The organism is Haloplanus aerogenes, from assembly GCF_003856835.1.
Lineage (GTDB): Archaea > Halobacteriota > Halobacteria > Halobacteriales > Haloferacaceae > Haloplanus > Haloplanus aerogenes.
Window position 1 is genome coordinate 1,892,751 of sequence record NZ_CP034145.1, and the last position, 54,790, is coordinate 1,947,540.

59 protein-coding genes and 2 tRNA genes (2 of these 61 only partly in view) are annotated in these 54,790 nt (G+C 62.3%); 34 read left to right on the forward strand and 27 right to left on the reverse strand.

From position 1 onward, the window contains the following. Window positions 1–148 carry the beginning of a sacsin N-terminal ATP-binding-like domain-containing protein gene (locus tag DU502_RS09600; protein ID WP_121919156.1) on the reverse strand. Its footprint begins 4,733 nt before the window's first position, so the window shows 148 of its 4,881 coding nt (coding positions 1–148); the start codon lies at window positions 146–148; the stop codon falls past the left edge of the window. Between the two features lie 105 nt (window positions 149–253). On the opposite strand from DU502_RS09600, the gene DU502_RS09605 reads away from it, so the two are divergent. Beyond that, window positions 254–1,429, forward strand: a complete 1,176-nt coding sequence (locus tag DU502_RS09605) for a hypothetical protein (RefSeq protein ID WP_241966757.1) — start codon at window positions 254–256, stop codon at window positions 1,427–1,429. Window positions 1,430–1,689: 260 nt separating this feature from the next. Here DU502_RS09605 and DU502_RS09610 read toward each other — a convergent pair whose 3' ends face one another. Together DU502_RS09610 and DU502_RS09620 are read right to left on the reverse strand one after the other, a co-directional pair. Continuing rightward, window positions 1,690–1,872 carry a hypothetical protein gene (locus DU502_RS09610; protein ID WP_121919157.1) on the reverse strand — a complete coding sequence of 61 codons (183 nt, stop codon included), beginning with the start codon at window positions 1,870–1,872 and terminating at the stop codon, window positions 1,690–1,692. Between the two features lie 218 nt (window positions 1,873–2,090). Next, window positions 2,091–2,519: a CBS domain-containing protein gene (locus DU502_RS09620; RefSeq protein ID WP_121919158.1), complete on the reverse strand. Its 429-nt coding sequence runs from the start codon at window positions 2,517–2,519 to the stop codon at window positions 2,091–2,093. 110 nt (window positions 2,520–2,629) lie between these two features. Between DU502_RS09620 and DU502_RS09625 the strand changes: the two genes are divergently transcribed. Further along, complete coding sequence (locus DU502_RS09625; protein WP_121919159.1) at window positions 2,630–3,976, forward strand: APC family permease; 1,347 nt, start codon at window positions 2,630–2,632, stop codon at window positions 3,974–3,976. A 325-nt stretch (window positions 3,977–4,301) separates the two neighbouring features. On the opposite strand, the gene DU502_RS09630 is transcribed toward DU502_RS09625, so the two are convergent. Then, window positions 4,302–4,946 (reverse strand): phosphoribosyltransferase, encoded by a 645-nt coding sequence (locus DU502_RS09630; protein WP_121919160.1) that lies wholly within the window; start codon window positions 4,944–4,946, stop codon window positions 4,302–4,304. A 106-nt stretch (window positions 4,947–5,052) separates the two neighbouring features. On the opposite strand from DU502_RS09630, the gene DU502_RS09635 reads away from it, so the two are divergent. Both DU502_RS09635 and DU502_RS09640 read left to right on the forward strand, forming a co-directional pair. Further along, complete coding sequence (locus tag DU502_RS09635) at window positions 5,053–5,694, forward strand: dienelactone hydrolase family protein (RefSeq protein ID WP_121919161.1); 642 nt, start codon at window positions 5,053–5,055, stop codon at window positions 5,692–5,694. Between the two features lie 57 nt (window positions 5,695–5,751). Further along, on the forward strand, window positions 5,752–6,063 hold the full coding sequence (locus DU502_RS09640) for a YgaP family membrane protein (protein ID WP_241966758.1): 312 nt from the start codon (window positions 5,752–5,754) through the stop codon (window positions 6,061–6,063). A gap of 132 nt (window positions 6,064–6,195) precedes the next feature. Here the strand turns inward: DU502_RS09640 and DU502_RS09645 are convergent, their stop codons facing one another. Then, complete coding sequence (locus DU502_RS09645) at window positions 6,196–7,134, reverse strand: hypothetical protein (protein WP_121919163.1); 939 nt, start codon at window positions 7,132–7,134, stop codon at window positions 6,196–6,198. Between the two features lie 181 nt (window positions 7,135–7,315). Between DU502_RS09645 and DU502_RS09650 the strand changes: the two genes are divergently transcribed. Together DU502_RS09650 and DU502_RS09655 are read left to right on the forward strand one after the other, a co-directional pair. After that, window positions 7,316–7,825, forward strand: a complete 510-nt coding sequence (locus DU502_RS09650) for a DUF2267 domain-containing protein (protein ID WP_121919164.1) — start codon at window positions 7,316–7,318, stop codon at window positions 7,823–7,825. Window positions 7,826–7,915: 90 nt separating this feature from the next. Then, a tRNA-Ser gene (locus tag DU502_RS09655) sits at window positions 7,916–7,999 on the forward strand. A 208-nt stretch (window positions 8,000–8,207) separates the two neighbouring features. Here the strand turns inward: DU502_RS09655 and DU502_RS09660 are convergent. From DU502_RS09660 to DU502_RS09675, 4 genes are all read right to left on the reverse strand, one after another. Then, window positions 8,208–8,456, reverse strand: a complete 249-nt coding sequence (locus tag DU502_RS09660; RefSeq protein WP_121919165.1) for a DUF7511 domain-containing protein — start codon at window positions 8,454–8,456, stop codon at window positions 8,208–8,210. A 141-nt stretch (window positions 8,457–8,597) separates the two neighbouring features. Then, window positions 8,598–9,809 carry a CBS domain-containing protein gene (locus tag DU502_RS09665; RefSeq protein ID WP_121919166.1) on the reverse strand — a complete coding sequence of 404 codons (1,212 nt, stop codon included), beginning with the start codon at window positions 9,807–9,809 and terminating at the stop codon, window positions 8,598–8,600. A gap of 310 nt (window positions 9,810–10,119) precedes the next feature. Continuing rightward, window positions 10,120–11,454 carry an erythromycin esterase family protein gene (locus DU502_RS09670; protein WP_121919167.1) on the reverse strand — a complete coding sequence of 445 codons (1,335 nt, stop codon included), beginning with the start codon at window positions 11,452–11,454 and terminating at the stop codon, window positions 10,120–10,122. A 9-nt stretch (window positions 11,455–11,463) separates the two neighbouring features. Continuing rightward, window positions 11,464–11,694, reverse strand: a complete 231-nt coding sequence (locus tag DU502_RS09675) for a hypothetical protein (protein ID WP_121919168.1) — start codon at window positions 11,692–11,694, stop codon at window positions 11,464–11,466. Window positions 11,695–12,074: 380 nt separating this feature from the next. Between DU502_RS09675 and DU502_RS09680 the strand changes: the two genes are divergently transcribed. Then, window positions 12,075–13,913, forward strand: a complete 1,839-nt coding sequence (locus tag DU502_RS09680) for a hybrid sensor histidine kinase/response regulator (protein WP_121919169.1) — start codon at window positions 12,075–12,077, stop codon at window positions 13,911–13,913. 72 nt (window positions 13,914–13,985) lie between these two features. Continuing rightward, entirely contained in the window at window positions 13,986–14,846 is an 861-nt protein-coding gene (locus tag DU502_RS09685; protein WP_121919170.1) for an SDR family oxidoreductase, read from the forward strand. Here DU502_RS09685 and DU502_RS09690 read toward each other — a convergent pair whose 3' ends face one another. Together DU502_RS09690 and DU502_RS09695 are read right to left on the reverse strand one after the other, a co-directional pair. Beyond that, a complete protein-coding gene (locus tag DU502_RS09690; protein ID WP_121919171.1) occupies window positions 14,847–15,995 on the reverse strand; it encodes an enolase C-terminal domain-like protein in 1,149 nt (382 codons plus the stop codon). Between the two features lie 59 nt (window positions 15,996–16,054). Continuing rightward, the gene (locus DU502_RS09695; RefSeq protein WP_121919172.1) at window positions 16,055–16,210 is read right to left on the reverse strand and encodes a rubrerythrin-like domain-containing protein; all 156 of its coding nucleotides are present in this window, start codon (window positions 16,208–16,210) and stop codon (window positions 16,055–16,057) included. A 159-nt stretch (window positions 16,211–16,369) separates the two neighbouring features. On the opposite strand from DU502_RS09695, the gene DU502_RS09700 reads away from it, so the two are divergent. The 5 genes from DU502_RS09700 (at window position 16,370) to DU502_RS09715 (ending at window position 20,588) form a co-directional block, all read left to right on the forward strand. Next, window positions 16,370–17,254: a universal stress protein gene (locus tag DU502_RS09700; RefSeq protein ID WP_121919173.1), complete on the forward strand. Its 885-nt coding sequence runs from the start codon at window positions 16,370–16,372 to the stop codon at window positions 17,252–17,254. A gap of 107 nt (window positions 17,255–17,361) precedes the next feature. After that, window positions 17,362–18,951, forward strand: a complete 1,590-nt coding sequence (locus tag DU502_RS09705; RefSeq protein WP_121919174.1) for a globin-coupled sensor protein — start codon at window positions 17,362–17,364, stop codon at window positions 18,949–18,951. Window positions 18,952–19,002: 51 nt separating this feature from the next. Next, a complete protein-coding gene (locus DU502_RS09710; protein ID WP_121919175.1) occupies window positions 19,003–19,830 on the forward strand; it encodes a ZIP family metal transporter in 828 nt (275 codons plus the stop codon). Window positions 19,831–19,906: 76 nt separating this feature from the next. Next, window positions 19,907–20,059: a DUF7560 family zinc ribbon protein gene (locus DU502_RS18265; RefSeq protein WP_166033662.1), complete on the forward strand. Its 153-nt coding sequence runs from the start codon at window positions 19,907–19,909 to the stop codon at window positions 20,057–20,059. Window positions 20,060–20,138: 79 nt separating this feature from the next. After that, the gene (locus DU502_RS09715; RefSeq protein WP_121919176.1) at window positions 20,139–20,588 is read left to right on the forward strand and encodes a pyridoxamine 5'-phosphate oxidase family protein; all 450 of its coding nucleotides are present in this window, start codon (window positions 20,139–20,141) and stop codon (window positions 20,586–20,588) included. Window positions 20,589–20,610: 22 nt separating this feature from the next. On the opposite strand, the gene DU502_RS09720 is transcribed toward DU502_RS09715, so the two are convergent. Next, entirely contained in the window at window positions 20,611–21,261 is a 651-nt protein-coding gene (locus tag DU502_RS09720) for a helix-turn-helix domain-containing protein (protein ID WP_121919177.1), read from the reverse strand. A 148-nt stretch (window positions 21,262–21,409) separates the two neighbouring features. On the opposite strand from DU502_RS09720, the gene DU502_RS09725 reads away from it, so the two are divergent. From DU502_RS09725 to DU502_RS09750, 6 genes are all read left to right on the forward strand, one after another. Next, a complete protein-coding gene (locus DU502_RS09725; RefSeq protein WP_121919178.1) occupies window positions 21,410–21,796 on the forward strand; it encodes a winged helix-turn-helix domain-containing protein in 387 nt (128 codons plus the stop codon). Between the two features lie 140 nt (window positions 21,797–21,936). Continuing rightward, on the forward strand, window positions 21,937–22,986 hold the full coding sequence (locus DU502_RS09730) for a thiamine pyrophosphate-dependent dehydrogenase E1 component subunit alpha (RefSeq protein ID WP_241966759.1): 1,050 nt from the start codon (window positions 21,937–21,939) through the stop codon (window positions 22,984–22,986). Continuing rightward, window positions 22,983–23,984, forward strand: coding sequence for an alpha-ketoacid dehydrogenase subunit beta (locus DU502_RS09735; RefSeq protein WP_121919179.1), 1,002 nt, complete (start codon window positions 22,983–22,985; stop codon window positions 23,982–23,984). The genes DU502_RS09730 and DU502_RS09735 overlap by 4 nt, the downstream gene beginning before the upstream one ends. Next, window positions 23,981–24,244: a biotin/lipoyl-containing protein gene (locus tag DU502_RS09740; protein ID WP_121919180.1), complete on the forward strand. Its 264-nt coding sequence runs from the start codon at window positions 23,981–23,983 to the stop codon at window positions 24,242–24,244. Before DU502_RS09735 ends, DU502_RS09740 begins: the two co-directional genes overlap by 4 nt. Window positions 24,245–24,246: 2 nt before the next feature. Continuing rightward, entirely contained in the window at window positions 24,247–24,954 is a 708-nt protein-coding gene (locus tag DU502_RS09745; protein WP_394338915.1) for a 2-oxo acid dehydrogenase subunit E2, read from the forward strand. 60 nt (window positions 24,955–25,014) lie between these two features. Next, on the forward strand, window positions 25,015–26,040 hold the full coding sequence (locus tag DU502_RS09750; protein WP_121919181.1) for a sodium:calcium antiporter: 1,026 nt from the start codon (window positions 25,015–25,017) through the stop codon (window positions 26,038–26,040). Here DU502_RS09750 and DU502_RS09755 read toward each other — a convergent pair. Continuing rightward, the gene (locus tag DU502_RS09755; RefSeq protein ID WP_121919182.1) at window positions 26,037–26,234 is read right to left on the reverse strand and encodes a hypothetical protein; all 198 of its coding nucleotides are present in this window, start codon (window positions 26,232–26,234) and stop codon (window positions 26,037–26,039) included. The genes DU502_RS09750 and DU502_RS09755 overlap by 4 nt on opposite strands. A gap of 177 nt (window positions 26,235–26,411) precedes the next feature. On the opposite strand from DU502_RS09755, the gene DU502_RS09760 reads away from it, so the two are divergent. The 7 genes from DU502_RS09760 (at window position 26,412) to DU502_RS09790 (ending at window position 32,220) form a co-directional block, all read left to right on the forward strand. Further along, the gene (locus DU502_RS09760; RefSeq protein WP_121919183.1) at window positions 26,412–27,065 is read left to right on the forward strand and encodes a potassium channel family protein; all 654 of its coding nucleotides are present in this window, start codon (window positions 26,412–26,414) and stop codon (window positions 27,063–27,065) included. 136 nt (window positions 27,066–27,201) lie between these two features. Further along, complete coding sequence (locus tag DU502_RS09765) at window positions 27,202–28,635, forward strand: cytochrome ubiquinol oxidase subunit I (RefSeq protein WP_121919184.1); 1,434 nt, start codon at window positions 27,202–27,204, stop codon at window positions 28,633–28,635. After that, entirely contained in the window at window positions 28,628–29,629 is a 1,002-nt protein-coding gene (gene cydB / locus DU502_RS09770; protein ID WP_121919185.1) for a cytochrome d ubiquinol oxidase subunit II, read from the forward strand. Before DU502_RS09765 ends, cydB begins: the two co-directional genes overlap by 8 nt. Next, on the forward strand, window positions 29,629–29,916 hold the full coding sequence (locus tag DU502_RS09775) for a hypothetical protein (protein WP_199722650.1): 288 nt from the start codon (window positions 29,629–29,631) through the stop codon (window positions 29,914–29,916). Before cydB ends, DU502_RS09775 begins: the two co-directional genes overlap by 1 nt. A gap of 66 nt (window positions 29,917–29,982) precedes the next feature. Continuing rightward, on the forward strand, window positions 29,983–30,621 hold the full coding sequence (locus DU502_RS09780) for a phosphoribosyltransferase (RefSeq protein ID WP_121919186.1): 639 nt from the start codon (window positions 29,983–29,985) through the stop codon (window positions 30,619–30,621). A 95-nt stretch (window positions 30,622–30,716) separates the two neighbouring features. Then, entirely contained in the window at window positions 30,717–31,160 is a 444-nt protein-coding gene (locus DU502_RS09785; RefSeq protein WP_121919187.1) for an Hsp20/alpha crystallin family protein, read from the forward strand. 7 nt (window positions 31,161–31,167) lie between these two features. Beyond that, window positions 31,168–32,220 (forward strand): GNAT family N-acetyltransferase, encoded by a 1,053-nt coding sequence (locus tag DU502_RS09790; protein WP_121919188.1) that lies wholly within the window; start codon window positions 31,168–31,170, stop codon window positions 32,218–32,220. A gap of 1 nt (window position 32,221) precedes the next feature. Here DU502_RS09790 and DU502_RS09795 read toward each other — a convergent pair whose 3' ends face one another. Together DU502_RS09795 and DU502_RS09800 are read right to left on the reverse strand one after the other, a co-directional pair. After that, window positions 32,222–33,337 (reverse strand): M20 family metallopeptidase, encoded by a 1,116-nt coding sequence (locus tag DU502_RS09795; RefSeq protein ID WP_121919189.1) that lies wholly within the window; start codon window positions 33,335–33,337, stop codon window positions 32,222–32,224. Window positions 33,338–33,384: 47 nt separating this feature from the next. Continuing rightward, a complete protein-coding gene (locus tag DU502_RS09800) occupies window positions 33,385–34,350 on the reverse strand; it encodes a PfkB family carbohydrate kinase (protein ID WP_241966760.1) in 966 nt (321 codons plus the stop codon). A 231-nt stretch (window positions 34,351–34,581) separates the two neighbouring features. Between DU502_RS09800 and DU502_RS09805 the strand changes: the two genes are divergently transcribed. From DU502_RS09805 to DU502_RS09815, 3 genes are all read left to right on the forward strand, one after another. Further along, the gene (locus DU502_RS09805; RefSeq protein WP_121919190.1) at window positions 34,582–34,956 is read left to right on the forward strand and encodes a universal stress protein; all 375 of its coding nucleotides are present in this window, start codon (window positions 34,582–34,584) and stop codon (window positions 34,954–34,956) included. A gap of 113 nt (window positions 34,957–35,069) precedes the next feature. Next, window positions 35,070–35,639, forward strand: a complete 570-nt coding sequence (locus DU502_RS09810) for a nitrous oxide reductase accessory protein NosL (protein WP_121919191.1) — start codon at window positions 35,070–35,072, stop codon at window positions 35,637–35,639. A gap of 64 nt (window positions 35,640–35,703) precedes the next feature. Continuing rightward, a complete protein-coding gene (locus tag DU502_RS09815; RefSeq protein WP_121919192.1) occupies window positions 35,704–36,228 on the forward strand; it encodes a winged helix-turn-helix transcriptional regulator in 525 nt (174 codons plus the stop codon). Window positions 36,229–36,363: 135 nt separating this feature from the next. On the opposite strand, the gene DU502_RS09820 is transcribed toward DU502_RS09815, so the two are convergent. From DU502_RS09820 to DU502_RS09835, 4 genes are read right to left on the reverse strand one after another with little or no spacing between them, the layout of a single operon-like run. After that, window positions 36,364–37,182: an ABC transporter permease gene (locus DU502_RS09820; RefSeq protein WP_121919193.1), complete on the reverse strand. Its 819-nt coding sequence runs from the start codon at window positions 37,180–37,182 to the stop codon at window positions 36,364–36,366. Then, window positions 37,179–37,904 (reverse strand): ABC transporter ATP-binding protein, encoded by a 726-nt coding sequence (locus DU502_RS09825; protein WP_121919194.1) that lies wholly within the window; start codon window positions 37,902–37,904, stop codon window positions 37,179–37,181. Before DU502_RS09825 ends, DU502_RS09820 begins: the two co-directional genes overlap by 4 nt. Then, window positions 37,901–39,817, reverse strand: coding sequence for a NosD domain-containing protein (locus DU502_RS09830; protein WP_121919195.1), 1,917 nt, complete (start codon window positions 39,815–39,817; stop codon window positions 37,901–37,903). Before DU502_RS09830 ends, DU502_RS09825 begins: the two co-directional genes overlap by 4 nt. A 48-nt stretch (window positions 39,818–39,865) precedes the next feature. Beyond that, window positions 39,866–40,246: a high-potential iron-sulfur protein gene (locus tag DU502_RS09835; RefSeq protein WP_121919196.1), complete on the reverse strand. Its 381-nt coding sequence runs from the start codon at window positions 40,244–40,246 to the stop codon at window positions 39,866–39,868. Between the two features lie 111 nt (window positions 40,247–40,357). On the opposite strand from DU502_RS09835, the gene DU502_RS09840 reads away from it, so the two are divergent. Next, window positions 40,358–40,431 (forward strand) — tRNA-Arg (locus tag DU502_RS09840). Between the two features lie 413 nt (window positions 40,432–40,844). On the opposite strand, the gene DU502_RS09845 is transcribed toward DU502_RS09840, so the two are convergent. Both DU502_RS09845 and DU502_RS09850 read right to left on the reverse strand, forming a co-directional pair. Next, window positions 40,845–41,906: a DUF5677 domain-containing protein gene (locus DU502_RS09845; protein WP_124897055.1), complete on the reverse strand. Its 1,062-nt coding sequence runs from the start codon at window positions 41,904–41,906 to the stop codon at window positions 40,845–40,847. A 304-nt stretch (window positions 41,907–42,210) separates the two neighbouring features. Further along, window positions 42,211–42,567 carry a hypothetical protein gene (locus DU502_RS09850; protein ID WP_121919197.1) on the reverse strand — a complete coding sequence of 119 codons (357 nt, stop codon included), beginning with the start codon at window positions 42,565–42,567 and terminating at the stop codon, window positions 42,211–42,213. A 190-nt stretch (window positions 42,568–42,757) separates the two neighbouring features. Here DU502_RS09850 and DU502_RS09855 point away from each other — a divergent pair, with 190 nt between their 5' ends. Then, complete coding sequence (locus DU502_RS09855; RefSeq protein WP_241966761.1) at window positions 42,758–42,994, forward strand: PadR family transcriptional regulator; 237 nt, start codon at window positions 42,758–42,760, stop codon at window positions 42,992–42,994. Window positions 42,995–43,640: 646 nt separating this feature from the next. Here the strand turns inward: DU502_RS09855 and DU502_RS09860 are convergent. From DU502_RS09860 to DU502_RS09875, 4 genes are read right to left on the reverse strand one after another with little or no spacing between them, the layout of a single operon-like run. After that, window positions 43,641–44,039: a hypothetical protein gene (locus DU502_RS09860; protein WP_121919199.1), complete on the reverse strand. Its 399-nt coding sequence runs from the start codon at window positions 44,037–44,039 to the stop codon at window positions 43,641–43,643. A gap of 49 nt (window positions 44,040–44,088) precedes the next feature. Beyond that, window positions 44,089–46,755, reverse strand: coding sequence for a DUF1156 domain-containing protein (locus DU502_RS09865; protein WP_121919200.1), 2,667 nt, complete (start codon window positions 46,753–46,755; stop codon window positions 44,089–44,091). Next, complete coding sequence (locus DU502_RS09870; RefSeq protein WP_121919201.1) at window positions 46,752–47,651, reverse strand: alkaline phosphatase; 900 nt, start codon at window positions 47,649–47,651, stop codon at window positions 46,752–46,754. The genes DU502_RS09865 and DU502_RS09870 overlap by 4 nt, the downstream gene beginning before the upstream one ends. Next, a complete protein-coding gene (locus DU502_RS09875; protein ID WP_121919202.1) occupies window positions 47,635–50,136 on the reverse strand; it encodes a DUF499 domain-containing protein in 2,502 nt (833 codons plus the stop codon). Before DU502_RS09875 ends, DU502_RS09870 begins: the two co-directional genes overlap by 17 nt. Window positions 50,137–50,335: 199 nt before the next feature. Between DU502_RS09875 and DU502_RS18270 the strand changes: the two genes are divergently transcribed. Further along, window positions 50,336–50,482, forward strand: a complete 147-nt coding sequence (locus DU502_RS18270) for a hypothetical protein (RefSeq protein ID WP_158601127.1) — start codon at window positions 50,336–50,338, stop codon at window positions 50,480–50,482. Between the two features lie 128 nt (window positions 50,483–50,610). Continuing rightward, the gene (locus tag DU502_RS09880) at window positions 50,611–52,092 is read left to right on the forward strand and encodes a bifunctional DNA primase/polymerase (RefSeq protein ID WP_121919203.1); all 1,482 of its coding nucleotides are present in this window, start codon (window positions 50,611–50,613) and stop codon (window positions 52,090–52,092) included. Window positions 52,093–52,176: 84 nt separating this feature from the next. On the opposite strand, the gene DU502_RS09885 is transcribed toward DU502_RS09880, so the two are convergent. Continuing rightward, a complete protein-coding gene (locus DU502_RS09885; protein ID WP_121919204.1) occupies window positions 52,177–52,644 on the reverse strand; it encodes a hypothetical protein in 468 nt (155 codons plus the stop codon). A gap of 456 nt (window positions 52,645–53,100) precedes the next feature. Between DU502_RS09885 and DU502_RS09890 the strand changes: the two genes are divergently transcribed. After that, complete coding sequence (locus DU502_RS09890) at window positions 53,101–53,868, forward strand: hypothetical protein (protein WP_121919205.1); 768 nt, start codon at window positions 53,101–53,103, stop codon at window positions 53,866–53,868. A gap of 592 nt (window positions 53,869–54,460) precedes the next feature. On the opposite strand, the gene DU502_RS09895 is transcribed toward DU502_RS09890, so the two are convergent. Next, window positions 54,461–54,790, reverse strand: the end of a protein-coding gene (locus DU502_RS09895; RefSeq protein WP_121919206.1) for a tyrosine-type recombinase/integrase. The gene runs 681 nt beyond the window's last position; only the last 330 of its 1,011 coding nucleotides appear in the window; its start codon lies off the right edge, out of view; the stop codon is at window positions 54,461–54,463.

Below are 54,790 nucleotides of genomic sequence, written 5' to 3' on the forward strand. Positions count from 1 at the left end.
ACGCGAACCGGCCATAGTAATTCTCCTCGTTCTCACCCTCATCAGTATAATGGGATAAAATATCGTTCGGCATCTCACGATAGGTATTTAGTCGAGACTCACGCAAATCCCGCACACAGGTCGCTTCCGATTCCCCGGAAACCTTCATACGGCTCTCCTGACATCCGGCCAAATAAAAGCTAGCCCGTACGACTCCTCGTCCGGTTCACGGGGAGATCAGTTTAATGAACATTGGTTGATAACGTCCCTAGTAATGGCAGCTACACTTACTGAACCTGCCGTTCTCGCTGCCGCAAAAGATACCCCCTACCCTGACCTCAACACGAGCCCCGACCACTACGCTGTCACGGAAACTCAGTTCACGAAATCCTCTTGGGGTGGATGGGACATTCCTGATGAACTGCGCCGACGCCTCGCGCCGTACAACACCATTCGACTCACGGACGGGGAACCTGATCTCCTCGGCATCGGGATGCCTGCTCTCGAAGTCCTGAATGCCGACGCCGCAAGAACGCCGGTCACGGTAATCGAAGCGAAAGGCCACAACAGCGACCCGAGTGCCGCCGATGTCCGAACTGGAATCAACCAGGCGCACGGCCACTTGTCCGAAGTCAACATCGGGTACGTCGTCGCCCCCATCCAAAGCATCACCGACCAGGCACGTGCACTGGCCAGAGAACTCAACATCGACGTCATCGGCGTCAAAAGCCCGCACGACGCAACGCTCATCGAACCTGCTCGCGTCACCGGCGTCGGCGACTTCTCCACCACTATCGACGCAATCCGGTTCCAAGCCACGACGCACCGACTCACCGAAGGCAGTTTCCCAGTCAATCATCCGAAGAACTACCTCGGCTACGCACTCGCCCTCGCCGCAGATGGCGACACCCCTGACGTTTATTCCGAGCACGTAATCAACAGCGTATCCGGTGGCCGCCGCGGCGCAATCCTCCTCGGTCTCGTCGACAATCGACCGGACGGGAAGACACTCACGCACCTCGGTGCAGAAGTCGTCCGCTTTGCCCGCACCCAACACGGAACGGTCGATGCTGCACTCGACGAATTCGCCTCGTGGAAAGGCCGATCCACACCGTTCACCGACCTCGCCCCCCGCTGGGCGCAACTCGCCCGCTCAGTCGCCATCCAGTACGACCCAACGCAACTCATCATCGAAGCACTCGAACGCCTCCACCAACGCGGCAGCAAACCCGCAACCATCGACGCCGTCGACGGCTTCCAGCCACCGAACGAACACTCGCAGGGTGTCCATCTGCGTCTTCTCGCTGACCTTGTTCAGGTCGCCGTCTTCACGCCGCCAGAGTCGGTACTCGTGGAGTTGCCGGCCCGTGAGGGTGTTGAGGTTCTCGATGTCCTTCTCGTGACACCAGCGTACGAAGTGCTGGAGCCGGTAGTTCTTCCCTTTGAGTGAGGCCTCGGCCAGTTCGTTCTGCTTGTCTTTGAGGTACAATTCGAGCGCGGTCTCGGGATCGATCGGTTCGAGATCCATAGTTGGTCGTTTCGAGTCAAGCGAATCCCACGAACACCGGTTACCCACTATCCCGAACCAACTTCTACAGCGCCTGAGGCGGCCAAAATGAAGGGTAGTCACGTCCAATGACCAGGGCCTGCAGCGCCCATCGCCGAATTTTCGTTCGTAATCGCACGACAACGTCGGGATAATCGTCGTGATCAGTCCGGTCGTTCGGCGTCGTCCCTTGCGACGTTGCCCCGGTACTCCTCTGCCTGTAGCACACTCTCGACGGCGCGCGTGTACGCCGCTTCTCGCCACGTTCGCGTCGCCTCCGACGCCGTCTTGATCGCCCGAAAATCGGCGACTGCTTCCCGGAGCTGTGTCGCCAATTTCTCACGCACCCGTTCCTCCGCCCGGGTCGATTACTGGAACATCGTTCGGGTCTGGGTCGATTCGCCCCCCTGCTGTTGTTGCATCTGTTGGAGTTGCCGAGCTATCTGTTGTTTTTGCTTCCGGATCTTCTCGGCCTGTTCTTTGAGTTCGCTCGTGTCGACGTCGAACGATGAAATTACTGATCGGGGGACGGGTCCTGTGAGAACCCGCTGCGACGGGGGACGGATTACTCGTCCGGCTCGAATTCACGGGACTGGCTCTCGATCACGGCAGCGACATCGTCCAGCATTTCGCCGGCAGTCGCGACGACATCGTCGAGCGTGGCGATTCCGACGAGCCTGCCATCGTCGTCGACGACTGGAATCCGCCGAACCCGACCTTCGGCCATCGTCGCAGGGAGGTCGACTGCCGTGGCATCTTCGTGAATTGTCACCGGATCCGGCGTCATGATATCCTCGGCAGTCAGCTCGGATAGGTCATCGTATCGGGCCACGGCGAGGGCGATGTCGCGGTCGGTGACGATACCGACCGGCTTGTCGTCCTCGGCGATCACGAGGTCGCCGAGTTCCTCGTCCAGCATCGTCCGAGCGAGGTCTTTGACTGACGCGTCCGTACTGGCCGTTACGACATCGACCGCGAGATTCTTGATTGGCATAGTACACGCAGAAAGTTATTTTTCAGTTACAAATAGCCAGTCTGCTTCTATCAGTAGATGGGAATCTTGAGTCATGAAGAAGCCGAACCGAACAACGATTGTGACGTGATATGAATTCGCTTCGATCGCTCCTAACGCGGAGTCGACCGGGGAAACTCGGGTTACTGGAGGTCATCGCGATGGGCGTCGGTGGGATGGTCTCGGGCGGAATCTACGCCGTGCTCGGCGTCGCGATGGCACAGGCCGGGAACGCCGTCCCGATATCGTATCTCATCGCGGGCATCATCACGCTGCTGACCGCCTACTCCTATCTCAAACTCACTCTCCACTTTGGCGAGCACGGTGGCGTCTTCTCCTTCGTCGAGCACGTCGTCAACAGTCCGACGGTGGCTGCGTACGTCGGGTGGGTACTTGTTGTCGGCTACGTCGGCGTGATGGCGATGTACGCGTTTGCGTTCGGTGCATACACTCTCACGGCCGCCCGGGCAGTCTTCGGAATCGCGCTCCCACAGTATCTTCGTCCGATTATGTCTATCCTGATCGTCGCTGGCTTCGTCGGGCTCAACCTGAAGGGCGTCCGCGAAACGGGTCTCTTCGAGGACATCGCGGTGTACATCAAGATCGCGATTTTGCTCTCCCTCGCAGTCCTAGGGATCGTCTTCTACGACGGGAGCGTGACGGCTATCGACTTCTTCAGCGAGGGGGTCGTCACCCCGATCACCGGGTTTGCGATCATCTTCGTCTCCTACGAGGGGTTTCAGCTGCTGGTGTATGACTACGAGGACATCGAGAACGTAGAGCGAGTGTTACCGGTCGGGATGTACGTCGCCATCGCCATCGCGATCCTGATCTACGTCTCGGTCTCGTTCATGGCGATGCTTCACCTGACGCCCGAGCAGCTCGTGGCTCACGAGGAAGTGGCACTCGCCGAAGCGGTCTCTCATATCCCGGTTCTGGGTGCCGCCGGGTTCGTCCTCGTTATTCTCTCGGCGATGAAGAGCACCTCCTCGGGGATCAACGCAACCCTCTTCGGAACGGCGCGGCTCGTCCACAAGCTCTCGACGGAGGGGGCACTTCCTCGGGCTTTTTCGTTCCGAAATAGGGAGGGAATTCCCGTGTATGCGCTTCTCGTCATGGGCGGGCTCACAGCCGCGTTCGCCGCCCTCGGCTCGCTCAAGCAGATTACCGAGTTTGGCTCTGTCGCATTCCTTCTCTCGTTCGCCGTCACGAACTACACGAACCTCCGGCTCGGCGACGTGACAGGGTCGAACCGGCTCGTTCCCGCGCTCGGCCTCGTTGGAACGGGCGTCGCGATCCCGATCGTCCTCTATCACCTCTATCTCACCGACGTCGGAATCCTACTCTGGATCCTCGGCATTTTCGTCTCGATCTTTCTGCTCGAATTCCTCTATCTGGAGCGGAGTCCTTTCGACCCCGATGTCGAAAGCGATGGCTGATCGGTCTAGAGCCGACTCGTCGACCGATCTGGGAGCCCAGAACGTCTCGATCGAGTCGAAGGAACCGATGACCTCTACTACGACACGGTCGTTCTGACCGAGGAGATCGGCCCCAGAAACGTCGATGACGAGGGGTACGTCCGCCAGGAACCGGAGCTCGTTCGTCGGATGGTGTCCGAGATGGAGATCTACTGAGTCATACTGTTTATTGTAAGTCATTACCGGTGGTTCGCCGGACTGTTTCGGCGAACCACCGGTACACAGTTACAATAATCCGTATCAGTCGATGGGACTGTAGTCCGACGGTGGCGGACGAATCCGCGGATCAGGACGGCGATTCGAGATACGCCATCGCCTCTTCGTCGGAGACCTGATCGAATCGCTCGTAGAACTGTCCGACCCCCATGAAGTTGCTCGGCGTCTCGAGACAGATCACCTCGTCGGCCAACTCCCGTAACTCGCGAACGGTGTCGGGCGGTCCAACGGGGACTGCCAGCACGATGCGATCGGCGTCGGTCTGCCGGAGCATCTCGAGGCACGCTCTGACGGTCGAGCCCGTGGCCACGCCGTCGTCGACGACGGCGACGGTCTTGCCGTCCAGGTCGGGCTCGGAGCGTTCGCCCCGGTAGCGCTCGGCTTTCTGACGCGCGTTCTCGGCTTCCTTCTCCCGCTCCTGTTCGAAGTATTCCTCATCGGATCCCGTCCCACGAAACGCCCTTTCATTGCGCCAGACGCTCCCGTCGCTGGCGACGGCACCGATGGCATACTCCGGGTTGCCTGGCGCGCCGATCTTCGACGCGACGACGATATCGAGCGGAACGTCGAGCATGTCGGCAACGGCTCGTCCGAGCGGAAGGCCACCTCGCGGGATCGCGAGCACGATATCCACGTCGATCTCTCGCTCGCGGAGTACTTTTCCGAGTTGCTCGCCAGCCTCAGTCCGGTCCGTGAATCGGGACGCGTTTGGCATGCGTTCTCGATAAAACGAGATGCCACAGCCGCCTGTAACATGTGATTATTCTCACAAAATCGGAATGCCCGTGGAAATAATACCCACGGCAGGTGTCGGGCTCACTATGTCCCAGCCGACCGAGAATCTCGCACGTATTCCGGTCGAAGATGTCGAACTCGAGGGAATGCTCGATATTCCGGACGGGGCGGAGGGACTGGTGGTCTTCGCCCACGGGAGCGGATCGAGTCGGAAGAGCCCGCGCAACAACTTCGTGGCGGCGGTCATCCGCGAACGCGGGCTCGGAACCCTCCTGTTCGACCTCCTGACCGAAGAAGAGGACCAGATCCGAGAGAATCGGTTCGACATCCCGTTGCTGACGGATCGGCTCGTTGCCGTCACCGAGTGGCTGAATACGCGTGATGCTACTCGTGATCTGAACGTGGGCTATTTCGGATCTAGCACGGGTGCGGCGTCCGCCCTCCGAGCAACGGCTCGGCTGGAAGACGAGATCGATGCAGTCGTCTCGCGTGGAGGACGCGTCGATATGGCATCGGAGGTTCTCGACGAAATCACAGTGCCGACGCTGTTTATCGTCGGCGGCGCGGACACGCAGGTGCTCGAACTCAACCGCGAGGCCTACGACCAGCTCGCCTGCGAGAAGGAATTACACGTCGTCGAGGGCGCTGGGCATCTCTTCGAGGGCGAGGGTGAGCTCGAAGAAGTCGCGGACGTAGCGGCCGACTGGTTCGCCGAGTCGCTACGGTGAACGCGAACCGCCTCGGAGGTAAACTCCGGGGCGTGCGACTCGGCTGCCCGTCGTCGTATGCTCAGAGTGTCCACCCAGTGGATCAGACACACCGACATTCCAAGGTATTGGGAAAAATATACCATATCAAGAGCACTGCGGGATCCAGAGGCACACATGGACAAGAACGTGGGCGGAATCGATCGAACTGGCCGCATCGTCGTGGGCATCGTGATAGCGATAGCGGGTATAGCCGCACTTACCGGCTACTGGACTGCTGGAGCGGTGATCGGAGGGGTCGCTCTCGTTATCGGAGCGATCCTCCTCGTGACCGGAACGACACAAAAGTGTCCCATCAACGAGGCCGCAGGCATCGACACGACCGAGTGATCGACGCTCAGTAGCCAGAACCCGACGCGCCGCACCGATCGGAAAGAATCGGGCCACTCGGAGGAAAGAGCCGTCCCGACCGAGCCGCTGGTCAGCCGCCAGCGGGGACGTTCGGGACGCCGTCCTGCTCCGTCACGCCGACAGCGCCTCGTCCAGTCGCGTCTCGAGGTTCAGAAGTTCCTCGCGCAGTTCCGCGGCCGTCTCGTCGTCCTCCAGCTCCTCGATTCGTTCCGCGAGCCCTTGCAGTCTGGCGTACTTCTCGTCCTCTTCGACCTCGGTTTTCTGGACGTAGACCTGTTCCTCGACGTCGTACACCTCGTCTTCCTCGAGATCGGTCGCGGTCAAGACGATGTCGAGTTTGTCGGGATCGATCCCGAGCACCCATTCACGGGGAATGTCGTGCTCGTTCAGAGCGTCGAAAATCGTCTCGTCGCCCTTCGGTCGTCGGCGTTCGCGTGTCGTCCGGCGGACCGTACCGAACCGGCCGTGTAACTCCTGATCCGGACCGAGGCGGCTCAGAAGCGCCTCTCGAGCCGTCTGTCGGAGGCGATCGGCCTCGTGTTGCACGTCCGAGAGAAGGACGTACAGATCGGTTAGTGTGTCCGTCTCGAGTGTCTCGGGAGCGACGGGGTCCGACGTATCGAGCAAGTCTGCCAGTAGGAGCGCATCATCGTGGAGGCGCTCCGGCCGAGTGCGTGCTTCCGCCGGCGAACGGAGATACGGACTTCCCCCGCCCGTCTCGGGATCGGGGACGTAGGCGATTGCGTCGTCCTCGACGCCGAAGTCGGCCAGCAGCGTCAAGACCGTCGTGTACGGTTCGACACCGGGTGGGAGTTCGGACACTGCGAGTCGACGTTCCTCTAAGCGATCGGCAAGAACCGCGAACTGCTCGCGCCAGAGAAAACGCTTCTCGCCGCTATCGTCGAAGCGAATCTGGAGGTGGTTGGCCGTGATCTCCCTGACTCGAAACGGTCGGTTCGAGAGCGGCGTCACCAGTTCGGTTCCTGGCTCTAGGGCTGCACACCGTTCTTGGACGGCGTTCCAAAGTTCTTCGTGTTCGGTGATCTCCATACTAGATGTGCGGTTTTGAGGTAAAAAAACGTGTACCTGAAGTGGGAAGCGCTGTTTTTCCACTGTCCAGATCGATTCGGTCGCTCATCACGAGTGGCGTCGTCGAACCGTCGTCCCCTTTTTCGTACAATGGGAAAGGGTACGTCGATTCATATTGGCACTCGACCAACAGGTCGGTCGTATGAACTTCGACGAATTCACCGGCACGGTACAACATCGACTCGAATTACCCGGTACCGGCGAGACTCTCCGGGCGATCCGGGCAACACTGATGACACTCGGTCAGCGTCTTCCCGAGGGCAACGCCGAAGATCTCGCCGCGTCGCTCCCCTTAGAGATCAAGTGGTATCTGACCGGCGCGGTCCACGAACACGGCCAGCGCTTCGACTGGCAGGAATTCGTCTCGCGTGTCAGTGAAATCGAACAGGCCGACCCGGCCGACGCGGCCTACCACGCTCGCGTCATCGTCGACATCGTACAGACGCTGGTCCCGGGGTCGGATTTCCAGCAACTGCGCGATTTGCTCCCCGAAAGCGAGGACGACGAAAACTGGCGCAAGCTTTTCGAAATCGTCGATGCCGGCGGATGGAGCGAAGCCGCAGAGGCCCAGACAGGTGGCGGTCCTCAACCCGACGCGACGAGTCGAGACGAACTCGAAGATGCGGATCGTGGCTCCGACCCACCAGAGTAAGCCGTAACTCCGATCATCACTGGCGAAAATCCATATTTCGAGCGATTGGCAATGGTCCCTTACGCGCTCGGCCCAACGAATATCGTGAGTGGTGGGATGACGGAGTGGACTATCGTGCCTGCTTGGAAAGCAGGTGGCCGAGAGGCCTCGTGGGTTCGAATCCCACTCCCACCGTATCGGGCGCTGGCCAGTGTTTCTGACAGCATCTATCCGTGCGCAATTATCCATACCTCCCAAATTTCGCCTCACCGCCGACAGCGGCGAAGGATGTTCGGACCGACAGAAACGTGAACGGTAGCGAGCGCGAGCGGAATATCGCAGAGATGTGGATACTTCGTTCGGAGAGATAGACGACGGGCGATTAGACACGGAGACGCGTTCGTTAGCGCATTTCGTCGAGTGGGACGAACGATCCATCCGTAGCGGCAATCCACTCGGTCTCCAGCATCCGCTCGCTCCTCGGCAGCGGCGATATCGAGCACCTCTCCACGTCGTCAGCTTGTTCTGTGATGTTCGCCACGAACGCTTCGTCGTGTGCTGGCTGGAATGGCTCCCAGTCGTCTGATTCAGTCGGGACGGAACTCATCGTTATCACCTCGTGTTCGATAGCGTCGATTTCGCAGAGGGACATTGGACCTAGCCTCACAAAAATATCGTATCCGATTACAACTCGCTGGGACTCCCCCGGCGTGTTCCGTACCTGTACAGCACTGTCGCAGTGAAATTAGGGGAGAGTACCGATCTTCAGCGGTGCGACAGGAGCCACGGGTCGTCATTCGAGCATCCAGCCGAAGCGTTTCTCCCAGAACTCCTCGGTCGGGGGCTTCTTACTTTCGCCGTACGTCTTGCGATCACGAATCTGTCGTTCGAGCACGTCGCGTGCCTCGTTGAGTGCGTGACTCGCCCCGTAGCCTTCACCGGAGGCGATGTACAGTCCTCGATCGGTGTGCAGGCGGATGCGGGCAAGCAGAAGAGGCGTCCCTCGAAGTTTCTCGTCGTGTTCGTGAAGGTGGATCTTCGCGTCTAGAACGGACATCCCGTGGTCACGGTCGTCGAACTTCTCGATCATCGCCACGACGTCCTCGTATTGCACGTCGTCCAGCAAATCGGTGCCATAGACTTGGACGGCTCGATTGCCGCCAGCCTCCCACGTGAGCGAATCGAGGATGTCGGTCTTCGTGACGATACCGAAGGGCCGGCCGTCTTCCGTGACGACGAGCGACGATCCGCCGATGGCGAACATCTCCTCGACGGCCGTCTCGAGTGTCGCGTCCGGGTGAATCGTGCGTACCGGCGAGACCATGACGTCTCTGACCGGGAGATCCAAGATGCGGGCGAGTTCCCCCTCCCGGGCACCGAAACCGCCGTGAGCCCGACCGGTACTGGCCGAAATGTCTCCACCGAACGAGTCCGTGCCACCTGCATCGCCGCCTTGGCTCTGTTTCGCGGAACGAACCGTTAGATCGGTCACGTCGTAGAGACTCAGGATGCCAATTGCAGTGTCGTCCTCGACGACCGGGAGATGCGTGATCCGCTTCTTCCGGAACACGTGGAGTGCTTCACCGAAGGTCGACTCCGGATCGAGCGTGACGAGGTCGGCGGTGGAGGCCTCGGCGACGGTCGCCGCGTCGAGAAACGGCTGGACTTTCTCCAGAATCGCATCGACGGTGACGACGCCCGCTAGTTCGCCCCCGTCGAAGACCGGGAGGAGCTGTGCGTCGCTGTCGATCATGAGCTGGGCAACCTTGCGGATGTCCTCGTCGGGGGCGAGTCTGGGGACGTGCCAGACGAGCGAACCGACCTTTTCGTCGGGTTGGTGGTGCGAGGTGGCGAGCTGTCTCCTCGTGACGATTCCCTCGAATTCATCGCCGTGTACGACGACCCCCTTGACGGTCGGATCGTCGAACGCACCGACGAGCTTCGACACGGGCGTGTCCGGTGAGAGCGCTACGTACTCTTCCGAGACGATATCGGCAATTTCCATGGCTGTGAGTGGTGTCCGCTTCGGCTGATTGTCGGTCGCGTCGGCCGTAATCGTGGTGCTGACAAGTACCACTTCGCCAGAGATTCACAAGTATTCGCCGGAGGTTCCCGATATCTGAAAAGCGACGTACAGGGGTCGTCGCGGGACGAATTGCCCCGGCGACTACTCCTAGCACCCATCCATGCTGGCCGACACGTGCGACGGTGTATCGTCGCCCGAGAGGGCACCTGCGTTAGCAGGAGAAATTTGAAGACGGCCCGAAGACGCCCAGTACGAGTGCTCCAGTGAGCGCCCGACGGGAGAACCCCGGTTAGAATCCCCACGGGTACAGATCCGGGATCGCCTCGACGTCGGCGTGGACATCGAGCGGATGGAGGGCGCTCGTCTCGTCGAAATACATGAATGCATCATATCGTTCGGGAAGAACCGTCGGCACGTAGTTCCCCGCCTCGTGAGCCGGGTGATACACGACACCGATGGCGCGATGACCCCGAGGTCGGGTGAGCGGTGAGTCGTCGGGAAGCTCCCCGGTTACGAGGAAACAGTCGCCTCCACCCGCCTGCTCGAAGACGTGTTCGTAACTTCCCTCCTGTGCGGGTGGGACTGTCATCTCCTCCAACCGTGCGCCCCACGAATCCGCGGCGATCACCGTGCCCTGGTGTGAACCCATACCAATCAATGCCACGTCGGCCCTGCCTTCGTGCTCGCGAACGAGTTGGCCGACATTGAGCCGTCCCCGCGCCTCCATGTCAGTCGCTCTGGCGTCGCCGATGTGGGTGTTGTGCGCCCAGACGATGCCCTTGCTGTCCGATCCGTGATGCTTCTGCAAACGCTCCAGCGTTTCGACCATGTGTCGGTCCCGGATGTTCCAGGAGTCGACCTCGCCACGAACCATCTCTCGGTAGTACTGTTCGGCGTTTTTTGCGACCAAGGCGTTCTGTTCGGCGTTGAAGTAGTCATCGCGGCTGTGATCGTACGCTGCGACCTGCTCGCGGAGCCGCGTCAACATTTCTACCACCTCGTCCTCGCAGGTCTCGGGAACCATCCGGAGCGCCCGCGCGTACTCCTGTGCGTCTTCACCGTACGGTTCGAAACACCGGTAGGCGGCCCTGGCCTCGGCTGCTGCATCCGGGTCTACGTCCTCGAGATAATCAACGACTGCGTCCATCGACTCGAACAGGCTGTACACGTCGAGGCCGTAGAACCCGATTCGGTCGTCTTCGGGGAGTCGCTGGTTGTGAAGCTCCAGCCAATCGAGGAACTCGAGGGCCTCCCAGTTCGCCCACATCCATGTCGGCCACCGTTCGAACGCCTCGAGAGCGTCGCGGATCGTCTCGGGAGACACCGAGAGACCCTTGACGTACCGATTGACCTCGTAACAGTTCGTCCAGTCACCTTCCACAGCGACGAACGAGAAATCTTTCTCTTGGACGAGTCGGGCCGTCAGTCGGGCGCGCCAGCGGTAGTACTCCGAGGTACCGTGCGAAGCCTCGCCCAGCAACACGTACGTTCGATCTCCGAATTGCTCGACGAGACGATCCAGATCGGAGGGCTGTTCTAGTCCGTGTGTCGTCGAGCGGACGTCGGCGACGGCCGCGTCGATGTCGCCCGGTTCGGTCCACGACGTGCGATCCTGGAGCCTCATACGTCCCCTCTACACCGACCCCTCGTCGACGCGCTTGCGTCCCCGCTCGTTTATGCTGTCGGCGAGTTCCTGTACGTCGCTCTCGGTGAGTTCGCTCTCGCCCGTGAGTTCGTCCATCACTTCGAGCGCCTCGATTTTCTCTTGGATGACCTGCCGCGTCACCTCACTCCAGTTGATTTCGGGGTGGTTCTCCATGCGCTCTTTGCGGTTGCCGTCCACGTTGACCGTGATCGTGGGCATACGGAATCCTATGAACACTCAGAATACTGTGTCTATCGGCGTGTTCCATACCGGTCGAATTCGGAGGCTTCACGCCGGAAAGGACGATTCGTTCACCCACCGAACGGGCGCCTGCAGCGTCCATCGTTCTACGTGACGGACAGCAGTTGGCAGACTGCGGTACGGCGCTCATAAACAACCCCTCCTCGATCGTTTTTGATTTCATCACGTTTCGGAACGAGAGTCGCCGCCGACCGAATCAGCCGCCGTTCGGAACGGCTTCGAGCGTGCCGAATCGACGGCGAGGACGGCCATATCTTCGCGTTTCGAGCCGTTTCCGGGCTACTAGCGCTGATAATTGGGAACGTGTATTTAACCGAAACTACGCCAACCGCTAGGGTATGAACGGACGTGACGGCACGCGACGTGTCCTCGTCGTCGACGACGACTCGACGTTAGCGGCGCCGCTCGCGGACGTGTTCGAGAATCGGGACAGTGACGTCACGGTCGAGACGGCCGCAACCGCGGCCGCGGGATTCGAGTGGCTCGACGACGACGAACTCGACTGTATCGTCTCGGCGCACGCCCTTCCCGATCGAACCGGGATCGAGTTCCTCGACGCCGTTCGAGACACACATCCGGAACTGCCGTTCGTTCTCGTCACCGACGAGGAGGTCGCGAGCGAAGCCATCAGCGCGGGGGTGACCGACTATCTCCGGAAAGACGAGGCGATCCGACAGCCCGACGTCCTGGCGACTCGGATCGAGGACGCGGTGGAAACACACCGGTCCCGGCGGGAGTTGCGGACCCGACACGAGGAGTTGCACCTCTACGAACAGGCCTTCCAACAGATGCAGGAGGGGGCGTGTCTGTACGATACGGACGGGCGGTTCGACATCGTCAACGACTATCTGACCGACTTCTACGGAACGACGCGGGAAGCACTCGAAGGACAGCCGAGTCAACTCGTCGAGACGATCCGCGCAGAGGGTGACGGCGATCCGTTTCAAGCGTTGCTCGACGGTGAACGAGCGGTCGTCCGCGGCGAGACGACCTTCGACCACCCGGACCGCGGCGAGGTGTTCCTGAACTACCGCCTCGTCCCACTACGGATCGGGGACGACATCGAGGGTGTCGTCGGCGTGGCGCGGGACGTGACGGAACAGCGAATGCGGGAGCGCCAACTGGTGCAGGCCCGGGAGGAGTCTCAGGAGTTGATCAACGGAATGAACGACACCGCCTGGGTCATCGGCACCGACGAGCAGTTTCTCGCGGTGAACGATGCGGCCGTGGAGCAGATGGGGTATTCGCGGTCGGAACTCCTCTCGATGGCCCCACACGACATCGACGCGGGGCTGTCGGACGGTGAGATCACGTCACTTATCGAGAACATGCCGGAGGACGGAATGCAGGTGTTCGAGACGGCCCATCGGACCAAAGACGGTGAGGTGATCCCCGTCGAGATCAGTTCCAGTTTGGTCACCTACCAGGGTGAGACGGCGATTCTGAGCGTCGCGCGGGACATCACCGACCGCAAGGAGTACGAGGGACGACTGCGCGAACAGAATCAGCTCCTGGAACAGCAACGCGACGAACTGGAGGTGTTGAATCAGGTGTTGCGCCACGACATCCGCAACGACCTCCAGCTGGTGACCGCCTACGCAGACATCCTGCACGACCACGTCGACGACGAGGGTCTGGAACATCTCGCGACGGTTCAGGACCGCGCTACCCACGCGGTCGAACTCACACAGACGGCGCGGGATACGGCCACGATGATGCTGACGCGCGACTCGGAGAACGAACCCATCGACGTTCGGTCCGTGCTCGAAGACGAAATCGAAGACCTGCGGAAGCGCTACCCGGACGCCGACGTGGTCGTGGCATCGGAGATACCGTCCGCGGTCGTCGAGGCCAATGAGATGATCGCGTCGGTCTTCCGGAATCTCCTCACGAACGCGGTGCAACACAACGACGAGGACGTGCCCGAAATCGTCGTCTCCACGACGAGGGAGGGAGACGAACTGGTCGTCCGGATCGCCGACAACGGGCCGGGCATCTCCGACGCACAGAAAGATGCCATCTTCGGAAGGGGGGAGAAAGGTCTCGACAGCCGAGGAACGGGACTCGGCCTGTATCTCGTCGAGACGCTCGTCGAGCAGTACGGAGGCGACGTGCGGGTCGAGGACAACGATCCGGAGGGAGCCGTCTTCGTCGTCGAACTGCCGACAGTCGAGTGAGCGGCGACACTGGATGCGAGGATCGACGGCCGGAGGGGGAGTTTTAGGCACTGGGCATTCCAACCTCCGGACATGTCAGACGACGCGTTCGAACTGACGGAACCGACCCTGACCGCCGACGACCTCCTCGTCCTCGACGATCCCCGCTTCGGCCCGGAGACGGCGAGCATCGTCACGGGCGCCGCGTCGGGGATCGGTCGCGCGACGGCACTCGCCCTCGCGGCCAATGGTCTCACTGTCGTCGCGGCCGACATCGACGCTGACGGGCTCGACGAGACGGTCGCCAAAGGTGTGGACATCGGCGTCGACGGCGACATCGTGCCCGTCGAGGCGGACCTCACCGACGACGCCGAGGTCGAGGCCATCGTCGAGACGGCGGTCGAGCAGGGCGACCTCCGCTACGTCGCCAACATCGCCGGCATGCAACACATCGCCTCCATCCCCAACTTCCCGATGGAGATGTACGACCGTCTGCTCGATATCATGCTCCGCGCGCCGTTCCTGCTCTCGAAACTGGCAATGCCGCACATCCGCGAGGCGGAGGGCTACGGCGCCATCGGCAACATGTCCTCCGCCCACGGCCACTACGCCACCAAGGACAAGGCGGCGTACATCACCGCGAAACACGGGCTGAACGGGTTGACGAAGTGTATCGCCGCCGAGGGCGAGGGGACGCTGCGGGGCTTCTCGGTCAGCGTCGGTTACGTGCTGACGCCGCTGATGGTGAACCAGATCGAGGACACGGCCGAAGAACGAGGCATCTCCGAACAGGAAGTCGTCGAGGACGTGATGCTCGGGCAGGCGCGTACGAAGGAGATGATGACGCCCGCCGAAGTCGCGAACCTCTTCGTCTTCGGCTTCTCACAGCACGGCAAACACCTCAACGGCGGCGACATGCTCTGGGACGGCGGCTACACGACGACCTACGAGTAACTACTCGATGACGGTGTGACCCGTCCGCCGTCGGTCGACGAACTCCCAGTCGATGTCGACGCCGAGGCCGGGACCGTCGGGGACGGCCATCCGACCGTCGTCGTCGATGGACTCCGGCCGCCCCTCGAACCCCTGATTCAGGATCCAGTCGCTCTCGGGGTTGAGCAAGCCGTGTTCGAAGTAACTGGAGTTTCGGAGCGCGCTCATGAGGTGCATGTGCGCCGGGCCGCCGAGCAGGAGTTCCACGTCGACGCCGAACGCCTCGGCGGCCTCGGCGGTCTTGAGCGCGCCCGTGATGCCACCGTCCATGTGCGCGCTGGCGCGGACGAGGTCGGTCGACTCGCTCGCGAGGCTGTCGACGGCGCCGTACGGACCGGTGCGGACGTGTTCGAGGCCGAGCATCGGCGTGTCGAGCGCGGCGACGAGTTTCTTCGTCGTCCGCTCGCTCACGCCGCCGTCGTGCATCGGGTCCTCGTACCAGAAGAAGTCGAGGTCGTCGAGCGCCTGTCCGACTTTCAGGGCGTCGGCGTAGGTGCGATAGAGGCTGGAGCTGTCGATCATGAGGTCCATCTCCGAACCGACGCGGTCCGCGAGCGCCTCGCAGATGGCGATATCCACCTCGGGTCGTACCTCGGGGTGGCCGTGGAACTTGAAGCCGTCGTAGCCGCGGTCGAGACACCGTTCGGCGTAGTCGGCGAACGCCTCCGGCCCGTCCAGTCCCCCGTTGTCGTCGACGAACATCGTCGACGCGTAGGTGGGCAGGGTGTCACGGTAGCCGCCGAGGAGGGTGGAGACGCTGGCGTCGTGATGGTTTCCGGCGAGATCCCAGAGCGCCACGTCGATGGCGCCGAGACCGAAGTGATCGGTGTGTCTGAGGGCGCGCCAGCAGTCCTGCCAGATACCGCGTCTCGCGAGCGGATCGCGGCCGAGCAGATGCTCCTCGGCGACCATCTGCACCTGCGCGATGCTCGGGGGCGTGAACGCGAAGCCGCGGTAGTGGCCCTCGGTGCCGTCGGCGGTGCGGATGGTCAGAACGAATCCCGGCGGTTCGAGCGTCGAGTCGGGGTCGTACACCCAGTTGCCGCCGACGGTCCCTGTTCGTTCCACCTCGTAGTCGAACTCGTGAATCTCGACATCGGAGATGCGCATTCGAGAGGCGTCGGTGGCGAGGATGAAAACGGTTGGGACCGCACGCCTCGTCCGGCCGTCTACTCGGGACGCGGCCGACTGAGGTTCTGCAACGTCCCCTCACAGCCCGGACACGCCGCGAGCGACTCCGAGCTACAGAGACGCTTCCCACACTCCAGACACTCGTAGAGCTGTTCGTCCTGATTACACGGAGCGGGATCCGGTACTGTTGGCATATCGTCAGGATATTGCCGGTGGAGGGTGTTAACTCTTGTCAGTGTCGTCGCCGACGGTCGGCGTTCGTGGACTCGACCGTCGAACGGCTGGACGGTGACGGGTCGGTGTCTCCGTGATCGTGGCCCCATTTTTTATCTCGCCGTCACGATTGGTGTCGTATGTTCGACAAACTCCTCTTTCCCACCGACGGGAGCGACGGCGCGGCCGCCGTCTTCGATCACGTCCTCGACGTGGCCGAGGCCCACGACGCGACGGTCCACGTCCTCAGCGTCGCGGACACGACCCGCGAGAGCGTCACGCAGTTCCGCGGGCAGGTCGTCGACGCCCTCGAACAGGCCGGCGTCCGGACCGTACAGGAGGCGGCCGGGCGCGCCAGCGACCGCGGCGTCCCGACCGTCACCGAGGTCATGCAGGGCGAACCGTACCGCACCATCGTCGACTACGCCAACACCTACGACATCGACCTCGTGATCATGCCGACCCACGGGCGGCGAGGACTGGACCGCTTCCTCCTCGGGAGCACGACCGAACGAGTCGTCCGGCGCTCGGACGTACCCGTCCTGACGATCCGTCCGGACGACGACGTGACCGTCCGGTATCCGTACCGGAACGTGTTGGTACCGACGGACGGGAGCGATCCGGCCGACGCGGCGCTGAACATCGGCATCGACGTGGCGAACACCGCGTCGGCCGCCCTCCACCTCGTCTCGGTCGTGAACGTGACGAGTCTGGGCGTCGACGTCCGCACCGATATCCAGACGGCGGCGCTGGAAGAGAACGCCGAAGGGATTCTCGACGCGGCCGCGGGTCGGGCGCGCGAGGCCGGGATCGCCCCCGCCGCCACCGCCGTCGAGTTCGGCGGGTCCGTCTCGCGAACCGTCCGAACGTACGTCACGGACCACGATATCGACCTCGTGATCCTGGGCACCCACGGCCGGACGGGATTCGACCGATACGTCCTCGGCAGCGTCACGGAACAACTCGTTCGAACGGCGCCGGTGCCGGTGCTGACGGTGCGAGGAGCCCCCGACTCACAGTCCTGAACTCTCGCGTCAGTCGCTCGACTCCGCGTTTCCTCCGCTTCCGGCGCCAATTATCAGACGCTGGAGTCAGTGGACACACTTATTTTATGGAATTGACGACGGCAGGTATGGACGACTACGGGACCGTATTCGGTCAGGGTGCGCTGAACGCCCAGCTCTCCACCGACGACCTCATGCGCGAGTGCGGACTGGACGAACGGGAAATCGAGTGGCGAAAGAATTTCATCAGTTTCGACGAGACCGACGCTCGTCGGCTCTCGGATCTGGAGTCGGTGTTTCGCGATCACTCGGAGCAGATCGCCGAGGACTTCTACGACAACCTCACCGCGTACGACCAGACGACCAACGTGATCGGCCGGTCGGAGAAGGGTATCGAGCAGCTAAAACGGACCCAGTCGGCCTATCTGGTCACGCTGGCCAGCGGCGACTACGGGCAAGACTACTTCCGCAACCGCGCCCGCGTCGGCAAACTCCACGACATGCTGGAGATGCCGATGAAACAGTACATCGGGCAGTACGGCGTCTACTACGACCTGCTCGTTCCGCTGTTGTTCGACCGCCTCGAAGACCGACTGGTCGATCGAGTGACCGACGAGACGGCGGCGACTGACGAGACGGCCGTCGAGGAGGCCGTGGAGTCGGCGCTCGACGTGAGTCGGGAGGAACTGCTCGCAGTCCTGCGAATCATCAACCTCGACATGCAGGTGGTGGCGGACACGTACATCCACTCCTACAGCCAGAAACTGGAGAACGCCCTCGACGAGCGCGAGCGCCTCATGGCCGAGGTCGAGCGTGATCTGGCCGAGCCGATGGGCGAGTTGCGCGACTCCGCGGAGGAAGTGGCCGAGCGGACGACCGCTATCGACGACCGGACGGACGAACAGGTCGACGCGATGTCCGACGTGGCGAGCGAGGTGTCGAACATGAGCGCGACGGTCGAGGAAATCGCGTCGACGGCGGACGAAGTGGCGTCGACCAGCGAGCGAGCGGAGGCGCTGGCTGCCGACGGTCGGGAGGCGGCGACCGAGTCCATCGAGGTGATGGAGCGGGTGAGCGAGTCCTCGCGCGACGCCGCGACCGATGTCGACGACCTCGAGGACCGGATCGACGAGATCGACGAGATCGTCGAGGTGATCAACGACATCGCGGATCAGACGAATCTGCTGGCGCTGAACGCGTCCATCGAGGCGGCACGGGCGGGCGAGGCGGGCGACGGCTTCGCGGTCGTCGCCGACGAGGTGAAAGGGCTCGCCGAGGAATCCCAGCGCCACGCGAGCGACATCGAGACGATGGTCACGGATATCAAAGCCGAGACGGCGGCGACGGTTGAGAGCCTCGAACGGACGACCGACGAGATCGATCAGGGAATGGCCCAGATCGAGGCGGCGATGACGAAGCTCCAAGAGATCGTCGACGCCGTTCGCGACGCCTCACAGGGAATCAGGGAAGTGTCCGAGGCGACGGACGATCAGGCCGCCTCGACCGAAGAGGTCGCCAGCATGATCGACCAACTCGTCGATCAGACCGAACGCGTGTCGGCGGAGATCGAAGGGGTCGCGGCGGCCAACGAGGAACAGACCGCCCGCATCCGCGACATCGACGAGACGATCCGACGGCTCGGCAACGACGAGACGGATCGCCCATCCGAGAGCGACGACGCGGTGAACCCCGGCGCTGCGAGCGTCAATCTTCAATAGCCCCGGTCGTGAATCGGCGGCCGTAGCCATGATCGACGGGAGTCTGGGGCCGTGGTAGTCGACAGCTTCACCCAGTTGTTCGGCACCAATCCGGTGATCCACGGCCTCGTCGGCGGCGTCGTCATCGCGACACTCAACCTCCTCGGCGCGTCGCTCGTCTTCGTCTGGCGGGATCCCTCGGAACGAGCGCTCGATGGGGCGCTCGGCTTCGCCGCCGGCGTCATGCTCGCGGCCAGTTTCACGAGCCTCATCATCCCCGGTATCGAGACGTACTCGAACGGAAACCCGCTCCCCGTGCTGTTCGGCGTGGCGCTCGGCGCGCTCTTTCTGGATCGCTCGGACGTGTTGGTCCCCCACGCCCACTACCTCGTTTCGGGAGGACAGCGCACCGACGCCGCGGCATCCGCAGAGGGACTCCCCATCGACGACGAACGCCTCGCCGGCGTCGTCCTCTTCGTCCTCGCGATCACCCTGCACAACATACCGGAAGGGCTGGCGGTGGGCGTCGGGTTCGGGAGCGGCGACCTCAGTACGGCCATCCCGCTGATGCTCGCTATCGGCATCCAGAACGTGCCGGAAGGATTGGCCGTCTCCGTGGCGGCGATCAACGCCGGCCTGGATCGCCGCGCCTACGCCGTGTTCGCGGGAGTCCGGTCCGGTGTGGTCGAGATTCCGCTGGCGGTGTTCGGGGCGTACGCCGTCGGTACCGTCTCGACGCTGCTCCCCTACGCGATGGGGTTCGCCGCGGGTGCGATGCTCTTTGTCATCAGCGACGAAATCGTCCCGGAGACGCACACACACGGGAACGAGCGGATCGCGACCCTCGGGACGCTCCTCGGCGTCATCGTAATGCTCTATCTCGATATTTCGCTCGGCTAACCTGTTCGGGTGTTGTTCCCAACTGGCTGGAACAATAGGGGTTCATATATCGGCAGCCATCCTATACCGACCAACGATGAGCGGGGGCGGAGATCTCACCTTCCACTGTCCGGACTGTGGAGAGGCCATGGCGGTGAACGAGCCGATGCGGGAGGCGTTGCTCGATCACGGCTGTGTCGTCTGTGGAACGTCGGTTTCGAGGAGCGCGTTCTCCGTCGACGCCGAATGAGTCGTCACCACGCGAGACTGCGCGCGGCAGGTGAACAAATATAAACAATCCCCCCGCTATTCTGCGGCAGAGAGCAGGTATGACCGTCGAGCAACAGACCGTGATGACGGGCGCCGAAACCGACGCCCTCCTCGAACGCCGTGAAACGGGGGTGCTGGCGCTCGCTCGTACTGACGAGCCGTACGCGGTCCCAGTTTCGTACGGATACGACGCCGACGTTCGGCGGTTCTGTATGCGACTGGTGTCCACGCCGGATAGTGAGAAGCGCCGGTTTCTCACCGATTCCCCACGAGTCCGGTTCGTCGTGTACGAAGAGGAGGAAACGACCTATCGGAGCGCCGTCGCGAACGGTCGGCTCGAACGCGTCCCCCGGACCGAACTCACGCCCGAACACATCGAGCGGTACGGCGCGGCGAAGCGCCCGCTGTTCGAGATGTGGGGCGAGGAGAAAGTCGACCTCGACATCCAGTTGTACGAACTCGATCCCGACGAACTGAGTGGGCGGCGGATCGACGTCGACGACGAATAGGGGAGCGCGACAGTCGCGGTCGCTACTCCGCCAGAATGGCGTCGAGGAGTTTCGTCTGTGCGGCCGCCAGATGCTCGGTGAACGTCGACCGTGAGATATCGAGGGTCTCGGCCACCTCGCCCGCGTTCGCCCCTTTCGGGCGTTCGAAGTAGCCCATCCGGTGCGCGGTCGCCAGCACTTCTCGCTGGCGTTCCGTGAGTCGTCCCCGGTCGACGAAGACGAGGTCGTGATTGGATTGATCCCCGTGCGTCCGGAGGAGGCGACGGATATCGACGTTCGGGAACGTCTCCTGGAGCGTCGTGATGATGTTCTGTAACGCTTCGATGTCGGCCGCGTGAAAGACCAGATACAGCATGCCGTCGCGTGTGTGCACGTCGACGACGGGGCAGTCGAACTGCTCGATGCACTCGCACGGACAGCCCCGACCGCGCTCTCGGCTGAACCGGTAGACGGTCTTCGAGCCGTACGTGAACACGGCGTCGATGTCGTCGGTCGCGTGGGTGGCGGCGTCCGCGCGGTCGAGCATGAACTCCTCAGTCACCGTCCCCGACGACTCGGAGGCAACACCTCTCGACACGGAGAAGGTGGACGTGCCGGCGTCGGCCGCCGTCGACGCGACGGGACACGTTCCGTCGGCGTCGACCCGCAGTTCCGCGCGGATGCCGGAACTCATTACCACCCCTGTTCTGGCCGCACACTGGTAAACGCACCGACCACCGGGATGACTCGCACCGCACACGGTCGTCGTTGCTTATAAAGTACCCCCGATATCGTGGGTGAAGACTGGTTTGGGGTGGGTACGTCCGTAGGGGTGAACGACGATGGCTATCGCTACCTCCGCCCGCCTCGAACACCCGAACCGTGAGACGACCGTCGAGGACGACGACGACGTGAACGCAATTTTGCACGCACTGCAGGACGACGACTGCCGTGCAGTGCTGGAAGCGACCGACGAGGAGTCGCTGTCCGCGAGCGAACTCGCCGAGACCTGTGATCTGCCGCTCTCGACGACCTACCGAAAACTCGACGCGCTCACCGAGGCCGGACTGCTCGCCGAGCGGACACGTCTCTGTCCCGACGGCAAACACGCCAGCGAGTACGTGCGCGTGGTCGACGAGGTACTGGTCGACGCCGGCGCCGGATTCGAACTCACCATCACCCGCCGCGAACTCCCCGAGCGAGACGCCCGGATTCCCCAGACCGCGTGAGCGGGACCACTGGACGGTAGTTTCGGGATGCTGCCGGACAGGTAGCGACACAGGGACTGCAGGCCCTCTGAGCGGCGTGCGCCGCCCGGATCTCGAAGCACCTGCACAATTATATGTGAAGCTTTCGACAGCTAGAGGGCATGCCATCCGTAGAACGACTCCGGGCGCTGTACGCCGATATGGTAACGGCGCGCTACTACGAGGAACGGCTACAGGAAGAGTACCTGGAGGGGAAACAGCCGGCGTTCGACATCTCGGCCGGTCCCATCCCCGGTGAACTCCATCTGGCGGCGGGGCAGGAGGCGGCCGCGGTCGGCGTCTGTCATCACCTGCGCGACGACGACGTGGTCACCGCACCGCACCGACCGCACCACGTCGCCATCGCGAAAGGCATCGATCTGAAGCGGATGACCGCGGAGATATTCGGCCGCGACACCGGGCTCTGTTCGGGGAAGGGCGGCCACATGCATCTGTTCGATCCCGACGTAAACTTCGCGTGTAGCGGTATCATCGCGGAGGGCTGTCCGCCCGCCGTCGGCGCCGGTCTCGCAGCGAAAAAGCGCAACACCGACAGCGTCGCAGTCGCGTATCTCGGCGAGGGCGCTATCGATCAGGGTGGGTTCTTCGAGTCGCTGAACTTCGCCGCCGTCCACGACCTGCCCGTCGTCTTCGTCGTCGAGGACAACGACTGGGCGATCAGCATGCCCCAAGAGCGCGTGACGGACGTCGAGAGCGCCGACACGCGCGCCGACGGGTTCGAGATGGACGGCATCCGGGTGGATCACGACGACGCCGTCGCCGTCTACGAGGCCGCCGCCGAGGCGGTCGGTCGCGCCCGCGATGGGAACGGCCCGACCATCCTCTCCGTGCAGGTCCACCGCCGGATGGGTCACTTCATGGGCGACCCGCAGAGTTACCGGTCCGACGAGGATCAGGAGGCGGCGCTGGACCGCGACTCCATCGAGCGCATGGAAGCCCACCTCCGGGACCACGGTCTCGACGACGACGACCTGGGCGCGGTACGGGCGGAGGCGCACCAGCGCGTCGACGACGCCATCGCGTGGGCGAAAGACCAGCCGAAACCCGACCCGGACGACGCGTACGAACACGTCTTCACCAATCCGCCGTCGGGCGTGACCGACACCGAACCGGACTTCGACCTCGCGGAGACGGGGGGTGAGGGAGAATGATCGACCGCGAACTCACGATGAGTCGTGCCATCGTCGAGGCCATCGGCTCCGAGATGCGCGAGAACGAGGAGGTGTTCTACATGGGCGAGGACGTGGCCGACTACGGCGGCATCTTCGACAGCACGCAAGGGTTGCTGGAGGAGTTCGGCTACGACCGCATCATGGACGTGCCGATCAGCGAGACGGCCTACCTCGGCGCGGCCGTCGGCGCCGCCCAGCAAGGGATGCGCCCCATCGCGGAACTCATGTTCGTCGACTTCTTCGGCGTCGCGATGGACCAGATCTACAACCAGATGGCGAAGAACACGTACATGAGCGGCGGGTCGGTGAGCGTCCCCATGGTCATGACCACCGCCGTCGGCGGCACCTACAGCGACGCCGCCCAGCACTCCCAGACCCTCTACGGCACCTTCGCCCACCTGCCGGGGATGAAGGTGGTCGTCCCTTCGACCGCCTACGACGCCAAGGGGTTGATGCACAACGCCATCCGCGACGACGACCCGGTCGTCTACATGTACCACAAGCGCCTGATGGGCCTCGGATGGCTCCCTGCCCCCGCGGGGCCGAAGACGCCAGTCCCCGAAGAGGACTACACCATCCCCTTCGGCAAGGCGGACGTGAAACGCGAAGGGTCGGACGTGACGGTGGTGACGCTCGGCCTGCACGTCCACCGCGCGCTCGATGCCGCGGAATCGCTGGCCGACGACGGCGTCGACGTGGAGGTGATCGACCTCCGGACGCTCGTCCCCCTCGACCGGAAGACGGTGGTGGAGAGCGTCGAGAAAACCGGTCGCCTCGTCGTCGTCGACGAGGACTACCGCTCGTTCGGTCTGTCCGGCGAAATCGTCTCGGCCGTCGCCGACGAAGCACTCGACTCGCTGGAAGCGGTCGAGCGCGTGGCGATGCCCGACGTGCCCATCCCCTACGCTCGCGAACTGGAACACGAGGTGCAGCCGGACGCGAGTGATATCGAGACGGCCGTCCGTAACGTCCGATGAGCGACGACCGTGTACCCGTCGTCGCCGACGGCGCGTGGACCGACGACGTGGACGAGGAGGAGGGCGTCGTCGTCAACTGGTTCGCGAAGGAAGGCCGACGCGTCACGGCCGGCGAGAGCCTCTGTGAGGTGCAGGTCGAGAAGGTGAGTGTCGACATCGCCGCGCCGACGGACGGCGAACTCGTCGAAATCGTCCGCGCCGAGAACGCGGAGTTCACCGTCGGCGATACGCTGGCGTGGATCGAACCCGGGGAGGGGTGAGCGTGGCCGACGACGCCGGCACCGACGGCCCAGCCCCACGCACGCTCCGCGAGGAGCGCACGCCGAGTCCGATGCGCAAGACCATCGCGAACCGCCTGCAGGAGAGCTACCGCGAGGCCGTCCACGTGACGGTGAGTCGCGAGGTAGACGCCGAGGCGCTGGTGGCCGCCGCCGACGACGCGGGCGTCTCGCTCACGGACGTGTTGCTCCGCGCGCTCTCGGACGCGCTTGCGGCCCATCCGGCGTTCAACGCCACCTTCGAGGACGGTACCCACCGCCTCTACGAGGAGCACAATGTGGGCGTGGCCGTCGCCATCGAAGACGGCCTCGTCGCCCCCGTCGTCGCGGACGTGGGCGGCCGGTCGCTCGACGGTATCGCGGCCGAGCGCGAGCGACTGACCGAGGCCGTCCAGAGCGGCGACTACGCGATGGCCGACCTCCGGGGTGGCACCTTCACCGTCTCGAATCTGGGGCCGCTCGACGTCGACGGATTCACCCCGATCATCAACCCGCCACAGATCGCCATTCTCGGAGTGAACCGCGTGCAGGAGCGCGCTCGCCGAGACGAGGACGACGTGATCTTCCGCCGCACGCTCCCCCTCGACCTGAGTTTCGATCACCGGGTCGTCGACGGCGCGGACGCCGCGCGCTTCCTCGGGACGCTCGCCGAAGGTATCGAGTCGGCAGGGGAGTACGTCGACGAGGGGTAACTCGCCCCTCCCGAGCCGTCATCGGTGAACGTTTTGTAGGGGGCCGTGTAGCGCCGTCCGATGACCCTCGCGACCGGGGTGTGGTACGCCGCCGTCGCCGTCGCGTCGACTGCCGTCATCTGGAAAGGGAGTGGCTTTCTCGACGAGGCGAGCAAGCGACTGGCGCGTTACTACGGCGTCCCGCCGATCATCCGAGGGGCGGTGATTGCGGCTGTCGGGTCGAGCATGCCGGAACTGTCGAGCACCGTCCTCGCGACGCTCGTCCACGGCCAGTTCGACCTCGGTGTCGGCGCCATCGTCGGCTCGGCCGTGTTCAACATCCTCGTCATTCCGGCGGTCAGCACGCTCTCACGCCGGCAGGAACTCGAGGCGAGTCGCGAACTCGTCTACAAGGAGGCGCAGTTCTACATGCTCGCGGTGTCGATCCTCCTCCTGACGTTCGCCTTCGCGGTCATCTACGTGCCGGTCGGCAACGAGCGACTCGTGGGAACGATGACCCGGCCGCTCGCGCTCGTCCCCGTCGGTCTCTATGGCCTCTACGTCTTCATCCAGTATCAGGACCTCGCGGACCACGACGGGGAGCCGCTGGAGTCGGTCGCGGTCGGTCGGCGGTGGCTGGAACTGTTGCTCGGTCTCGCCCTGATCGTCGTCGCCGTCGAGGGACTGGTCCGGGCCGCCATCGGCTTCGGCGACCTGCTCGGCACGCCGAGTTTCGTCTGGGGCCTCGTCATCGTCGCCGCGGGGACGAGCCTCCCCGACCTGTTCGTGAGCCTTCGCGCCGCCAACGACGGGGCGGAGGGTGGCGTCACCAGCATCGCCAACGTCCTCGGGAGCAACACGTTCGACCTGCTGGTCGCGGTGCCCGCGGGCATCCTGATCGCCGGCGCCGCCCCCATCGACTTCGCCGCCGCCGTCCCGATGATGGCCTGTCTGACTATCGCGACGCTCGTCCTCTTCACCCTGCTTCGGACCGACCTGTCGCTCACCAACGGGGAAGCCTACACACTGCTCGCGGCGTACGCTGCCTTCGTCGGCTGGATCGTCCTCGAAACCGCCGGCGTGAGCGGCGTGTTGCCGAACGTTTAGTCGTCCCCCGAGCGCGACCGACGCAGGGCCCAGAGGACGAGGAAGACGCCCTCGATTCGGGCCGCCGTGTACACCCACGGCCGGAGCGACACGTCGTCCCCTTCGGTCGCGAGATTCATCCAGAAGTCGACGATGCCACGGGGCCGGAGCAGTTCGAGCACACCGAGGGCGAGTGCGGCGATGCGGAGGAGCATAGGGGAACTGACGCCGGCGACGCTAATAACTGTTGTTGGATTGTCTATACGAACGGCGACTGACCGCCTCGGTCGGACGGTTCCCGCCATCCGGGAACCGGGGAGTCATTAAACCGCGATCCGCGCCGAGGTTCACACGGTACCGGTCACGAACGGCCTCGTCGCCGGGAGCAACCCATGTCACACACGAAGCGTATCATCGTCGCGGGCGGCGGACGCGTCGGCCTCCGGACGGCGCGCGAACTCGCCGACCGCGGCCACGAGATTGTGCTGATCGAGAAGGAGTCGGCGCAGTCGGATCGGGTGGCCGACGAACGCGTCGCCATGGTCATCGAGGGCGACGCCACGTCGCCTGCGATCCTCGAACAGGCCGACCCGGAGCGAGCCGACGCTATCGCCGCGCTGACGGACGAAGCCGGGACGAATCTGGCCATCTGTCTCGCGGCCCGACAGGTCGCCCCCAACATCCGAACGCTGGCCCGCACCGACGCCGGCACCGAAGACGCCTACGACGAAATCGCCGACGCCACGATCCTCCCGCAGGAGTTGAGCGCCGCGACGGCCGCCGACATCCTCTCCGGGGAGGAGGTGCGGACCATCATCGGCGACCACCACGACCTCGAAATCCTGGAGATCGAAGTCGGTGAGGGCGCGCCGGTCGCGGGGCACACGCTCGACGAGATCAGCCTCCCGAGCGGCAGCCTCGTCATCTCGGATCGGGACCGCACCCGTATCGCCCGGGCCGACACCGAACTGCAGGCCGGCGAGCGGTACATCGTCGGCGTGGAGTCGGGCGTCGTCGAGGAAGTGCTGTCCCTCTTCCGCGGGTAGATGATCGGCGACCGGCACCGGCGCACTGGCGTCGACGGCTCCCCGCATCGCCCGAACCGACTACCACTGCGGCACTCGAATCGGGCCGGCGCACGAAGGAGTGCGCCAGCCACCCAGACCTCCCACATCCCGACCCATGGTTGATCCAGTCATCGCCAGCCGACTCCAGTTCGCACTCACGACCATCGTCCACATCGTCTTCCCCGTCGTCAGCATGGGGCTCGCCCCGTTTCTCGTCTACTTCACGTGGAAGGACATCCGGACGGGCCAGCCGGTGTACGAGCAGTTACGCCGGTTCTGGACCCGCATCTTCGCCGTCAGTTTCGTCGTCGGGACGGTGACGGGAATCGTTCTGGAGTTCGAGTTCGGGACCAACTTCGCCGCCTTCGCGACGACTGCCGGCCCGCTCTTTGGCGGCCCACTCGCCGTCGAGGGAATGATGGCATTCATGCTCGAGGCCACCTTCCTCGGCGTCTTCGTCTTCGGCCGGGAACGCGTCGGTGACGCGCTCTACATGGTGTCTGCCGTCGCCGTCGGCCTCGGTACGTGGCTCTCCGCCGTCTGGATCCTGATCGCCAACTCGTGGATGCAGACGCCGCGGGGCTACGAGATGGTCACCCAGAACGGCCAGCAGGTCGTCCACCTCGTCGACCCCGTCGCCGCCTACCTCAACCCGCGCTTTTTCTGGATGTTCGTCCACATGCAGAACGCGGCCGTCGAATCCGTGTCGCTGGCGATGGCGGGGGTGGCCGCCTACTTCGTCTTCAGACACCACGTCTGGGACCGTCCAGTCGATCACGTTAGCTTCTGGGAGACGACGCTCAAAATCGCCCTCGTCGGTCTGCTCATCACGGCGCCGCTCCAGGTGATCCACGGCGACATGTACGCTCGCCACGTCTACGAGACCCAGCCCCAGAAGTTCGCGGCGATGGAGGCCGTCTGGGAGACGGACAGCTACGTCCCCGAGTACCTCATCGCCTTCCCGACCTCCGTGCAGGACGTCCTCGACCCGCGGGCGAAGGACATCTTCGGCATCGGCATCCCCGGCGGCGCGTCGTGGCTGGCGAGCGGCGGCGACCCACAGGCGACGATCAGGGGGCTGGAGGAGTTCGAGGGCCCACAACCCCCCGTCGCCATCGTCTTCTGGTCGTTCCGTATGATGGTCGCGCTGGGCTTCTGGTTCGTCACGCTGGCGTTCTGGGGTGGCTACCGCTGGTTCCGGGGCGAACTGTTCGAGGACGACCTGCTCCACAAGGCGTTGATGGGATCGGCACCGCTCGGCGTTTTCGCCGTCGAACTCGGCTGGGTTGTCACCGAAGTCGGCCGTCAACCGTGGATCATCCAGGGGGAGATGAAGACGATGCAGGGCGTCTCGCCCGGGCTCACGGGAGCGGAGGCGACGGCGACGCTCGCCGGGTTCGCCGTCGTCTACCTCGGCTTGCTCGTGCTGTACGGCTACGTCGTCACTCGTATCGTTCGCGCCGGGCCGCCGACGGGGAGCGAGCTAGCCAGCGTCGGCGCCGAGGCAGACGCCGACGCGACGCCCTCGGAGGTGGGCGCCGATGACTAGCGTCGAAACGCTGTCGAACGGCCCGCTCTTTGGTCTGCCGCTCCCGGATCTCTGGTTCGGCCTCCTCTTTTTCATCTTCGGCACCTTCCTCTTTCTCGACGGCTTCGACTTCGGCGTCGGCGCGCTCTTCGCCACCCGCGACGACGACGCGGAACGCGAACAGTTGCTCGCTGCCATCGGCCCCTTCTGGGACGGCAACGAGGTGTGGTTGGTCGTCTTCGGCGGCGCGCTCTTCGCCGCCTTCCCGTCCGTCTACGCCAACCTCTTCAGCCGCCACTACCTGCTCATGTTCGCCATCCTCGGCGCGCTCATTCTGCGGGGCCTCGCCCCCGAGATGTACGAACAGCGCCACGACGAGCGGTGGCAGCGCTGGTGGGGGCGGGCGTTCGTCGCCGGCAGTCTCGCCACGCCCTTCTTCCTCGGCATGTTCACCGCGAACTGGCTCCTCGGATCGACGACGCTGGTGACGCTGCCGGGCGTCCTCGTCGGTCTGACCGTCGTCGCGCTGACCGTCGTCGACGGCGTGGCCTTCCTCCGCCTGAAGACCCGCGGCGACCTGCGTGCCGACCTCCAGTCGGACGGCTACCGGGCGCTCGCGGCCTATCTCGTCCTCGTCGTCCTGACGCTCGCCGGCCTCTACGCTCTGGCGCCCGGCCTCCAGCCGGTGATGCGCTCGCCGCTCGTCCTCGGCCTCGTCGGTCTGACGCTCGTTTTCGCCGCTGGCTACGCGCTGGCGACGCACGCCGACCGGTACTACGCCGCCTTCGCTGCGGTCGCCGGCCTCGTCTTCGCCCTCGTCGGCGTCGTCGCCCGTCTGCTCTACCCCGCTATCGACCCCGCGACGGGACTGACCGTCGAGACGGCCGTCGTGCCCACGCTCTCGCTCAACCTCATGTCCATCGGCGCCGCGCTCCTGCTTCCCCTCGTGTTCGTCTACTTTATCGTCCTCTACTCGGCGTTCAGCGGGCCAATCGAGGCGGGGGAGGCGTACTGATGGGTGACGCGGACGCCGGCGAGGATGTGGACTCGGGGGTACCGGATGGCGACGACACTGCGGACGCCGGTGCCGGCGGCGACGACCCGAGCCCTCGGCTCGGTTCCCGTATCCTGGTGACGTGGATCGAACTCACGGTCGTCGGCATCACCGGCGGCCTCGTCGGGGGCACGCTCGGCGGTCCGCCCGGGTTCGTCGTCTACCTCTTCACGACGCTGCTCACCGTCGCCATCCTCTTTTACAACGTGAACGACCTGATCGCGTGGTGGGTGCAGGCGGCGGCGTGAGCGGGGAGTTCCCGCGAGACGGAAACGTACTCCGGATATTTGAGTCTCGTCGGCGTAGGAACAAGTATGTCTGACAGATTCGCGGATCGGACCGACGCGGGCGAACAGCTCGCCGGCGAACTCCTCGACCGCGGGGTCGACGCCGACTTCGTGCTGGCGATTCCGCGCGGCGGACTCCCGCTGGGTCGGGCTGTTGCCGACGCTCTCGATGCCCCGCTCGACATCGTCGTCGCCTCCAAAATCGGGGCGCCCGGCAACCCGGAGTACGCCATCGGCGCCGTCGCCAGCGACGGGAGCGTGTGGCTCGACGACGAGGCAATCGGCCGTCTGGGCGTGAGCGACGCGTACGTCGAGCGAGAACGAGCGGCCGAAATCGAGGCGGCCCGGGAGAAGGCGTCGCGCTACCGGGGCGACCGGACGGCACCCGACCTGACCGGGAAGACGGTCGTCGTCGTCGACGACGGTGTCGCCACGGGATCGACTGCCCTCGCCGCCCTCCGTCTCGTCCGCGAGGGCGGCGCCGAGCGGGTCGTCCTCGCGATACCCGTCGGACCGCCGGATACCGTCGCGGAACTGGAAACGGTCGCGGACGCGGTGGTCGTGCTCCAGACGCCGGCGACGTTCGGCGCCGTCGGGGCGTTCTACGACCGGTTCGATCAGGTGAGCGACGAGGAGGCGATGGCGTATCTGGACGACGCGGACTGACGGGGGACACCCCTGCATGAACGACCAGTATATTTCTCAGCTATCAGGAACGACTGGGAGTATTTTCAGGGAGGAACACCCTACATCTAGCTGTCATGTCCAAGCGAAACCCGTTCGACGAACTGGACGAGTTGTTCGACCGGATGCAGGCGAACATGGAGAAGGCGGCCCGGATGTGGGATCCCGAGTCGCTGGGAAGCGAGTTGCCGGGCGCCTCCGCGATGAGCATCGACCTCGAAGATCGGGGTGACGAACTCGTGTTGACGGGTGATCTCCCCGGCTTCGAAACCGAGGATATCGACGTGCGGGTGAAAGAGCGGACGCTCCACATCGCGGCCGAACGCGACGAGACGGCGGAAGAGGAGTCGGGAGAGTACGTCCGCCGCGAGCGCCGTCGGACCTCGGTGTCGCGGTCGATCCCGCTCCCGAGCGCCATCGACACCGACGGGATCGCCGCCACGTACAACAACGGCGTCCTGACGGTGCGGATGCCGAAAACCGAGCCGAGTTCCGAAGGCACGCGCATCGACGTGAACTAACGCTCCCATGACGACTGTCCCTCGACCGTTCACGCCGGACCTTCCCCCGGGCTACGCCATTCGGCGCGCCCACGAGGGGGACGCCCCGGCCATCGCGCGGGTGTACGCGGCGGCGTATCCGCCGGACACCGACTACCCGCTGGTCGAGGCGGCAGCCGTGCGTTCGCTGCTCGACGACGGGACGACGGCGACGTTCGTCGCCCGGCGGGAGGGACAGGTCGTCGGCGTCGCCGCCGTCGAGTACGATTCGTTCGACGAGGGCAACGCCCAGATCTGTAAACTCGCGGTTCATCCCGACCACCAGGGGCAGGGACTGGGGCGTGAACTCCTGAAACACCGGCTGAACGTCCTCCGCACCGACCCCACCTTCGACGGCCTGATCTACTCGGCCGCCGTCACCTCCCATCCCGCTTCCCAGCACAACCTGATCGCCCGCGGGTTCGAACCCTACTCCATCCACAAACTGTTCCAGGGCGGCTACTTCGGGCCGGACGCCGAGAGCGAGGCGATCATGCTCTACACGCCGAGCATCGAGTACGACGAGCGCGACGTGTACGTGCCCGAGCGCTACCGCCACATCGTCGAGCGAACGCTGGCGCAGGCGTCGCTCGACCTCCTCGGGCGGCGCATCCGCACGGTCAACACCGTCACTTACCCCACCGCGGATCAGTTACGGATGGCGCTGTCCCACGAGGCGGGCTTCCTCTGGGAGGTGACGCCGGGAGGAAGCGAGTCGTGGGCGGAGACCAAGTCGGAACTGCTGGCGGCCGTGCGCGACGACGACGAACACCTGATGGTGCCAATCGACGCCAACGCGCGACAACTGCTCGCGCTGTACGAACCGCTCGAACGTGTCGGCTTCTACCCCGCGGGCTTCATCCCCGACTGGCTGACTCGTGACGGTGAGAACCGCGACGCCTTCGTCTTCCAGCACCCGCCCGAGGAGCGACCGACCACGATGCAGGTCGTCGCCGACGTGAAGGCACTGCTGGACGTTCTGGATATGGATTACCGCGTCGTGGCGGACCACGACTGGTACTGGGAACTCGAGGTGGCGTAGGTCATTCGTACGGCGCGCCCTCGACGAACGCCGTCAGCGCCCGGTAGTAGTCGGGGAGGCTGTCGACGACGAGATACTCGTAGCCCTCGTGAGAGCCGTAGGCCTCCGGCCCGAACGCGACGCCGGGGATGCCGTGGGTGGCGAAATGTCGCAGGTCGCTCGTGTGGGGCTTGCGGACCAGGTTTACGTCCCGGCCGATCACCCGTTCGGCGTGGCGTTGCAGGCCGCGGACGTGCGGGTCGTCGGGGTCGGTGTCGACCGGCGCGCCGTGGCCGACGCTCTCGACGGTGAGGCCGTCGATGCCCCGGAGCGCGGTCAGCACCCGGTCGCGGGCGTCGGCGTCGGGATACCGCACGTCGAGGCGGAGGCGCGCGCGGTCGGGCACCTGATTGATGGCCGTCCCGCCCTCGATCAGGCCGTAGTTGACGGTCGTCGGCCAGTCGCCGTCCTCGGCGTCGAACACCGCCCGTATCTCGGGGTGGGCGTCCATGAGGTTCGCGATGGCGTTCTCGCCCTGTTCTGGCGTCGCGGCGTGGGCCGAGGCACCCGTCGCGGTCAGATCGATCCGGATCACCCCCTTCTGCCGGTAGACGATATCCAGATAGCCGTCGAGGTTGTTGGGTTCGCCCGTGATGCAGAAGGCGGGGTCGTAGCCTCCTTCTTCCAGCAAGTAGCGCGCGCCGTGGTGGCCGCCGCGTTCCTCGTCGGTGACGACCATCAGCGCGAGCGACGGCGGCGACTCGTGACGCGAGCAGTCGCGCACGACGTGCATCATCGTCGCGAGACCGCCTTTCATGTCCGCGGTCCCACGGCCGGAGAGTTCGCCCGCGTCGACGTACCGCGGCGTGAACATGGAGTCGGCGGCGGGCACCACGTCGAGGTGGCCGTGGAAAACGATCTCCGGCGACCGTGACCCGTCGAGCGACACCACGAGCGAGGAGACACCCTCGTGGTCGAAGCGCTCGATATCGACCGCCTCGTCGGCGAAGAAGTCGATGACGTACGACAGGGCGGCTTCGATTTCGGCCGGGCGGTCCTCGGTCGTGCGGTACTCGACGAGATCGGCAGTCGTGGCCGCCACCCGATCCCGGAGTTCGGACTCCCCGGCGTGCGCCATCGTCTCCACTTCTCGACTGTCCTATTTGTATCTGTTCCGGAGACGGGTCACCGTTCGCCCGCCTGGAACGCCCGCACCGCGTCGAGCGTCGGGACACCGTTGCGCGCCCCCGATTCCCGCGTCGCCATCGATCCCGCGACGACCGCCGTCTCGACGGCCTCCCGGAGCGACGCGCCCGCGGCGAGGCGCGCCGCCAGAAACCCGTTGAGCGCGTCGCCGGCACCGGTCGTGTCGACCGGCTCGACGGCCGGCGGATCGACCGTGAACCGTCCGTCCGGCGTCTCCACGATCAGCGTGTCGCCGCCGCGTTTGCGGACGAGGGCGCCGTCGTAGTCGTCGAGGTCGATGGCCGCGTACTCGTGTTCGTTCGGGGTGAGTACGTCGACGGCGTCGCACGCGAGGAGCGGATCGACGCCCTCGGGCGGCGCGGGATCGAGGACGACCGTCGGCCGGTCGGGATCGTCCGCGAGATCCGTGAGCAGGGACGCGATCGGTTCGACGGGAATCTCGTTCTGCAGGAGGAGACAGTCCGCGTCGCGGACGACAGCGCGCACCGCGGCCACGTACGCGTCGTCGACGGTGCCGTTGGCTCCGGGGTGGACGACGATCCGGTTGTCGCCACCCGCCTCGACGAACACGTAGGCTGAGCCGGTCGGTGCGTCCGCGGTGCCGACGTGGGCGGCGTCGACGCCGGCGGCCGCGAGAGTGGGGAGCACGTCGTAGTCGTCGTGGTCGGCGCCGACCTTGCCGAGCATCGTCGCGTCGGCGCCGGCCCGAGCCGCGGCGACGGCCTGATTCGCGCCTTTGCCGCCGTGTCGGGTCTCGTCGGCGTCGACCGAGAAGCCGCCCGGGAGCGTGTCGACCCTGACGGTGTGCCCCTGCTCGGGGAACCAGTCGTAACACTCCGCGAACGACGTAATCTCGGCGTCGGTCGCGTGAACGACGTGGTCGACGTTGATGCTTCCGAGGCTGACGACGCGGCCCATCGTCTCCTCGTCGCGGCCGGCAGCCACCTATACGTTCGGGTCGTCGCCGACGGGCCAGTGCAGTCGCGCGCGACATCGGATATCGGACGGGAAAGGGCTTCGGATAACAGTAGTGTGTCTGACAGTTGGGCACGCCCCGGCACGTCGGCAGCGACGGGCGCCAACCCGGAGTGATGTGTACCCACCCGCCAAAACATTCTCCAAGATTGACAATCATCACCAACGTTTATTTAAATCCCGATACGACAGTGCCATGCCATGTCAATCCTGGCTGCGGTCGACGACGACGACGAAACCGATGTCGTACAGCGAGGCTACGAATTAGCGCAGGCTTTCGGCGAAGACCTAGTGGTACTGAACATCCAGCCCGAGACGGGGAGTGTCGAGACGGCCGAGGAGGTGGCCAGCAACGCCATCCGACTGGCGCTCGACGACCCCGAGAACGTGACGGCGGCGGGAGCGCTCGGCGACCCGGCCCCGCGCATCCTCCACGAGGCCGAGGAGCGCAACGCCTCGTACATCGTTCTCGGGCCCCGAAAGCAGACCCCCATCGGGAAGGCCCTCATGGGCAGCGTCTCCCAACTCGTCCTGCTGAACGCCGACTGCACCGTGGCGTTTGTCGCTGGCGAGTAACGGGACCGACGACCGGCCGACGATTTTTACCGCCGCTTGCGGCCGTCCCGTCGAGCGATGCTTTCGACACCCACACCAAGATAGCTATACGTGGGAATCGCTTACGGCAGGTTATGACACGACGCGTATCCGCCGGCCTCTCCCGTCGGCGGTTCGTCCTCGGTGCGGCGTCGGCAGCCGCCATCGGCCTCGCGGGCTGTACGGGATCGACGGATCGACCGGAGCCAATCGCACTGACGGGCGACAAGAGCTGCGACCAGTGTGGGATGATAATCGACCAGCACCCGGGGCCGTCCGGGCAGACGTACTACCGGGACAACAGCCCCGAGGATCACGACCCTCCGGCCTGGTTCTGTAGCACGGTGTGTACCTACCGCCACCGGTTCGAGACCAGCAACCGGGGCTGGCAACCGCAGGTGACGTATCTCACCGACTACGCCATCGTCGACTACAGCGTCGACCGGGAGGGTGGCACGCAGGTCCTCTCGGCGCATCTGGCCGCCGAGAACTTCGCCGCCACCGACGGCTTGGAGGTAGTGATCGGATCGGAGGTCGAGGGCGCGATGGGGCCAGCGATCGTACCCTTCAGCGACACCGACGCGGCCGAGGAGTTCGCGTCGACGTACGGCGGCGAGATCGTCGCCGCCGAGAACATCTCCAGAGAACTCGTCGCCCAGCAGTGACCGTCGTTCCCAAACCCTGGGAACCGGCAGGATAGTATTGTTATTCAGGTACAAGATAGTGGGTATGAGCGACGTTCGCCGTCAGGTGCGCGAGCACGTCCGGACGAACCCCGGCGTCCACTTCAACGAACTCGCACGCAACCTCGATATCGCGACCGGTCAGGCGCAGTACCACCTCCGGCGACTCGGTCGAAGTGACGAGGTCGTCGCCGAGCACATTCGGGGGCGGACCCACTACTTCGATCCCGAGTACGACGCCTGGGAGCGCCGGACGCTCGCGCTCTACCGCCGCGAGACGGCGCGCGATATCATTACGCTCCTCCTCGAGGCGGGAACGCTCTCGGCGGCCGCGATCGCCGAGCGGCTTGAGCTCGCCCGGAGCACCGTCTCCTGGCACGTCGACACGCTGGCGGACGCCGACATCGTCGACCAGTCGTACGGCGCTCGCGGTCAGGTCGAGGTGACGCTGGCCCACCCCGAGGAGACGATCCAGTTTCTGGAGACGGTCACGCCCTCCCTCGCGGACACGCTCGTCGACCGGTTCGTTCGGCTCGTCGACGGCGGCCTCCACAGCCCCGCCGACGATTAGACTGAACCGGGTCGCACACGCGACCCGGTGGGCGGCGACGTTCGACCGCTACTCATACGGATTATTGTAACTGTGTACCGGTGGTTCGCCAAGATGGCCCGGCGAACCACCGGTGCTGACTTACAATAAACCGTATCAGGCCCGACGCGCCCGAACCGCGAGCGTCGCGACCAGCAGGGAGACGCCGGCCCACACGACGAGTCCCGCCGCCGCGATGGGTGTGGCAATAAAGCCGGAGCGCCCCGCGAACGCGACGTACAGCACCGTCTCGAACACCAGTCCGCGGTAGGCGCTCGCGGGCGACAGCCCGAGCAGGGCGTCGAGGCCCACGTCGAGGCCACCGGTCATCGCCCGGAAGACGGTCACGTCGGCGCCGACGACCACGACCAGCAGGCCGACGAGCGCGAGCAGGATCGCCCGGCGGCGGGAGTCCGCGAGCGCCGAGATGGCGACGGCGATGGCGAGCGTCGTGAGTGCGAAGACGCCCGTGAGTGCCAGAAAGCGGACGAACAGGAGCGGCGAGTCGACGCCGCGGTGCGTAGCGAACACCGTCGTCGCCGGGCCGGCGGACACCGCCACGACCCCGCCGAGGACGGTGAGTGGCACCAGCACGACCGCGAGCAGGGCGACTGCGCGCCCGGCGTAGACGCCGACGACGTACGCCCACGGCGGAAGGGGGTAGGTGGCGAGAACGTCGAGCGTCCCGCGGACGGCGTCGTCGGCGATGGCGCGGTAGCCGACGGCGAAAGCCACTGCCGGGACCAGCACCTCGACGACGAGCAACACGTCGACCACCGTCGGGATGTAGCCAGCGGACGGCCCGTTCCCCGCCTGTGCGAGGCCGAAGACGACGAGCGTCATGGCGAGCGCGAGGAGGAGATACGTCCGACTCCGGGTGGCGCCGCGAACCTCGCGCGCGAAGACGGCCCAGAACGCGCCGACTCGACTCGTCATCGCGTCGCCTCCGTGCGGATGGCCACGCTGTCGTCGGCCTCGACGAGGCTCGTGAACGTCTCGTGGAGCGGGCCGCCCGTCCGTTCACGCAACGCCGCTGGCGTGTCGGCCGCGACGACTTCGCCCCGGTCGAGGACGACGACCCGGTCCGCCGCGCGTTCGACGAGCGGGAGGTCGTGTGAGGTGACGACGACCGAGTGGCCGTCCTCGGCCAGTGCCTCGACGATGTCGAACACCCGTCGGCTCATCCCCGGGTCCAGCCCGCTCGCCGGTTCGTCGAGTGCGAGTACCGGCGGATCGCCGGCCAGCGCCTGCGCGATGCCGAGCAGTCGCGTCATGCCGCCGGAGAGTGCCTCGACGCGGCGGTCCGGCACCCGGTCGAGGCCGACCCGGTCGAGCAGTTCGTCCGGATCGTCGTCGACCAGGCGAGCGTAGAACGCGATCGTCTCGCGCGTGCTAAATCCGGGGCGGAAGGTCGGTGCCTGCGGTAGGTAGCCGAGCGGGCGTGTCGCGTCCGGCCCGTCGTAGGTCACCTCGCCGTCGCTAGGGGCGAGGAGGCCGGCCAGAATCCGCAGGAGCGTCGTCTTGCCCGAGCCGTTGGGGCCGATCAGGGCGACGACGCTGCCCGCCGGAATGTCGATCGATACGTCAGAAAGCGCAGTCACGTCGCCGAACGTGCGGTGCACGTCCGTCGCGTGGAGGTAGGTGTTCTTGTCCGTCATGCAGCTCGTCTTTCCGTGTCCGTCTCGTTGCGGGCCTGCGCGAGACGCTCCGGGTTCGCCGGGCGTCGGAGCGGTGCGAGGTCGATGATACTGGCCTTCCGGAACCCGGGCGTGGTCCCGCGGAACGCCCGCAGGCCGCGAATCGTCGGTGCGGCGCTCAGCGTGACCGCCGCGTCGGTCCGGTGGAGGCGGCGGTCGAGTTCGTCGGTGGGCGAGTACGGACGCGACAGCGTGCCGTCCCCACCATCGGGCGCCATATCGTAGGCCCCGTCCCAGTAGTTGCCACGACCGTCCTCGGTGTAGATTCGAAGCGGTCCGGGGCCGGCGGTAGCGTGGCGGTCGTTGTCGACGAAGTCGTTGGCGACGACCCGATTCGACGGCACCACCGTCGAGGCGGCGAAGCCCACTTCGTTCTCGTAGAGGACGTTGTGTTCGTAGGTGGTCTGCGTGGCGTACGCCACCATCCCGCGGTCGGTGTCGACGACGACGTTTTCGGCCACGTAGCTCTGTGCCCCGCCGACGAAGATGCCGCCGTTGGCGTGGCGCACGTCGTTCCCGACGATGGCGTTGGCCGTCGGGCGTGTCATGACGACGACGCCGCTCCCCTCCTGCCCGCGGGCGACGTTGTCCGCGACCAGCGTATCGGAGGTGTACATGAGGTGGACGCCGAAGCGGTGATCGAGGAACGTGTTGTTCCGGACGACGGTGCCGTGAGCGCGGTGGAGGTAGACGCCGTCGCGACCGCCTTCGACGTACGAGTTCTGGACGACGACCGCGTCGTTCATCGCGATGACGCCCATGAATCCGTCGAGCCACTCCTCGGAGCCGTACACCCGGAGGTCGTCGACGACGGCGCCGGGTGCCCGCCGGACCAACACCCCGTTTGCTGGGGTGTGGATCGTCACGTCGTGGACGTAGAGGCCGGAGACGTTCCGCGCGTCGATGCCCGCGTCGCCACCGCCGTACCCCTGCTGGATCGGGGCGTCCCAGTCGCCGCTCCCGGACGCGTTCTCGGCGCGGGTCGCGTTGCCGACGCCGCGGATCGTGACCCCGGTCACCGCCACGTCGTCCGCCCGCACGTCGATCACCGTCCCCTCACCCCCGCCGTCGAGGGTCGCGTTCTCGCCTCGGAGGGTGAGCGGCTTGTCGACCGTGACGTGCTCCGCGTAGGTCCCCGACGGGACGACGACGGTCGTGTTCGGCGGCGCCGCGGCAACCGCCGCCTCGATCGTCGGCGCGTCGCGGCCGACCACCACCGATTCCTCGCGGTCGAGGAGAGGGTCGACGGCGGCGACCTGTCGATCCGCCCGTGCCCGGCGGTCGTCGACCTGTGATTTTACGCCGGCCGCACTCGGGACGGGTGGCGGATTGCGGCGGAGTTCGTCCCAGTTCACGACACGTCCGCCACAGGCGTCGGCGAAGGCTGCCGCGTCGTCGCCCGACGAGAAGGGAACGACGACCGACTCGCCGGCCAGCGTCGCCCGACTTCCGACCACGAACTGCGCGTCCGTCACCGACACCCAGTCGGGGTTGGTGGCGGCGGTGAGCGTGCCGTTCGCGCATCCCGGCGACCGCCCGGCGTAGTCGGAGGCGTAGACGGCGAGCGGGTAGCCGAACTGCTGTTCGCGTCCGGGTTCGTCGAGCGCCGACACCGCCTGAGCGACGCCCGCGTAGCCGACCACGTAGCGATACTGCGAGTAGAAGACTTCGACACGGGGGATGGAGGCGCCGCGGTGTTCGGCCGCCTGTTCGATCTCCTCGGTGACGCCGAGTTTCACCGTGTCCTCGAACGGAACCGGGTCGGGGCGTGCGGCGCCGAGATCGACGGCGAACGCGCTGATCGCCGTCGTGATCAGCAGGAGGACACACACTCCGGCGACGACCTGCCATCTTCGCGTTGCCCCGTCACTCATCGCCTCGTCGTAGTCCGGGGACGTATTTACGTCGTCTGGTGTGGCTATCTAACCCTGGTACTCCGCGTAACTCACGCAGTAGGCCTCGGGGGCGATCGTCCCCTCGACGATGGCACACGCGCCCATCCCGTCGCCGTTCTTGTCCTCGATGTAGAACTGGCAGTTCGAACACTGCTGGCCGTCGTTCGGCTGTTCCTGGTAGTTCACCGCGGACTTCGCGGAGAGGCTGTCGGGGTTGCGCTGGGTGCCGCCCAGACTGGTCGCCGTCTCGTACTCGGCAGGGACACCGCCGTCGCCACCGCCGCCGCCACCGCCGCCACCGCCGCCGCCACCGCCGCCGCCACCACAACCGGCCAGTCCCGCGGTGAGTCCACTTCCGAGCAGTGCGAGCATTCGGCGTCGATCGGCGGTCGTCAGTCGCTTGCTCATGAACGTCCCTTATGTTATCCGTACTGAATAAACTCTGGTGTATGCGTCGAAATCTGTGCGGAGTGCGCGTAGATACCGACCTTTTTGGTGGCCTCCCGTTTATCCCCGGCAGGGCGTGTGGCCTAGCGGACTAGGGCAAGAGGTTCCTAACCTCTAGATCGCGGGTTCGAATCCCGCCACGCCCGTCTCGTTCAGTAGCGATTCGAATTGACCGGACGGCGTCGGGGCGTTCAGTCTTTCTTTATATACTCCCGCTTTACCGAGCAGCGAGAGTTGAACCCGCGTCGAGTCGGGGGTCGGCTCCGTCTGGCGTTCGTATTGAATCATGCGTGCCAGATGGTTATGTTTTGTTACCCCACATGATTCTCAGCCCATGTGTAGTATGAACTGATTATTCGCTGTATAACGACAGGCTTCGGTTGACCGTCGTGAGACCGCCTCCACAAATCTCTAGAGGAAACCAAGTGGTTTGGATCGTAATCAGCTCGCATCTGCTCGAAACGGGGCAGAGACGGTGTCACAGGTAATAGGATGAGTTATACTGAAGTCCCGTAATCAGGGATCTATTGAGATAGCGAGGGGAACGTAGAACATGAGTTCACCTCCCACCGATGGTATATCCCTTTCCTTCCGCCTGCGAGACCTCTGCCTCCAGATCCTTACGAACATCATCGAAGGCAGCCACAACTTCGTGTATCAGCTTGGATAGAGATGTGGAAACGAGTTTCCATTCGAGTTCATCTTCCGCCGACAAGAGGGCATCAGTCACTTCTACCAATGCTAGAGCACTAAATTGAGCGGGGTCGGTGAATCCAGTATTCGACGGTCCCGACAGCATCACTTCGCTCTGCGTTTCCTCTGTCAACCCCATCCGGAACAGCGTCCCTTTTGAGCCACCATGGACTGTATTACTGGCAAACGCAAAGAACGGTTCATACCTATCTAGATCGACATCCTCTGCGATTGTACGTCTCGATGGATTTTTGTCTAACTCCGGAGCTGCCCACCCGTAGGAAGTTTTGAAAACGCCTCCGTACTCCTCGACCTTACTCTCGAATCGTTCTTTTAACGCTGCCCACTCCTCTTCCGGTACTGGTGCGAACCCGAGCTCCTCACGGTGATCTCGATATAATTCAATCTCTCGATAATCGTCAACGATTTTGTGTTCAAGAAAGCGCCTCGCTATGTCTTCTCCATACTTTTCGATAAATCGGGATGATACCGCTATTTCGTAGAGTGCCCGCCACCGGGCAAATGCCCCATCTGCATATCCGGTGCGCATCAGAGAAAGTACCTCCCGAGCTACTTGACAGGCCCGAGCGTGCAGTCTCATCAGTGCGGAGAAGAGCGGATCATCCTCTGGTACCTCATTTTCAATGAGCTGTTGTTTCAGCGCAACTCCAGATTGATGGTTCAGAATAATAAGGTATTCAAACAGGTTGAAAGCGTCTCCCCACCGTTTGTGTAACCGCTCTTCGAATCCTCCGCGTGTTTCTGCCTCCTCGTTTATTACTGCAGGATATTTTTCTGCATACTCAGTAAGGAGGCGATCAGTGTACTCACGTACGAGCCATTCCACCCCAGTCACATCTTTGGGGATATCTGGATCAGAGTCTAAGGCCTTCTCAACAGCCTCTGCAAACCAGTCTGGGTGGACCATTGGAGAGTGTTTGAAAAGCAACCTGTGTAACTTTTCGCACTCGATGAAAGTCTGTATGGATTGATAGATTGTGGTGCCAATATCGATCAGTCCATATCCAACTTCACAGCGGTCGTGGTCAATCGTTGTTCTTCAGCTCACTCTAACAGATTCGTTCTCAGGTCATGCAAATCCCTGTAGCCACCACTAACTGGTCTCGAAATCTCGTTGGAGTGTTTCTCTCAGTCGTTCGCTCAAATCTCACTCAGCCGTCCCAGTGACAGCGTCGACAATCCTTGCGTCGAGAGTGATCATCGTTCCCCGCTCAGAAGTCGTCGAGGGTGTAGCTACCCGTCTCATTGTCTCTGTTCCAATTAACATTTGTATCCCCACGGGTTCCCTCGTTCGAATCCGTAGTCGCCCTGCTGCCTCCATCAACCTCCTCGTCGTCAATCAATTCCTCGACAGTCTCTTCGTCGAATTTTTCCAGAGCGTGCTTCTTATTCCAGACTTCGGCGTGAGCGAGAATGTGCGACTCCTCCGTAGAATATCCCTCACGCTCGGCAGCGTTGAACGCCTCACGGTACTCGGGGTTGCTTACCATCGTGTCCCAGTTCGGGTCTACGTTCAGATCCTTCCCTTTCCGTTCGAACTCCTCGTCACTTGCTCTATGATCTACCATTCTTGTATTCACTCCCTTGCTGCGGGATTCGCTAGATGTCTGGACTATCTCGCCCTGCTGACGGCTACGGTACGCTAATTCCGTTATTCTCGTCTCTCTAGTACTAACCCAGACTACTTGTTAGTTTTCGCTGACCTATCAGAGAATCCTGTTCTATCACTTTCCATGCCATCGGTCAGAGATTTCTGTGATGGGATTGGTGCCGGAGACGAAGGTTCGAATCTTGGAGGCGTTGGACGAGGAGCAAGCGCATGGGTATCTCCTCGCCGAGCGTCTCGATCTCTCCCACGGGTACATCTACACTCACCTGAAGGAGCTTCGTCAAGAGGGCATGATCGAGGTCGTCGACGAATCCGAGGGAAAGAAGATCTACGGGCTGACGGAAAACGGCGAGTACCTGTTGAAAGCGCTCATCGATCGAAATTGAGACACTACTTCTCGTTCGACTACCCACCCCGCGAAATAGCAGAGAATCACTCCCGCTCTCTGGACGAATGCCTTTTGAGAGCGCTGCACGGGAGTTTCAGGTTTCGGTATCGATTGGGTGCTTTGCCTGAAGGTTCAGCCCATGGGAGCTATCACTCCGAAGTCGAATGGGGGCTTATCAAGAGATCAACCTGACACAACCTGACATCCCCTTGATGTTGTTTTTACCCGTCTGAACCCTCAGTGAGTTCGTATGCTATCCGTGGTGAATGGGTAGTGTCCGTTTGAGCCATCAGATACCTTCGGGAGGTGCTCCGGTGACTTGCCTCCCCGTGACATCCTGACTGAACCTTCAGCCAGACCAGTGCGATACTCCGATCGACGTGTGCTGACTGCTTCCCGTATCGAAGGGCGATTCCGATGAAATCGGAGATAGCTCTCGTCGTCTCGATCAGAGTGCATCCCACGTCGCTCAGATGCGCTCAAATCTCTGAGAAGCCGAGCTACTCCGGTTTCTCACACCTCGATCACTAATCTACGTGGTTTCCATCGTTCCCATCGAAGTCTGCTGTAGAAGGCCCTTGGAACGCCTCCAGAGACCCAAATGAGGACTTGACCGTGATTCGAGAAGACTCACGGAAGACTACCTACGTCTGGACGTTGAACTCCCCAGCATACCACCCGGCACCTTCTTGATCGATACTCCCACCGAAGATCGTGATGAGGCGGATGTCCGTATCGTCGATCGGGAGCACCCCGCCGTTCCACGTCTCCACGTCCTCGACCACGAACTGGATCACGGGACTCTGGTTCATGATGAAGTTGACGCGATCGCGGAGAAGTTCGTGGACGTGCTCGGCAGCATCCTTGGGATCGTCCGAAGCCGCGAGGTAGTCGTCCAGTCCGGTGACGGTCACGTCGAGCGGGAGTTCTTCCTGCTGGTCGACGTGCCGGAGGAACTCAACGATGCTCAGTTCGTCGTCGTAGACACCGTGCTTCGAAGCGGCGTCCTGCGACATCACGTGGTAGCCGATTTCCAGCGTCATCGATCAGTTGGCTGATACTGTGTCGGTTTGGTTCATAAACCTGTGCCGCTCAGAAGTCGTCGAGGTCGAGCTGTTCGTCGGTTCGCTCCTCGACGTAGTCGGCGATGTCCGCGTACTCGTCGTCGTTCTCGATCTCCGCGAGCCGTCGAAGCGCGGCGATCGACTCGCTGTCGCTCCACTTCCCGAACTCCTGTGCGAGGCGATCAGCCTCGTAGAGATATCGGAGATAGTGCGCCCGATCGATCGCCAGCGGATCGCGCTTCCCTTCGATGGCTTCGGCTCGCTTCTCGGGGGAGAGCACGGCCAACTGATTCCCCTCCTGCTGGAGCAGGTGCTCCGTGACGAGTTCGGCGACATCGACACCCCTCGTCCGGAGATCCTTGTTCAGCGAGTTGTAGGAGACGGTGTCGCCCCGTCCGAGCACGTAGGTCAGATAGACGGCACTGAGGGCGTCCATCTCGTCGCTGAGGGTCTGGATACGCTCTTCCATCAACTGCTCGTCGACGATGTCGCGGATCGTCCCTACTGCGTCGTCGACCGACATCTCGCTCCCCTCGTGGGTGACGTTCGGGAAGTGCCGGGAGTACACTTCGAGGCACTTGCCCATCGTCACGGCGAAGATGTCCCCCTGTGTGAGCCGCGAGCCACTCTCTTCGAGGCGGGTGATCTCCTCCTCGGCCCGGAAGTAGATCTCGTCCTCCAGCGAGCGCCAACTGACCGTTTCGGGGTCGTCAACCCGATCCCGACACACCACGATCATGTCGTACTCGATGTTGGCCTTGTCGTGGATGTGCGTCGATCCGCGCATCTCTCCACGAATGGGATATAGCGCGGTGATGTAGAAGCCCGCTTCGAGCACGGACTTGAGTACCGTGCTCCACCCTTCCGGATCTTTGTGGTGGAAGGTGAAGGCCATGATCCCGTCGTCCTTGAGCTTCTGATTCGCCTGATTGAAGACGTTCGTCAGTCCCGTGACGAAGTGATCCTCGTCGCGGTAGGTGTCGACGCTGTCCTCGCCTGCGGGGTCGCTTACCACTTCGCTGGCCTTCGGAGTGAGCTCAGCGGTGAAGTGATCGTACTCGTCTTCGAGCACCTGCTTGAGCCAGACGTAGTAGAAGTCCGCCGTCTCGGAGTACATCACGTTGTCAAAGTACGGTGGGTCGGTGATGACAGCGTCAACGCTGTCGTCCTTGACGGGGAGGTACTCCGAAGTCCCACAGCGGAGGTGGACGTTGTAGGTCGCGTCCTCTCGACCCTCGACGGGGTCGCCGATCCGGTCGGGATCGTCGGTCACAAAGCCCTCGATCTTGCCGACGCCGTCGCGCTGTTTCGTCTCGCCGTCTTCGACGTATTTCTCGTAGGGGTTCTGGCAGAACTCTTTGCCCGCTCGCATCTTGTCGAACTCGCCAGAGAACGTTCCCCGACCATACTCCGTACCCCAGATGTTGTTTTCGATCGGCGTAGGCCGGGCAGTTATCGTATGCCGCTTGTAGATTCCTTCAAGCTTGTTTGCCGTCCGATTGTACTCGCACAGAATGTTGTTGAACTCTAACGAACTAGAGAATGCGAGCAGCAGGAACTCCTTGACGTTCTGATTTTCGAGGCTATCGATCTCACTCAGAAGCTTCGAGAGACAGATCAACTGCCGGGCGTTGAACATCTGATCGTACCGCTCGAAGCCATGATTGCGGATTCGATCTGAACTTCCCCGATACCGTTCCGTTGTCGGAATTGGGAGTTCGTCCTGCTTTGCTTCGAGTTCCGCCTCTGCCTCGGCGAACAGGTCGCGGTCAAATTCGGTAGCCGGCTTGTATCCTTTCTCGTCTGTCTCGGGACAGTAGTATTCGACCGCAAAGAGCGACTTCTCGGCCTTGCCGAATCGTTCGACGCTCTCGATGATCGACATTTCGGGGTGCTCGTCGCAGTGGGGACAGGTGTAGCTCCCACGAGAGATGTTACCAGCGTCTTTTGGAACGTATTCGTGTGTGCATTCGGGACAGGTGGTGTCCGTTCGGTAATCGTCGGTCTCGAAGACGTGCCAGCAGTCCGGACAGACGACGTTGTAATGGTCATCCTTTGACGACCGAGCGTTCGAGAGACGGTAGTCCTTGAACAGCGCGACATCCTCGCCGCAGTTCCGACAGGGGAGTTCGTCCACCCAGAAGTAGTACATCGCGTCGGCGTACTCGTCGCAGTGGGGACACTCAGTCCGGTAGTAGTCCTGAATTTCCTCGCCAACGCTCGCTTCGAGTTCCTCGAACGCAGCGTCGAGGTCGTCCAGATCGACCGGCTCGACTTCCTTCTTGACGACGAACCACGCGACGGGGTTCAGTTCGCTCCCGATGGCGTTACATCCCAGACGAAGCGACTCGACGATGCTCGTTCCGCCGCCCATGAACGGATCGAGCACGGTCTTGCCGTCGAAGTCGACATCTTCGAGATAGTAGTCCCAGAGCGCGTCCGGGTTCTCCCAGTCGATCTCCGGAAGTCCATTACCCTCTTTGAACGTCGACTGTCGCTCGCCTCCGACGGACATCTCTTCGTCGGCGAGGGAGTAGAGCAGCATCGTCCGGAAGACCGAGCCGAGCCGCCGCGCCCACCACTTGTGCATGGTGTAGACGGGGCGGTAGTACCGCTTGGCGTGGGCTTCCCTCTCCGCGATTTCGTTCACCTGATCGATGGGGAACGAGATTTCGATTGGGCGTCGATCCGTCATCGCTGAACCTCCAGACGAGGGGTAAGACATTCCATGAGACTCAGACCACCGTGTTGGTAGACGCTGTATTTCCCGCGAACCGGCCACGTGTACCGACCGACCGGCATATAGTAGCCGTCCGCCTCGACCGCCAGCCGATCCTCGACGAGGTCGTCGGCGTCCGCTTGGTCGACGCCGACGAATCGCTGACCGCCGAAGGTGTCTCGAAGCCTGTTCTTCTCGTGCTCGCTGATGGCAAATGAGTAGCCTGACTCCTCCCGGACGTAGCCGTGATCCGCCCCGACGATGATCCGATCCGTGTCGAGTTGGTCGAGGATCGATCGGAACACGCGAAGGGAGTCGTCGTAGGCGTCCTCGACGGACGACAACTCGGTCTTCCCCTCCTGAATGTTCTCCAGCAGGGCGTCGGGATACCGACTCCAGACGAGGCGTTCATCGCCCGAGAGCGAGGGATCAAGGTCTCGCACCGTCGCGGAGGGATACTCCCGATCCATATCCGCGTATCCGACGCGCTTCTTGTACGGCGTCGTCTCCGAGGGCACCGTCGCATACGAGTAACTCACCTTCACGTCGTATCCATCCGACTCTAGTGCGGCGGCGAACAGTGACGCCTCGCGGACGCTCATCGCGTCCATGACGAGGAAGGCTCCGTCGTCGGGTATCTCGATCGATGCCTCGTTAACACAGCGCCACGGAAGCACCTCGCTGTAGAACTCCCAGTAGATGTCGACCAGCGTCCGCTCCAGTTCGACCGATGCCCACTCTCTGTCGTGGTCGTAGTGATCGCTTGGACCTTCAGACGGTGGCCACCAGATGTCCCAGAGGGCATCCCAGACGACATCCACGGGATCGTCCGCCTCGACCAGCGACTTCGGCCACTCACTCGTCAGCGTCACGCTCGATCACCACCGTTGCCTCGATCTTCTCGCCGTCCGGAAGTCCCTCGACGAACTCGATGAGTTCCGACTTCGAGAGGTCGTCGACATCGTAGGACAGTCGGACGTGCTTTACAGTGTCCCTCGTTTCGTTGATCCGCGACTCCGCAGTGCTCCGAAGCACTCGCGGGGAGTTACCTTCGAGAGATACCTCGACAGTTTCGGTGACGCGATCGGGCTCATCCGGTTCGTCGGGACCGGTCTCTCCCCTTTCGTCCGATTTCTCTTCACCTCCCTCGTCGTCGCGGTCGCTGCCCCAGTCGGTGATTCCGCCACCCGAGTCATCACCGCCTGTCTCGTCCTCGTCGTCCGTCTCTTCGCGGAACACGGAGTCGGGAAGGTTGTCGGGGTGACGGATGGTCATCTCGTCCTCGATCTCCGAAGGATACTGGCCGAGATCACCGACGTAGAAGTTGGCCCGATTGCCTTCGAGCACGATGTCTCCCTTTCGCTGGAGTTCGCTTACAGCCGAGTAGAACACCCCTTCGTCGAGGAGTACGGGAAGCCGCCGGAACTGGAGAAAGTCGTTGAGCAGCGATCCAACGCGGATGCCGCCCTCGTTCTCCTTGACTCGGCCAACGATCTCCTCGCCGACGTAGGTTGTGTCCCTGCCGATCCGCTCCTTGACCGCTTCGATGTCGGGGTCGACCGTGATCCGACGCATTCGGAGCTCACCATCCGACGTGCCACTCCACTTGACCCACTTTCCGTAGCGATCCTCCAGTTCCTTGCGTAGCTGCCTGTACTCGTCCCGGATCAGTGGCTCCAGTTCTCCCTGATCGTCGTCGACTTTGCCACGAAGGTTCTCGGCTCCGAACACCCGTGCGGCCTTGCTGACGATGTCGTCGTCTTCGAGGACTCGCTGCTTCGGCGTTATGAACTGGACGGTGTTCTGATACCGTCGCTCCTCGAAGAATTCACTCAGTTCCGAGGTAAGCGTCCCGTTGGAGATGTTCTCAAGCGTCACCACGAACGTCTGCTGTTTCTCGTCCGGCACGTCGTCGTAGCCGTAGACGTAGACTTCGCCGTCGAACACCTCGTCTCGGACAACATCGACGAGCTTCCCGATCGCTTGATCCCGATTCTCTTCGAGGATGCGTTCCTGCTCCCGGGTGATCAGCGCGGTCAACTTCGGGTCTTCGGTGATGAAGTAGCTCCCATCCTGCTTGTCGAGATAGTGAGCCGTGCCGTACAGTCCCTCCAGCGTCATGTGAAGCCGGTCGACGGTCGTCTCGTCGGGCTTGAACGTCCCAAGTAGGCACTGGGTTGTCGACGCCATTTGAGAGCGGTCGTCGAGCGTGTAGAGCAGGATCACCTGAAGCAGGTCGACTCCGTTTTCGGTCTCTCCAAGCTCTGCCTTGTCCGATGTGAATCGGTCGAACAGCGTTCGGTTGATTCCCCGGAATGCTCGCGGATTGACATCCGAGGTGACGACGAGATCCGTCTCGTCGTGTACCTGACGGACGGTGTCGGCGAGGACGTTCATCACGCCACGGACGTTCTGTCGCTCGCGGGCCGCTTCGTAGATACTGTCGAGCAGGTCGAGCAACGCCGGATGGAAGGGATAGGTCTCGACCATCCGATTCTCGTAGCGTTTCGGCTCGTCAATCTCGATCGGATACTCGTAGCTGTCGACGTATCGCTCGACGACTGACCGAACCGCGCTCTCGTCGATGTCATCTGGCGTCCCCTCGAACAAGCGATGGATGATGATCCGCTCGCGGTCACCCGTGGCGTTCAGGTCTTCGGCGTGTGGGTTCGTCCGGTCGAGGATCTCCTTCAGCCGGTCGCTTCTGTCGAGGAGCGTGATGAAAGCGAACAGGTTCTCGTTGGGATCGTTGGCGACTTCGAGGAGATTCTGGAGGAAGAAGCGATTGCGTTCGAGTAGGTCCCGATCGGCATCCTCGGAGAACGATTCCCACCACGATTCAATCTCGTCGAAGAACACGCCGAAGGTGCCGTCCTCAACTAGCTTCTCGACGTGATCGGTCGTGGGATACCGATCTATCTCCTCCAGTACGTCCTCTCGACCGGCACTACGGTAGATCGGTTCCCAGATCAGATCGGCGTCGGTCTCGCTCGTCGAGATGATGGCGGCATCTGAGTCACTCGGTAGATCGATCGGGATGTCCCACTCGTCGGCCCACGACTGAGCGACAGTCGGGTGGTTGAACATATGGTAGAGCACGAGTAGCCCGTGGGACTTCCCGGAGCCATACGGCCCGGTGAGCATGATCCCGCCTTGACTGTCTCGACCGTCGATCTTGTCGGCGACTCGGTCGAAGACGTTTCGGAGTGCATTCGAGGGGTACGTGGCGGCGAGCAGTCGGTTCGGATCGTTTTCGAGGCGCTCGTCGTCACCAGTGACCTTGTGGGCTTGGAGGACTCCTTGGAATCGACCTTCGAGGACTTCGGCACGAGGAGTGAGAAGTTCGGAGATTTGCATGGCGGTGTATGCTTGGTCTGTCGATAAGAGCGAGGATGAATAATAGGTGGGGTTGGCTTCGAATGCGAGAAATTCGAATCTTTATCAGAATTTGATAGGTGTGTCTGAAGGTTCAGACGCCTCTGTGCGGCGTTTGAACCCGTATGGGGGTAAGATTTGTACGCATAACTGATAAGTTGAATCATACCCAAGGGGTGATATGGGTAATCCAGAGGGATACACGACGATCCGCGCCCATCGAGACGCCCGTGACGAGGCTCGCCACATAAAATCGCGGCTCGACCTGTCGTGGAACGAGTTTCTGCAACAGGCGGCCGATGCACTCGATCCCGATAGTAACGACTGAGCAAATAACACAAAAGCCGAGGGAAGACCCCCGACGGACAGGCTGAGGGTGGGATGCCTCATCCTGTTCTTCGAATCCATGTCGGTTAAACAGCATGGTTGGTCGACCCTCGTCTGCACCCCCAGACGATGTCTACCACAACACCAAGTGAACAAGAGGCACAGAACGCAAAGGAAGCTATCGAAGGACACCTACGGTCAGCAGGGGTAGGGCATACTCGGAGCGCTACTATCCCTGACGGAAGCAAGTCCTGTTACGATCACGACGACCAGCATTATCCATCTGCTATCTCCGGCAATTACGCAGTCTTTGGCGGTGATAACCTCGTTCTTCTTGATATTGATGTCTCAACAGACACCCTTCCAAAATGGGTCAAGGAGCTTCCGCAGACGTTTGTCGTCGAGACCCCTCACGGCGGCTATCATCGTTACTACATTGTGGAGGACAGTGTGAAAATTACTAACTCTGTACTTGAGTGGGGGAGTGTACGGTATGAAGGTCAATACGTAGTTGGTCCCGGCTCAGTTATCGATCATTCCGAGTGTAACGACCGAAAGTCTGACTGTCCCGGTAACGGTGTCGGAAGATACGAAATCAGGGCTGATCGACCGATAGCGACACTTTCTGAAGACCAACTTGAAGCTCTTCGAGATGTTTGTCACTCCGACAGTGGTAGCGACAGTACGCGGACAGAATATGGTAACACGAGGGTTGATCTTCCTGACGAGACCGTTGCTGATGAGGGCGAAAAGTACCTCTGCACTGACTTCGCGCGACGAGCAACGGAACTCGCTGTTGAGGACGTGATGGACCTCCTTCGAGGGGGAACCGGCTCATATGAACTCAGACGCGATGATGAGACTGGGATAGACCAGAGTGCGGCCGACTATTATGCTCTGGAGATGCTCTATGGTGCGTTCCAATTTGAGGGAAAAGATGAGGACGATGCTCGACGCTTCACACTAGCAGTATTCAAGCGGTACTGCATCAAGAACCGATTCGACAAAGCTGGGAATCTCCGTAAGTGGCTCCGAAAGGGAGAAAGGTACCTCCTGGAACAGATGGACGCTGTTCAGCAAAAGTTCGATATAGGGAAATGGACCCGTTGGAAGCGGCGCAAAAACGAAGATGGATTCGACGTTAATGACAACAGACCGTGGATTGATCCAACTGTCGATGGCTCTCCGAGCGACATCACTGAAGATACTGTTATCGTATCACTCCACTATTTAACCAGCGACGCAAGCCTCGAAGTACTCGCTCAATTGTACGAGATTGATCTTTCCGCAGCCCCTCCTGTGGGGAAATGTGTACCCCCTTCGAACCGCTCGATGGGCCCGGAGAGCGTTCAGGGGGATACCTCGCGCTATCCTACTGCGAAGGAGATCGGCGCATTTGCTGCAAAAATTAATCCAGAGCGAAAGGCATCATATTTCGAGGAGACGGTCAAGAAACTCTCACGTGAGACAAGAGTGGTTGCACACGCATACTGTCCAAACAGGGACAACGGAGAACGTCACGTCTATTATCCGAGTTCGGATGACGATCCTGAAGATGCTCGGTGGATAAAGATCAAAGGTCAGAAGCAGATCATGGGGAAAGACGTTTGAATCCACTCTTTGGATACGTCTGAACTTCAGGTGAAATGCTCTCTGTTGCCGTCGAGTTGGGTTCTCGCTGAAGGTTCAGACGAGTCAAATCTCGAATTGTCGAATCGCCCGTTCTGTCGGTCGGTTATCTGATACCCGCCAGAGCCCTTGCGGCCAGAAGTTGCTCTCGTAGCCGAGAACATTGTTGACATCTTCACGATCGACATCTATCTCTTCGTATTCTTCAACGGCGAACACATCGATAGCAGGGCCTCCATTCCAAAATTCGTCGCGAACGTATTCCGTGTGCCAAAACGGACCAACTTGGCCTTTCGCTTGGTATCTGCTCGTACTGTTGCGGTAGATCAATAGGGGGTCTCCAGTCTCCATGCGTTCGAGATTCCTCCGGTTACGCTCCCAGATACCTTGTTCTGGATCAGTTCGCACACCCCAGACACGTGCTCTGTCAGGAAACTCGTCGGGCTTCTGTGTTTGGTTACTGAGATTGATCGGTTCGGCGAGTGTCTGTTGAAACGACCGCTCGTCAACGGGGACAAGCCAGAGTTGAGTCATAGTTGAGTAGACTATGCTGTCGAACTTTAATTTCGAGGCTCTGTTGAGCTCCTCAATCGGAGATCGGTTTCAGTAGTCCTGCTGAATACAGAGCGCGAGTCGGTCAACGATACCGTCCGGACGCCGCCACAGCAACACCGATGCCAACAACGAACACTGCCGGGAGACTCATCCCGGAGAAGCCCTGTGTCGTCGCTATCGAGCCGATAACGAGTCCGACCCCGATAGCGAGGATACCGACTGCCTCTATCCGATTCACGCCTGAATTCGCGTCTCTATACTCGTAAATGCATCCTCTGTATTCAGCACGCAGTTCCTGACACTGTCTGGGTAGTTCGTCGGATCTCTGCTGAATACAGGGAGCGAATTCAGCACTAACCACTATTAGTGTCTCACGAGATGTATGTGGCAAATTGTGTGAAAACAATTAATGACCTCAAGAGGAGATTGAGGTCAATGCCGTATATCGAGGACATACAACAGCTGGAGTTGGAGAATACATTTGACATTGAGATTTCGGCTGATAAGACAATATGGCGGTACGTGTCATTTGAAAAGTTTTTGTCGTTGGTAAACTCGAGGGCCATCCATTTCCGTCAAGCCGAACTCCTCAGTGATGAATACGAAGGTGAAATCCCTCCCAGAGAGGTCATACCCCACCCAGGGCTTGCTGAGTTATATGATGCGAACTCCTTGATAACACACATCTCCAGTTGGTACATAGGTGACTCAGAATCTCAAGAGATGTGGGACGAATATGAAGAAGCAGATTTGTTGATCAAATCAGATTATCAGAGCTTCAGAGATTCAATTAGTATTGACGATGAATTTGGTGTTCAGTTTGTTGAGGTAGATTATATCGACTGGACAGATGAAGAGTTAGGGTTGGTATCAGAACAGGATGGCACCCTCTCAGGAGGCCTCCTAGATCCGTTTAAATACAAACGCGAAAAATTTGCCTTTGAGAGCGAGTTCAGAGCAATAGCCACCACAATAGGCACTCTGAGTGATATGGAGGAAAACAAAGGTGAGGTTGATTTCGGTGAGATGGTGGACAAATACCGTGAGCCAAACATCTTCGTGAGATCTGAGTTAGATACCCTAATTGATGAAATCAGAGTTTCTCCCGAGTTAGGGGGATGGGTTGTGGAAGAAGTTAGTGAGTGGATGGACAGGGAATTTGGAATCGGAAATCAAGTCCGCCACTCCAACCTCGCTGATTAATCAGGCACGGTTCTGTATTCTTTAGCAGTACTTCAAGCGTGAACGTGTGGGGTGCAGATCGACACTCTTGGATAACCCAGCACTCACAAGGAAAGACCTGAAGCATCACGTTTGTATCAACAACCGAGTATTTCAGCAAAGCCATTTCTGACTGCCCGAATATTTAGTATCCGCTGCCATTTGAAAGAGTCCTCAATAATTGATCTGAGGCCCCATCGAATCAGAGAAAATTGTGTTCGCACTCTGAACGACTTACTTCGGCGAGGTCGGGGTCAGTCATTTCGGGTTTTGGTACTGGACACTGTCGGCTACAGTTCGCCCACGAGGCGGGCCTGAGCAAGAATCAATTCTGCGTGTTCCTCTGCCCATTCCTTCCCTCTTCGCTCCGCAACTTGATCGATTACGCGCTGTTCATCGGCGCTTCGATCAGGATCGTCCTCGGAGTGAGTGGAATTGCCTTCAGTCATGATTTGCTCTGTGGTATCTGATAAACCGTGCTCAGGGTGGTATGCGGGACGTGGTCTGAGACACGAGGGGCAATCATCTAAGTCTATTCCAAGTCTCGCAGAAGGGCGATAGCGGGCCTTTCAGACTACATCTCGTCGAGATACTCCCGACGCTGTTCCACCTTCACCTCCTCGCTCCGTCTGTCGTAGTGCTGGTCCAGCACCTCCTGACTGACGTTCATACGGTCACTGACGACCTTCTCTGGCACGTCCTCGGTCAGGAAATGTGTGATCGCCCCGCGACGGACGGCGTGCGATGAAACCGACGATGGACACTTGCTCGCGTGCCCGTGCTTCTCGGCTTCGCATTCGTCGGGGTCGCGGTCGTGGGGACAACCGCTTCCGTACTGACAGGGTCGCGTCCAGCGGTACACGATGTCCCGTACCGTCGAGATGTGGGGACGGCCTTGCTTGGT

Excerpts from the sequence above, each read along its gene's own strand:
- DU502_RS09605 (WP_241966757.1), top strand. The coding sequence starts at position 254 with ATGGCAGCTACACTTACTGAACCTGCCGTTCTCGCTGCCGCAAAAGAT.
- DU502_RS09620 (WP_121919158.1), bottom strand. The coding sequence starts at position 2,519 with ATGCCAATCAAGAATCTCGCGGTCGATGTCGTAACGGCCAGTACGGAC.
- DU502_RS09625 (WP_121919159.1), top strand. The coding sequence starts at position 2,630 with ATGAATTCGCTTCGATCGCTCCTAACGCGGAGTCGACCGGGGAAACTC.
- DU502_RS09630 (WP_121919160.1), bottom strand. The coding sequence starts at position 4,946 with ATGCCAAACGCGTCCCGATTCACGGACCGGACTGAGGCTGGCGAGCAA.
- DU502_RS09635 (WP_121919161.1), top strand. The coding sequence starts at position 5,053 with ATGTCCCAGCCGACCGAGAATCTCGCACGTATTCCGGTCGAAGATGTC.
- DU502_RS09640 (WP_241966758.1), top strand. The coding sequence starts at position 5,752 with ATGCTCAGAGTGTCCACCCAGTGGATCAGACACACCGACATTCCAAGG.
- DU502_RS09645 (WP_121919163.1), bottom strand. The coding sequence starts at position 7,134 with ATGGAGATCACCGAACACGAAGAACTTTGGAACGCCGTCCAAGAACGG.
- DU502_RS09650 (WP_121919164.1), top strand. The coding sequence starts at position 7,316 with ATGAACTTCGACGAATTCACCGGCACGGTACAACATCGACTCGAATTA.
- DU502_RS09660 (WP_121919165.1), bottom strand. The coding sequence starts at position 8,456 with ATGTCCCTCTGCGAAATCGACGCTATCGAACACGAGGTGATAACGATG.
- DU502_RS09665 (WP_121919166.1), bottom strand. The coding sequence starts at position 9,809 with ATGGAAATTGCCGATATCGTCTCGGAAGAGTACGTAGCGCTCTCACCG.
- DU502_RS09670 (WP_121919167.1), bottom strand. The coding sequence starts at position 11,454 with ATGAGGCTCCAGGATCGCACGTCGTGGACCGAACCGGGCGACATCGAC.
- DU502_RS09675 (WP_121919168.1), bottom strand. The coding sequence starts at position 11,694 with ATGCCCACGATCACGGTCAACGTGGACGGCAACCGCAAAGAGCGCATG.
- DU502_RS09680 (WP_121919169.1), top strand. The coding sequence starts at position 12,075 with ATGAACGGACGTGACGGCACGCGACGTGTCCTCGTCGTCGACGACGAC.
- DU502_RS09685 (WP_121919170.1), top strand. The coding sequence starts at position 13,986 with ATGTCAGACGACGCGTTCGAACTGACGGAACCGACCCTGACCGCCGAC.
- DU502_RS09690 (WP_121919171.1), bottom strand. The coding sequence starts at position 15,995 with ATGCGCATCTCCGATGTCGAGATTCACGAGTTCGACTACGAGGTGGAA.
- DU502_RS09695 (WP_121919172.1), bottom strand. The coding sequence starts at position 16,210 with ATGCCAACAGTACCGGATCCCGCTCCGTGTAATCAGGACGAACAGCTC.
- DU502_RS09700 (WP_121919173.1), top strand. The coding sequence starts at position 16,370 with ATGTTCGACAAACTCCTCTTTCCCACCGACGGGAGCGACGGCGCGGCC.
- DU502_RS09705 (WP_121919174.1), top strand. The coding sequence starts at position 17,362 with ATGGACGACTACGGGACCGTATTCGGTCAGGGTGCGCTGAACGCCCAG.
- DU502_RS18265 (WP_166033662.1), top strand. The coding sequence starts at position 19,907 with ATGAGCGGGGGCGGAGATCTCACCTTCCACTGTCCGGACTGTGGAGAG.
- DU502_RS09715 (WP_121919176.1), top strand. The coding sequence starts at position 20,139 with ATGACCGTCGAGCAACAGACCGTGATGACGGGCGCCGAAACCGACGCC.
- DU502_RS09720 (WP_121919177.1), bottom strand. The coding sequence starts at position 21,261 with ATGAGTTCCGGCATCCGCGCGGAACTGCGGGTCGACGCCGACGGAACG.
- DU502_RS09725 (WP_121919178.1), top strand. The coding sequence starts at position 21,410 with ATGGCTATCGCTACCTCCGCCCGCCTCGAACACCCGAACCGTGAGACG.
- DU502_RS09730 (WP_241966759.1), top strand. The coding sequence starts at position 21,937 with ATGCCATCCGTAGAACGACTCCGGGCGCTGTACGCCGATATGGTAACG.
- DU502_RS09735 (WP_121919179.1), top strand. The coding sequence starts at position 22,983 with ATGATCGACCGCGAACTCACGATGAGTCGTGCCATCGTCGAGGCCATC.
- DU502_RS09740 (WP_121919180.1), top strand. The coding sequence starts at position 23,981 with ATGAGCGACGACCGTGTACCCGTCGTCGCCGACGGCGCGTGGACCGAC.
- DU502_RS09750 (WP_121919181.1), top strand. The coding sequence starts at position 25,015 with ATGACCCTCGCGACCGGGGTGTGGTACGCCGCCGTCGCCGTCGCGTCG.
- DU502_RS09755 (WP_121919182.1), bottom strand. The coding sequence starts at position 26,234 with ATGCTCCTCCGCATCGCCGCACTCGCCCTCGGTGTGCTCGAACTGCTC.
- DU502_RS09760 (WP_121919183.1), top strand. The coding sequence starts at position 26,412 with ATGTCACACACGAAGCGTATCATCGTCGCGGGCGGCGGACGCGTCGGC.
- DU502_RS09765 (WP_121919184.1), top strand. The coding sequence starts at position 27,202 with ATGGTTGATCCAGTCATCGCCAGCCGACTCCAGTTCGCACTCACGACC.
- cydB (WP_121919185.1), top strand. The coding sequence starts at position 28,628 with ATGACTAGCGTCGAAACGCTGTCGAACGGCCCGCTCTTTGGTCTGCCG.
- DU502_RS09775 (WP_199722650.1), top strand. The coding sequence starts at position 29,629 with ATGGGTGACGCGGACGCCGGCGAGGATGTGGACTCGGGGGTACCGGAT.
- DU502_RS09780 (WP_121919186.1), top strand. The coding sequence starts at position 29,983 with ATGTCTGACAGATTCGCGGATCGGACCGACGCGGGCGAACAGCTCGCC.
- DU502_RS09785 (WP_121919187.1), top strand. The coding sequence starts at position 30,717 with ATGTCCAAGCGAAACCCGTTCGACGAACTGGACGAGTTGTTCGACCGG.
- DU502_RS09790 (WP_121919188.1), top strand. The coding sequence starts at position 31,168 with ATGACGACTGTCCCTCGACCGTTCACGCCGGACCTTCCCCCGGGCTAC.
- DU502_RS09795 (WP_121919189.1), bottom strand. The coding sequence starts at position 33,337 with ATGGCGCACGCCGGGGAGTCCGAACTCCGGGATCGGGTGGCGGCCACG.
- DU502_RS09805 (WP_121919190.1), top strand. The coding sequence starts at position 34,582 with ATGTCAATCCTGGCTGCGGTCGACGACGACGACGAAACCGATGTCGTA.
- DU502_RS09810 (WP_121919191.1), top strand. The coding sequence starts at position 35,070 with ATGACACGACGCGTATCCGCCGGCCTCTCCCGTCGGCGGTTCGTCCTC.
- DU502_RS09815 (WP_121919192.1), top strand. The coding sequence starts at position 35,704 with ATGAGCGACGTTCGCCGTCAGGTGCGCGAGCACGTCCGGACGAACCCC.
- DU502_RS09820 (WP_121919193.1), bottom strand. The coding sequence starts at position 37,182 with ATGACGAGTCGAGTCGGCGCGTTCTGGGCCGTCTTCGCGCGCGAGGTT.
- DU502_RS09825 (WP_121919194.1), bottom strand. The coding sequence starts at position 37,904 with ATGACGGACAAGAACACCTACCTCCACGCGACGGACGTGCACCGCACG.
- DU502_RS09830 (WP_121919195.1), bottom strand. The coding sequence starts at position 39,817 with ATGAGTGACGGGGCAACGCGAAGATGGCAGGTCGTCGCCGGAGTGTGT.
- DU502_RS09835 (WP_121919196.1), bottom strand. The coding sequence starts at position 40,246 with ATGAGCAAGCGACTGACGACCGCCGATCGACGCCGAATGCTCGCACTG.
- DU502_RS09845 (WP_124897055.1), bottom strand. The coding sequence starts at position 41,906 with ATGGTCCACCCAGACTGGTTTGCAGAGGCTGTTGAGAAGGCCTTAGAC.
- DU502_RS09850 (WP_121919197.1), bottom strand. The coding sequence starts at position 42,567 with ATGGTAGATCATAGAGCAAGTGACGAGGAGTTCGAACGGAAAGGGAAG.
- DU502_RS09855 (WP_241966761.1), top strand. The coding sequence starts at position 42,758 with ATGGGATTGGTGCCGGAGACGAAGGTTCGAATCTTGGAGGCGTTGGAC.
- DU502_RS09860 (WP_121919199.1), bottom strand. The coding sequence starts at position 44,039 with ATGACGCTGGAAATCGGCTACCACGTGATGTCGCAGGACGCCGCTTCG.
- DU502_RS09865 (WP_121919200.1), bottom strand. The coding sequence starts at position 46,755 with ATGACGGATCGACGCCCAATCGAAATCTCGTTCCCCATCGATCAGGTG.
- DU502_RS09875 (WP_121919202.1), bottom strand. The coding sequence starts at position 50,136 with ATGCAAATCTCCGAACTTCTCACTCCTCGTGCCGAAGTCCTCGAAGGT.
- DU502_RS18270 (WP_158601127.1), top strand. The coding sequence starts at position 50,336 with ATGGGTAATCCAGAGGGATACACGACGATCCGCGCCCATCGAGACGCC.
- DU502_RS09880 (WP_121919203.1), top strand. The coding sequence starts at position 50,611 with ATGTCTACCACAACACCAAGTGAACAAGAGGCACAGAACGCAAAGGAA.
- DU502_RS09885 (WP_121919204.1), bottom strand. The coding sequence starts at position 52,644 with ATGACTCAACTCTGGCTTGTCCCCGTTGACGAGCGGTCGTTTCAACAG.
- DU502_RS09890 (WP_121919205.1), top strand. The coding sequence starts at position 53,101 with ATGCCGTATATCGAGGACATACAACAGCTGGAGTTGGAGAATACATTT.